The sequence below is a fragment of the Prauserella rugosa genome, assembly GCF_000719975.1.
Classification (GTDB): domain Bacteria; phylum Actinomycetota; class Actinomycetes; order Mycobacteriales; family Pseudonocardiaceae; genus Prauserella; species Prauserella rugosa.
The window spans coordinates 1-56,790 of record NZ_JOIJ01000015.1 but is presented as its reverse complement, the minus strand read 5'-3'; the positions used below and the strand labels follow the sequence as shown (position 1 = coordinate 56,790).

Annotated in this window: 51 protein-coding genes, 1 tRNA gene and 1 pseudogene (1 of these 53 only partly in view); 26 read left to right on the top strand and 27 right to left on the bottom strand. The window is 69.5% G+C overall.

Translation table 11 applies throughout. The annotated features are described in order from the left end of the window. A protein-coding gene (locus IF64_RS0119115; RefSeq protein ID WP_030533518.1) for a ribonuclease FAU-1 family protein crosses the window boundary here: on the top strand, positions 1 to 505 show its 3' portion. Its footprint begins 14 nt before the window's first position; 505 of the gene's 519 nt are visible here — the last part of the coding sequence; its start codon lies beyond the left edge, outside the window; its stop codon occupies positions 503 to 505. 102 nt (positions 506 to 607) lie between these two features. After that, the gene (locus tag IF64_RS0119110; protein ID WP_048807108.1) at positions 608 to 1,657 is read left to right on the top strand and encodes a beta family protein; all 1,050 of its coding nucleotides are present in this window, start codon (positions 608 to 610) and stop codon (positions 1,655 to 1,657) included. 3 nt (positions 1,658 to 1,660) lie between these two features. Here the strand turns inward: IF64_RS0119110 and coaE are convergent, their stop codons facing one another. Continuing rightward, the gene (coaE, locus tag IF64_RS0119105; protein ID WP_030533516.1) at positions 1,661 to 2,854 is read right to left on the bottom strand and encodes a dephospho-CoA kinase; all 1,194 of its coding nucleotides are present in this window, start codon (positions 2,852 to 2,854) and stop codon (positions 1,661 to 1,663) included. 155 nt (positions 2,855 to 3,009) lie between these two features. On the opposite strand from coaE, the gene IF64_RS0119100 reads away from it, so the two are divergent. After that, complete coding sequence (locus IF64_RS0119100) at positions 3,010 to 3,222, top strand: hypothetical protein (protein WP_030533515.1); 213 nt, start codon at positions 3,010 to 3,012, stop codon at positions 3,220 to 3,222. Between the two features lie 223 nt (positions 3,223 to 3,445). Here the strand turns inward: IF64_RS0119100 and rpsA are convergent, their stop codons facing one another. Continuing rightward, on the bottom strand, positions 3,446 to 4,966 hold the full coding sequence (gene rpsA / locus IF64_RS0119095) for a 30S ribosomal protein S1 (protein WP_030533514.1): 1,521 nt from the start codon (positions 4,964 to 4,966) through the stop codon (positions 3,446 to 3,448). A gap of 371 nt (positions 4,967 to 5,337) precedes the next feature. Between rpsA and IF64_RS0119090 the strand changes: the two genes are divergently transcribed. The 4 genes from IF64_RS0119090 to IF64_RS0119075 all read left to right on the top strand — a co-directional run bounded on the left by IF64_RS0119090 (position 5,338) and on the right by IF64_RS0119075 (position 9,753). Next, the gene (locus tag IF64_RS0119090; RefSeq protein ID WP_030533513.1) at positions 5,338 to 6,297 is read left to right on the top strand and encodes a class I SAM-dependent methyltransferase; all 960 of its coding nucleotides are present in this window, start codon (positions 5,338 to 5,340) and stop codon (positions 6,295 to 6,297) included. A 131-nt stretch (positions 6,298 to 6,428) separates the two neighbouring features. Continuing rightward, entirely contained in the window at positions 6,429 to 7,280 is an 852-nt protein-coding gene (locus IF64_RS27240) for a P-loop NTPase family protein (protein WP_145600379.1), read from the top strand. Continuing rightward, positions 7,277 to 9,169, top strand: a complete 1,893-nt coding sequence (locus IF64_RS0119080) for a YhgE/Pip domain-containing protein (RefSeq protein ID WP_030533511.1) — start codon at positions 7,277 to 7,279, stop codon at positions 9,167 to 9,169. Before IF64_RS27240 ends, IF64_RS0119080 begins: the two co-directional genes overlap by 4 nt. Next, positions 9,166 to 9,753, top strand: coding sequence for a TetR/AcrR family transcriptional regulator (locus IF64_RS0119075; RefSeq protein WP_030533510.1), 588 nt, complete (start codon positions 9,166 to 9,168; stop codon positions 9,751 to 9,753). The genes IF64_RS0119080 and IF64_RS0119075 overlap by 4 nt, the downstream gene beginning before the upstream one ends. A gap of 10 nt (positions 9,754 to 9,763) precedes the next feature. On the opposite strand, the gene IF64_RS0119070 is transcribed toward IF64_RS0119075, so the two are convergent. After that, a complete protein-coding gene (locus IF64_RS0119070; RefSeq protein ID WP_030533509.1) occupies positions 9,764 to 10,354 on the bottom strand; it encodes a Rossmann-fold NAD(P)-binding domain-containing protein in 591 nt (196 codons plus the stop codon). A 198-nt stretch (positions 10,355 to 10,552) separates the two neighbouring features. Further along, positions 10,553 to 13,327: a DNA polymerase I gene (gene polA / locus IF64_RS0119065; protein ID WP_084705968.1), complete on the bottom strand. Its 2,775-nt coding sequence runs from the start codon at positions 13,325 to 13,327 to the stop codon at positions 10,553 to 10,555. Positions 13,328 to 13,389: 62 nt separating this feature from the next. Between polA and IF64_RS0119060 the strand changes: the two genes are divergently transcribed. Together IF64_RS0119060 and IF64_RS0119055 are read left to right on the top strand one after the other, a co-directional pair. Beyond that, positions 13,390 to 13,833 (top strand): hotdog fold thioesterase, encoded by a 444-nt coding sequence (locus IF64_RS0119060; RefSeq protein WP_030533507.1) that lies wholly within the window; start codon positions 13,390 to 13,392, stop codon positions 13,831 to 13,833. Between the two features lie 32 nt (positions 13,834 to 13,865). Further along, on the top strand, positions 13,866 to 15,653 hold the full coding sequence (locus tag IF64_RS0119055; protein ID WP_030533506.1) for a hypothetical protein: 1,788 nt from the start codon (positions 13,866 to 13,868) through the stop codon (positions 15,651 to 15,653). Between the two features lie 111 nt (positions 15,654 to 15,764). On the opposite strand, the gene IF64_RS0119050 is transcribed toward IF64_RS0119055, so the two are convergent. Next, complete coding sequence (locus tag IF64_RS0119050; protein ID WP_030533505.1) at positions 15,765 to 16,379, bottom strand: ANTAR domain-containing response regulator; 615 nt, start codon at positions 16,377 to 16,379, stop codon at positions 15,765 to 15,767. Between the two features lie 198 nt (positions 16,380 to 16,577). Between IF64_RS0119050 and IF64_RS0119045 the strand changes: the two genes are divergently transcribed. Together IF64_RS0119045 and IF64_RS0119040 are read left to right on the top strand one after the other, a co-directional pair. Further along, positions 16,578 to 16,651: transfer RNA gene (locus tag IF64_RS0119045), tRNA-Leu, on the top strand. A 341-nt stretch (positions 16,652 to 16,992) separates the two neighbouring features. Beyond that, complete coding sequence (locus IF64_RS0119040) at positions 16,993 to 18,504, top strand: BNR repeat-containing protein (RefSeq protein ID WP_246134734.1); 1,512 nt, start codon at positions 16,993 to 16,995, stop codon at positions 18,502 to 18,504. Positions 18,505 to 18,639: 135 nt separating this feature from the next. On the opposite strand, the gene IF64_RS0119035 is transcribed toward IF64_RS0119040, so the two are convergent. After that, on the bottom strand, positions 18,640 to 19,005 hold the full coding sequence (locus tag IF64_RS0119035) for a hypothetical protein (protein ID WP_145600381.1): 366 nt from the start codon (positions 19,003 to 19,005) through the stop codon (positions 18,640 to 18,642). A gap of 294 nt (positions 19,006 to 19,299) precedes the next feature. On the opposite strand from IF64_RS0119035, the gene IF64_RS28065 reads away from it, so the two are divergent. Next, a complete protein-coding gene (locus IF64_RS28065; RefSeq protein WP_281292239.1) occupies positions 19,300 to 19,434 on the top strand; it encodes a hypothetical protein in 135 nt (44 codons plus the stop codon). On the opposite strand, the gene IF64_RS0119025 is transcribed toward IF64_RS28065, so the two are convergent. The 3 genes from IF64_RS0119025 to IF64_RS0119015 form a co-directional block, all read right to left on the bottom strand. Beyond that, the gene (locus IF64_RS0119025; protein ID WP_051757992.1) at positions 19,412 to 21,052 is read right to left on the bottom strand and encodes an ABC transporter transmembrane domain-containing protein; all 1,641 of its coding nucleotides are present in this window, start codon (positions 21,050 to 21,052) and stop codon (positions 19,412 to 19,414) included. The two genes, IF64_RS28065 and IF64_RS0119025, sit on opposite strands and share 23 nt — an antisense overlap. Before the next feature lie 110 nt (positions 21,053 to 21,162). Further along, positions 21,163 to 22,185 carry a P-loop NTPase family protein gene (locus IF64_RS0119020; RefSeq protein WP_051757991.1) on the bottom strand — a complete coding sequence of 341 codons (1,023 nt, stop codon included), beginning with the start codon at positions 22,183 to 22,185 and terminating at the stop codon, positions 21,163 to 21,165. 407 nt (positions 22,186 to 22,592) lie between these two features. Continuing rightward, entirely contained in the window at positions 22,593 to 23,486 is an 894-nt protein-coding gene (locus IF64_RS0119015) for a LysR substrate-binding domain-containing protein (RefSeq protein ID WP_030533500.1), read from the bottom strand. 103 nt (positions 23,487 to 23,589) lie between these two features. On the opposite strand from IF64_RS0119015, the gene kdgD reads away from it, so the two are divergent. From kdgD to IF64_RS0118995, 4 genes are all read left to right on the top strand, one after another. Next, positions 23,590 to 24,516, top strand: a complete 927-nt coding sequence (gene kdgD, locus IF64_RS0119010; protein WP_030533499.1) for a 5-dehydro-4-deoxyglucarate dehydratase — start codon at positions 23,590 to 23,592, stop codon at positions 24,514 to 24,516. Then, the gene (locus IF64_RS0119005; RefSeq protein WP_030533498.1) at positions 24,513 to 26,093 is read left to right on the top strand and encodes an aldehyde dehydrogenase (NADP(+)); all 1,581 of its coding nucleotides are present in this window, start codon (positions 24,513 to 24,515) and stop codon (positions 26,091 to 26,093) included. The genes kdgD and IF64_RS0119005 overlap by 4 nt, the downstream gene beginning before the upstream one ends. Before the next feature lie 86 nt (positions 26,094 to 26,179). Continuing rightward, positions 26,180 to 27,526 carry a glucarate dehydratase gene (gudD, locus tag IF64_RS0119000; RefSeq protein ID WP_030533497.1) on the top strand — a complete coding sequence of 449 codons (1,347 nt, stop codon included), beginning with the start codon at positions 26,180 to 26,182 and terminating at the stop codon, positions 27,524 to 27,526. 74 nt (positions 27,527 to 27,600) lie between these two features. After that, complete coding sequence (locus IF64_RS0118995) at positions 27,601 to 29,142, top strand: GntP family permease (protein ID WP_051757990.1); 1,542 nt, start codon at positions 27,601 to 27,603, stop codon at positions 29,140 to 29,142. A 61-nt stretch (positions 29,143 to 29,203) separates the two neighbouring features. Here IF64_RS0118995 and IF64_RS0118990 read toward each other — a convergent pair whose 3' ends face one another. The 6 genes from IF64_RS0118990 to IF64_RS0118965 form a co-directional block, all read right to left on the bottom strand. Continuing rightward, entirely contained in the window at positions 29,204 to 30,277 is a 1,074-nt protein-coding gene (locus tag IF64_RS0118990) for a mandelate racemase/muconate lactonizing enzyme family protein (protein WP_030533495.1), read from the bottom strand. Beyond that, complete coding sequence (locus IF64_RS0118985; RefSeq protein WP_030533494.1) at positions 30,274 to 31,152, bottom strand: NAD-dependent epimerase/dehydratase family protein; 879 nt, start codon at positions 31,150 to 31,152, stop codon at positions 30,274 to 30,276. The genes IF64_RS0118990 and IF64_RS0118985 overlap by 4 nt, the downstream gene beginning before the upstream one ends. A 92-nt stretch (positions 31,153 to 31,244) precedes the next feature. Further along, complete coding sequence (locus tag IF64_RS0118980) at positions 31,245 to 32,252, bottom strand: TRAP transporter substrate-binding protein (RefSeq protein ID WP_030533493.1); 1,008 nt, start codon at positions 32,250 to 32,252, stop codon at positions 31,245 to 31,247. Between the two features lie 29 nt (positions 32,253 to 32,281). Beyond that, positions 32,282 to 33,577 (bottom strand): TRAP transporter large permease, encoded by a 1,296-nt coding sequence (locus IF64_RS0118975; protein ID WP_030533492.1) that lies wholly within the window; start codon positions 33,575 to 33,577, stop codon positions 32,282 to 32,284. Next, positions 33,574 to 34,236, bottom strand: a complete 663-nt coding sequence (locus IF64_RS26690; protein WP_084705965.1) for a TRAP transporter small permease — start codon at positions 34,234 to 34,236, stop codon at positions 33,574 to 33,576. Before IF64_RS26690 ends, IF64_RS0118975 begins: the two co-directional genes overlap by 4 nt. Positions 34,237 to 34,424: 188 nt before the next feature. Next, entirely contained in the window at positions 34,425 to 35,429 is a 1,005-nt protein-coding gene (locus IF64_RS0118965) for a LacI family DNA-binding transcriptional regulator (RefSeq protein ID WP_030533490.1), read from the bottom strand. 408 nt (positions 35,430 to 35,837) lie between these two features. Between IF64_RS0118965 and IF64_RS0118960 the strand changes: the two genes are divergently transcribed. Next, complete coding sequence (locus IF64_RS0118960; RefSeq protein WP_084705964.1) at positions 35,838 to 37,286, top strand: glycoside hydrolase family 28 protein; 1,449 nt, start codon at positions 35,838 to 35,840, stop codon at positions 37,284 to 37,286. 64 nt (positions 37,287 to 37,350) lie between these two features. Beyond that, positions 37,351 to 38,766 (top strand): glycoside hydrolase family 28 protein, encoded by a 1,416-nt coding sequence (locus IF64_RS0118955; RefSeq protein ID WP_036877198.1) that lies wholly within the window; start codon positions 37,351 to 37,353, stop codon positions 38,764 to 38,766. A gap of 29 nt (positions 38,767 to 38,795) precedes the next feature. Here the strand turns inward: IF64_RS0118955 and IF64_RS0118950 are convergent, their stop codons facing one another. Further along, positions 38,796 to 39,485 carry a GntR family transcriptional regulator gene (locus tag IF64_RS0118950; RefSeq protein ID WP_030533487.1) on the bottom strand — a complete coding sequence of 230 codons (690 nt, stop codon included), beginning with the start codon at positions 39,483 to 39,485 and terminating at the stop codon, positions 38,796 to 38,798. An 83-nt stretch (positions 39,486 to 39,568) separates the two neighbouring features. On the opposite strand from IF64_RS0118950, the gene IF64_RS0118945 reads away from it, so the two are divergent. After that, positions 39,569 to 40,000, top strand: a complete 432-nt coding sequence (locus IF64_RS0118945) for a VOC family protein (RefSeq protein ID WP_030533486.1) — start codon at positions 39,569 to 39,571, stop codon at positions 39,998 to 40,000. A 25-nt stretch (positions 40,001 to 40,025) separates the two neighbouring features. Here IF64_RS0118945 and IF64_RS0118940 read toward each other — a convergent pair whose 3' ends face one another. From IF64_RS0118940 to IF64_RS0118925, 4 genes are all read right to left on the bottom strand, one after another. After that, entirely contained in the window at positions 40,026 to 40,955 is a 930-nt protein-coding gene (locus tag IF64_RS0118940; RefSeq protein WP_030533485.1) for a glycine betaine ABC transporter substrate-binding protein, read from the bottom strand. A 35-nt stretch (positions 40,956 to 40,990) separates the two neighbouring features. Next, the gene (locus tag IF64_RS0118935; protein ID WP_030533484.1) at positions 40,991 to 41,881 is read right to left on the bottom strand and encodes an ABC transporter permease; all 891 of its coding nucleotides are present in this window, start codon (positions 41,879 to 41,881) and stop codon (positions 40,991 to 40,993) included. Continuing rightward, positions 41,874 to 43,034: a quaternary amine ABC transporter ATP-binding protein gene (locus IF64_RS25575; protein WP_342779916.1), complete on the bottom strand. Its 1,161-nt coding sequence runs from the start codon at positions 43,032 to 43,034 to the stop codon at positions 41,874 to 41,876. Before IF64_RS25575 ends, IF64_RS0118935 begins: the two co-directional genes overlap by 8 nt. 357 nt (positions 43,035 to 43,391) lie before the next feature. Then, positions 43,392 to 44,060: a C39 family peptidase gene (locus IF64_RS0118925; protein ID WP_030533483.1), complete on the bottom strand. Its 669-nt coding sequence runs from the start codon at positions 44,058 to 44,060 to the stop codon at positions 43,392 to 43,394. A 328-nt stretch (positions 44,061 to 44,388) separates the two neighbouring features. Here IF64_RS0118925 and IF64_RS0118920 point away from each other — a divergent pair, with 328 nt between their 5' ends. Further along, complete coding sequence (locus IF64_RS0118920) at positions 44,389 to 45,276, top strand: endonuclease I family protein (protein WP_051757989.1); 888 nt, start codon at positions 44,389 to 44,391, stop codon at positions 45,274 to 45,276. Positions 45,277 to 45,396: 120 nt separating this feature from the next. On the opposite strand, the gene IF64_RS0118915 is transcribed toward IF64_RS0118920, so the two are convergent. Beyond that, complete coding sequence (locus IF64_RS0118915; RefSeq protein ID WP_048808132.1) at positions 45,397 to 46,002, bottom strand: TetR/AcrR family transcriptional regulator; 606 nt, start codon at positions 46,000 to 46,002, stop codon at positions 45,397 to 45,399. 149 nt (positions 46,003 to 46,151) lie between these two features. Here IF64_RS0118915 and IF64_RS0118910 point away from each other — a divergent pair, with 149 nt between their 5' ends. The 3 genes from IF64_RS0118910 to IF64_RS0118900 are packed head-to-tail and all read left to right on the top strand — an operon-like array spanning position 46,152 to position 49,131. Beyond that, complete coding sequence (locus tag IF64_RS0118910; RefSeq protein WP_030533480.1) at positions 46,152 to 47,345, top strand: acyl-CoA dehydrogenase family protein; 1,194 nt, start codon at positions 46,152 to 46,154, stop codon at positions 47,343 to 47,345. After that, positions 47,342 to 48,367, top strand: a complete 1,026-nt coding sequence (locus tag IF64_RS0118905) for a phosphotransferase family protein (RefSeq protein WP_030533479.1) — start codon at positions 47,342 to 47,344, stop codon at positions 48,365 to 48,367. The genes IF64_RS0118910 and IF64_RS0118905 overlap by 4 nt, the downstream gene beginning before the upstream one ends. After that, positions 48,364 to 49,131, top strand: a complete 768-nt coding sequence (locus IF64_RS0118900) for an SDR family NAD(P)-dependent oxidoreductase (RefSeq protein WP_030533478.1) — start codon at positions 48,364 to 48,366, stop codon at positions 49,129 to 49,131. The genes IF64_RS0118905 and IF64_RS0118900 overlap by 4 nt, the downstream gene beginning before the upstream one ends. Positions 49,132 to 49,174: 43 nt before the next feature. Here IF64_RS0118900 and IF64_RS0118895 read toward each other — a convergent pair whose 3' ends face one another. Next, a complete protein-coding gene (locus tag IF64_RS0118895; protein WP_051757987.1) occupies positions 49,175 to 49,594 on the bottom strand; it encodes an ArsR/SmtB family transcription factor in 420 nt (139 codons plus the stop codon). A 90-nt stretch (positions 49,595 to 49,684) separates the two neighbouring features. On the opposite strand from IF64_RS0118895, the gene IF64_RS0118890 reads away from it, so the two are divergent. Further along, on the top strand, positions 49,685 to 50,746 hold the full coding sequence (locus tag IF64_RS0118890) for a cation diffusion facilitator family transporter (RefSeq protein ID WP_084705963.1): 1,062 nt from the start codon (positions 49,685 to 49,687) through the stop codon (positions 50,744 to 50,746). Positions 50,747 to 50,924: 178 nt separating this feature from the next. Further along, on the top strand, positions 50,925 to 51,983 hold the full coding sequence (locus IF64_RS0118885) for a M23 family metallopeptidase (protein ID WP_030533475.1): 1,059 nt from the start codon (positions 50,925 to 50,927) through the stop codon (positions 51,981 to 51,983). Positions 51,984 to 52,057: 74 nt separating this feature from the next. Here IF64_RS0118885 and IF64_RS0118880 read toward each other — a convergent pair whose 3' ends face one another. Next, the gene (locus IF64_RS0118880) at positions 52,058 to 52,546 is read right to left on the bottom strand and encodes a hypothetical protein (RefSeq protein WP_211252612.1); all 489 of its coding nucleotides are present in this window, start codon (positions 52,544 to 52,546) and stop codon (positions 52,058 to 52,060) included. Between the two features lie 109 nt (positions 52,547 to 52,655). Between IF64_RS0118880 and IF64_RS0118875 the strand changes: the two genes are divergently transcribed. Then, a complete protein-coding gene (locus tag IF64_RS0118875; RefSeq protein ID WP_084705962.1) occupies positions 52,656 to 53,540 on the top strand; it encodes a TetR family transcriptional regulator in 885 nt (294 codons plus the stop codon). Between the two features lie 25 nt (positions 53,541 to 53,565). Here the strand turns inward: IF64_RS0118875 and IF64_RS0118870 are convergent, their stop codons facing one another. The 4 genes and pseudogenes from IF64_RS0118870 to IF64_RS27235 form a co-directional block, all read right to left on the bottom strand. Continuing rightward, a complete protein-coding gene (locus tag IF64_RS0118870; RefSeq protein WP_030533472.1) occupies positions 53,566 to 54,552 on the bottom strand; it encodes an IS481 family transposase in 987 nt (328 codons plus the stop codon). Positions 54,553 to 54,594: 42 nt separating this feature from the next. Then, positions 54,595 to 55,362 carry a MerR family transcriptional regulator gene (locus IF64_RS0118865; protein ID WP_030533471.1) on the bottom strand — a complete coding sequence of 256 codons (768 nt, stop codon included), beginning with the start codon at positions 55,360 to 55,362 and terminating at the stop codon, positions 54,595 to 54,597. A 29-nt stretch (positions 55,363 to 55,391) separates the two neighbouring features. Beyond that, complete coding sequence (locus tag IF64_RS0118860; RefSeq protein ID WP_030533470.1) at positions 55,392 to 56,300, bottom strand: DUF2268 domain-containing putative Zn-dependent protease; 909 nt, start codon at positions 56,298 to 56,300, stop codon at positions 55,392 to 55,394. 51 nt (positions 56,301 to 56,351) lie between these two features. Beyond that, positions 56,352 to 56,790 (bottom strand): annotated as a pseudogene (locus IF64_RS27235) (hypothetical protein); the annotation flags it as partial.

Below are 56,790 nucleotides of genomic sequence, written 5' to 3'. Positions count from 1 at the left end.
CCCGCCGAAGTGCGAGACCTTCGACGTCGCAGCCGGGACCAACACCGACCCCAAGGGCATCGTCCGCGAGGTCGACGAGTACCGGGTCACCCCCTTCGGCCTGTACCTGGCACGGCCCACCCCGGGCAGGCGCCAGTTCCACTACCTCGAATCGTGGCTGCTGCCCGAGCTCGACCTGCGCGTGACCGACTTCTGGTTCAACCCCGGGTACGAGAAGGACCAGGACTTCTACCTCGACGTCGTGTCGATCACGCGCGGCGACGACGTGTGGCACGCCCGCGACCTGTACCTGGACCTGGTGCTGCGCCAGCACCGCGACGTCGAGGTCATCGACACCGACGAGCTCCTCGAGGCGGCGAGCACGGGCCTGCTGACCCACGCCGACGCCGCCGAGGCCCTCGAGACCGCCTACACGGCGCTGGCCGCCCTGTCCCGCCACGGCCACGACCTCGGCGCCTGGCTCGCCACTCTCGACGTCACCCTCACCTGGAAACGCCGTGACTGAGTCGCGCGGCGATCACCTTCCTGGCGGCTTCGCGCACACGTGCCGTAACGGTAACTTCACCCAAAGCACGCGATTGCTGGGAGCTCTGCGGAGGTGGTGGCCGTGGCACATAGCGCTCTCACCTGGGTCGCCCTGCGAGCGAAGGGCGGTGAAACCTCGGCCATCACCCGAATGCCGCGCGATCACATCCACCGGGTGCAGCCGATGATGATCCTCGATCAGGCATCGACGGCGGAAAGCCAACTAAGCTGCGCTGTTCGATCCGCACAGCATCTGCACTGTCACGGTCGTGCGCTCGCGGTCGACGCCACGGACACGGAGCCCTCCGAATTCGCCCCACAGGGTCCTCTCGGAGCACTGATCGACCGGCTGGAGGCCGAAAGCGACCTGTTCGGTTCACTACCGATCCTGCCGGTGGTGCGTCACGGCGCCACGGTGCAGATGGCGGCGAGCATCGGCAGGCTCGGCTCGGAGACAGGCACGGGCGTCGCGGTCCGTCTTCGCCCGTCGGCCCATCTCGCCGTCGAACTCGCACGGCTCCTAGCAGCCGTAAGGACGCCCCCGTCTTCGACGGACATCGTGCTCGACCTCGGTTTCGTCGAATCAGCAACCACCCACACCACGGATCGTGTGGTGAGTTCCGTGGAGGCGGTGAAAACGACCGCGGAGTTCCGCAGCCTTGTCCTGTTGAGCGGCTCGGTACCGGCACAACTCGACAGGCGAGGTGCATGGCGTCAGGACCGACACGAAGAGCAGCTGTGGCATGCGGCGACCACGCAGCACACCGACGTACTTTTCGGCGATTACGGTGTCGTCCACCCTGCGCCCGGCCAGGGATGGCGAGCCCGCCATGTCAGCGTGAAGTACAGCTGCCGAGCCGGCTGGTGGTACGGACGGCGCCCAATCCCCTCGCCCGACGACGCGGAATCTCCCTCTGTGGACGGGCCGCCCCGGGCCCGCGCCTTCCGCAACGTATGCCGGGACCTGACCGACGATGCGGTGTTCGCAGGACCGGACTTCTCGTGGGGCGACCATGCCCTGTCCGTGGCAGCGGATGGCGGGGCGAAAGGCCTTGGCGACTCGAGCAAGCCGATCGCTTTCGCGACCTCGCACCACCTGGCCTATCTCGCCGGGATGGGCACGGCTGCGTAAGCGTCACGCCTCCCAGCCGGTGTCGGCTGCCCAGCGCTGCGCGCGGACGAACGCCGCGTCGACCCACGACTGCTTCTCCTCCGAGTAGTTCAGCGAACTCGCGTCGTCGGCGTGCGCGCGTGCCAGCCGCTGCTTGATGTCGGCGTACACCTCCGCCTCCTTCGGGTGTTCGCGGATCCAGTCGCGGAACAGCAGCGCCAGCCGCCACGCCGGTCCCTCGGTCGAGCGCACGTGCAGGTTCACCGGGCGCTGCGGATCGGCGCCGTAGTGGAATCGCTTGTGCCACCGCTCCGGCGGCGTGGACTCGTCCTGCGGTTGGTCGAACCAGTGCCCCTCGGCGCGCACGAAACCCGCGTCCGACAGCGCGTCGCCGATGAGGTCCGCATCGGCCAGGGTGCGCACGGTCAGCTGCAGGTCGATCGTGTCCTTGGCGGGCAGCCCCGGCACCGCGGTCGACCCGATGTGGTCGACCCGAACGGCCTTGTCGCCCGCCGCCACCCGCACCCGGGCCAGCAACCGCTCCGCCTGCACCGCCCAGGTCGGGTCGGGCTCCACGATCACCGGGGGCTTCGGCGGACGCGGGGCACGCAGCCGCACGTTCGCCTCGAACGGAACCAGCCGCTCGTGCCACAGCTCGTCGACCTCGGCCCGTACCTTCTCCTGCGTCCCGCTGTTGTCGAGCCACACGTCCGCGGCGGCCTCCCGCTGCTCGCGGGTCGCCTGCGCGGCGATCCGGGCGCGGGCGTCCTGTTCGGCCATGCCGCGGGAACCGACGAGGCGTTCGACGCGCACGTCCTCGTCGGCGTCCACGACCAGCACGAGGTGGTAGTTCGCGCCCATACCGCCCTCGACGAGCAGGGGGATGTCGTGCACGACGATCGCGTCCGGGGCCGCCTGCTGCATCAGTTCGACGGTGCGCCGTCCGATGCGCGGGTGCGTGATCGCGTTCAGCCGCGCCCGTGATTCGTCGTCGGCGAAGGCCTTGGCCGCCAGCGCGGTGCGATCGAGCTCGCCGCCCGCGGTCAGGACGGACTCGCCGAACTCCGCGACGATCTCGGCGAGTCCGTCCGTTCCCGGTTCGACGACCTCCCTGGCGATCCGATCGGCGTCGATCACCGTGGCACCGAGCTCGGCCAGCCTCGCGGCCACCGTCGACTTGCCCGATCCGATTCCACCCGTCAGCCCTACACGCAGCATGCGCGCATTCAACCAGTTCGCCACGCGGGCCGACGCTCCGCCGTCGACCAAACCGTTATGCAGCGAATTCGGGTGACACGCCGTCGGGTTCCACCACACTCAGGCGTTGACTACCTACTGTCCCTGGCGACGGCTATCGCTCATACGGAGGAACGATGCCCGCCAACACGTACGTCGGCAAACACCGACTGGGCACACCGGGCCTGGTGCACTGTGTCATGCACCGGGCCGTCGCGCAGGCGCTCGACGAGCACCGGCGCAACTGGCTGACGGCTCTGCTCGTACCCGCGAAGCACAGCCTCGCCGGCCTGCGCCGCCGCGCCCGCGCCGCCGCACACGAACGCGCCTGGGCACCCGCCACCGCCTGACGCCACCCCGCTCGGCCGCCGGCCTCGAGACAGCCGAACGGCCCGCCGCTGCCCCGTGCAGTGGCGGGCCGTTTCGCATGTCCGTGACCGGTGTCGCGCCGCAGCTGCCGCGCGACACCGGCACACCCACACATACGACGGCGGCCCCGATCCGTTGCCGGACCGGGGCCGCCGTTCTCGCTTCACAGCGCGTCCGAACACCTCCGCGAGGTGTTCACGCTACTCACGCACCGCCGGAGAGCTTCTCCCGCAGCGCCGCGAGCTGCTCGTCGCTGGCCAGCGTGCCGCCGCTCTGGGCGGGCTGCTCCGACGACGTGGACGTCGACGAGGAGGTCGAGCCGCCACCCGAGGTGTAGTTCTGCTCGCCACCCTCGACACCGGTCGCGGCGTCGGCCGCGGCAGCGGCGTTGGCGGCAGCAGCCTCGGCCACCTGGCGCATGTGCTGCTCGTAGCGAGCGTGCGCCTCGGCGTACTGCTTCTCCCACTCCTCGCGCTGGGCCTCGTACCCTTCCTGCCACTCCTGGGTGTCGGGGTCGAAGCCCTCGGGGTAGATGTAGTTGCCCTGCTCGTCGTACTCGGCGGCCATGCCGTACTGCGTCGGGTCGAAGTCGGCGTCCGGCGTGAAGCCCTCGTTCGCCTGCTTCAGCGACAGCGAGATGCGACGACGCTCGAGGTCGATGTCGATGACCTTGACCATGACCTCGGTGCCGACCTGCACGACCTGCTCCGGGATCTCCACGTGGCGCTCGGCCAGCTCGGAGATGTGCACCAGGCCCTCGATGCCCTCCTCGACGCGGACGAACGCGCCGAACGGGACGAGCTTGGTGACCTTGCCCGGCACGATCTGGCCGATCGCGTGGGTGCGGGCGAACTGACGCCACGGGTCTTCCTGGGTGGCCTTCAGCGACAGGGACACGCGCTCGCGGTCCATGTCCACCTCGAGGACCTCGACCGTGACCTCCTGGCCGACCTCGACGACCTCGGACGGGTGGTCGATGTGCTTCCAGGACAGCTCCGAGACGTGCACCAGGCCGTCGACGCCGCCGAGGTCCACGAACGCACCGAAGTTGACGATCGAGGAGACGACGCCCTTGCGGACCTGGCCCTTGGCCAGCGCGTTGAGGAACTCGCTGCGCACCTCGGACTGGGTCTGCTCCAGGTAGGCGCGACGGGACAGGACCACGTTGTTGCGGTTCTTGTCCAGCTCGATGATCTTGGCCTCGAGCTCGCGGCCGACGTACGGCTGCAGGTCGCGCACGCGGCGCATCTCGACCAGCGAGGCGGGCAGGAAGCCGCGGAGGCCGATGTCGAGGATGAGGCCGCCCTTGACGACCTCGATGACGGTGCCCTTGACCGGCTCGTCCTTCTCCTTGAGCTCCTCGATCGTGCCCCAGGCGCGCTCGTACTGGGCGCGCTTCTTGGACAGGATCAGACGGCCTTCCTTGTCCTCCTTCTGCAGGACAAGGGCCTCCACCTCGTCACCGACGGCGACAACCTCGGCCGGGTCGACATCGTGCTTGATGGACAGCTCACGAGAGGGGATGACGCCCTCGGTCTTGTAACCGATGTCGAGCAGCACTTCGTCACGGTCGACCTTGACGATCGTGCCTTCGACGATGTCACCATCGTTGAAGTACTTGATGGTCTTGTCGATCGCGGCGAGGAAGTCTTCCTCCGTCCCGATGTCGTTGACGGCGACCTGGGCCTGCTCGGCGCTCGGGGCGGTGGTGGTGTCGATGGTCATTAGGTGGGTTGCTCCGGTAGCGGATAGATGTCGAAGGGTGTGCAGTTTGCCAGCGCAGTGACGGCAGTCCGCTCGCGACCGCCCGCCGACTCCGCGCCGAGGCTGCTCGACCCGGGGACGTAGGGCGGCGCAGGCCGGGTCGACGACGAGGACGACCAGCGGAGACAGACACGGAACCCGCGCCATGAACAGCCGCTGAGGATCATCTCGAGGTGCGCGACCACACCGCCCCGGCGGACCGGAGAACCGGACCGATAGGCGAAGGAGGCGCGAAACCCACTGCGCTAACAAACATCGTACGCGGCCTGCGGTGACCGGCACAATCAGGGGTACGCCGGTGATCAGGCGGCCGTCCGGGGCACGATGGGGCCGTGTCCTCGGCATCGTTTTCGGCCTCGTTTTCGGCCTCGTCCCCGGGATCGCCGAAAGGCCCCTCCGCCGCGCACACGGGGAACACCGCGTCCGGAAGTTCGACGTCGGAGACCCCGTCCCCGGCACGCTACGCCGGCACCGAGAGCGCGCTCGGCACGGCGGGTGTCGCGTATCGCCGCGTCGAGTCATCCGAGGCCGAGCGGGCCAATCTGTCCTGGTGGGACGCGGACGCCGACACCTACCTGGCCGAGCACGGCGACTTCCTCGGCGACGCCGACTTCGTCTGGTGCCCCGAGGGCGTGCGCGAGGAGGATGCACACCTGCTGGGTGATCCCGCGGCGCTCGAGGGCGCGGACGTGCTCGAGGTCGGCTGCGGAGCCGCGGCCTGCGCCCGCTGGCTGACCTCCCGTGGCGCGCGGGTGGTCGCACTCGACCTCTCGGCGGGAATGCTGCGCCACGCCGCCGACGCGGCCGAACGCACCGGCCTCGCGCCGACACTGCTGCAGGCCGGTGCCGAACACCTGCCGCTGCGCACCGACTCGTTCGACGTGGCGTGCTCGGCGTTCGGCGCCCTTCCGTTCGTCCCGTCGCTGGAGACCGTCTTCGCCGAGGTGGTGCGCGTGCTCCGGCCCGGCGGCAGGTGGGTGTTCTCGGTGACGCACCCGATGCGGTGGATCTTCCCCGACGATCCGGGTCCGACCGGTCTCACGGCGACCCAGCCGTACTTCGACCGCACCCCCTACGTGGAACAGAACGCCGACGGTGAGGCGACCTACGTCGAGTACCACCGCACGCTCGGCGACTACGTGCGTGCACTGCACGCGACGGGCCTGCGGCTCGTCGACCTGATCGAGCCCGAATGGCCCGCGGGCCACACCCGCACGTGGGGCCAGTGGAGCCCGCTGCGCGGCAAGCTCTTCCCCGGGACGGCGATCTTCCGCACCGAACTGGCCGACTGAGCCGCACACCGCGCGCCGCACCGCCCGACCCACCTCGCGGCCGCAGATCACGCCGAAGGGTGACCCTCCGTGCCGTCCGGTCGCGACGCGCCTATGATTTGAACTGACTGGTCAGTTCAAAAGGATGGCGTATGCAGATGATCGCCGATCGGGTCGGTGTCGGCGGCCCGCACGGAACCCTCGTGCCCCAGACCTCGCTCACGGTGGCGTCGGGCGAACTCGCCCTCGTCGCGGGAGATCCGGGGGCCGGCGTGACCGCGTTCGGGCTCGCACTCGCGGGACGCCTGCGGCCGTCGACCGGAACCGTGACGATCGCCGAGTCCGACTCCGATTCCGACTCCGGGGCCGGGGCCGATGACGCGGACGACGCTGACGCCGAAGCCGATTCGGACTCCACTGCCGATTCCACTGCCGATTCCACTGACTCCACCGCCGACTCCACCGCCGACTCCGACGCCGAGGCCGAGGCCGAGGCCGAGGCCGACGAGCCGAACGGGAGCACGCGGACGACGCGGCTCACCGCTCCCGCCGAACTGCGCCGCTGCAGTGCCGTCGTCGACTCCCCCGGCGTCAGCGAACCGGACGAGGCCCTGCCGGTGCGCGTGGTCGTCGGCGAGGAACTCGCCCTCGCGGGAGCGCCCGCGAGCAAGGCCGACGTCGCCCGCTGGCTCGCCGAGCACGACGCCGCGGCGTTCGCGGGTTCCCGGTTCGAGCACCTCGACGCCGGTCTGCGCATCCGCCTGCTGACCGCACTCGCCGCGTCCCGACCCGGGGTCGAGCTGGTGGTGCTCGACCGGCCGGACCGCCACACGAGCAACGTCGACGCCTGGCTGGATGTCGCCCGTGCCCACGCCGAACGCGGCCTCGCGGTGGTCGTGCTGACCGCCACCGCACCCGATTCCGCTCTGCCTGCCACCCCCGCACGGCTCGGCAGGCTCAGCCAGCCCGACCCCATGCGCTGTCTGCGGGAGGACCACTCGTGAACGCCGTTCGCCTGGCCGGCAACGAACTGCGCAGGCTCACCAGCGGCACCCTGCCGAAGCTGGCGATCTGCGCGATCGTCCTCGTGCCGTTGCTGTACGCCTCGCTGTATCTCTACTCGAACTACGACCCGTACGGCAGGCTCGACAACCTGCCGGCCGCGATCGTCAACGACGACGCAGGAAGCGGCCGCGGCGACGACCACCGTGAGGTGGGCGCCGACGTCACCGACGAGCTGGTGCGCTCGGGCGACTTCGACTGGCACCAGGTGTCGGCCGAGGAGGCGCGCAACGGCGTCCGCGACGGCGACTACGCGTTCGCGATCACCATTCCCCGCGACTTCACGCGGTCGCTGACCTCGAGTGCCGACTTCCAGCCTCGCCAGGCCGGCATCACGCTGACCACCAACGACGCCAACAACTATCTGTCGCACACGATCGCCAACCAGGTCGCCGAACAGGTGCGGGACACGATCGCGAAGAAGGTCGGCCAGCAGGCGGCGGACCGGTTCCTCGTCGGCTTCTCGACCATCCACGAGAAGACGCAGAAGGCGGCGAACGGCTCGCGCGAGCTGGCCGACGGTGCCCGCGAACTCCGCGACGGCCAGAAGAAACTCGCGAGCGGCGCCGGCCAGCTGTCCACGAGCAGCGCACAGCTCTCGCAGGGCCTGGCCACGCTCAAGTCCAACACCGAGGAGCTGCCCGCGCAGACTCGGCAGCTCGCGCGGGGCGCCAAGCAGGTCGCGGCGGGCAACGAACGGATCGCGGCGACGGCGTCCGCACTGGCGGAGGGGTCGACGCAGCTGCAGAACCAGCTCGGCAACGTCGACGACCGGCTCGCGCAACGGCTGCGGGAGGAAGGGCTCGGCGACGACGAGGTGCAACAGGTCCTCGGCGTGCTGGGCGAGCTGCGCACCCCGGTGGAGGATGCCGACCAACGGGTCCAGCAGGCCTCGTCGAACCTCAACACCCTCGCCGAGGGCTCGCAGAAGGTCGCGCAGGGCGCGCAGCAACTGGCCTCGAGTTCCCCACAGCTGACCAGCGGCATCGCCCAGGCCGCCGACGGCGCGTCGAAACTCTCCAAGGGCGCCGCCGAACTGGACGAGGGCGAGCAGGACGCGCTGTCGGGTTCGCGGGACCTCGCCAAGGGAGCGGGCGAGCTCCGCGACGGCCTGAACGAGGGACTCGACGACATCCCCAACACCGACGACGACACGCGGGAGGCCACGGCACGCACGATCGCCGACCCGGTCTCGGTCGACAACGCCGACATGGCCAGCGCAGGAACCTACGGAGCGGGGCTCGCGCCGTTCTTCATCGGCCTGGCCACCTGGATCGGGGCCTTCGTGCTGTTCCTGTTGCTGCGCCCGCTGTCGACACGGGCGCTGACGGCGGGCGCCTCGCCCCTGCGGGTGGCGATCGGCGGGTGGCTCTCGGCCGCGACGCTCGGTGCCGCGCAGGTGGTGGTGCTGTTCGCGGCGGTCACGTGGCTGGTCGGCATCCACGTCGCCAACCCGGTGGCCGCGCTCGGCTTCGCGATCCTCACGTCGCTGACGTTCACCGCGATCGTGCACGCGCTCAACGCGTTGTTCGGGGCGGTCGGCAAGTTCCTCGGGTTGGTCCTGCTCGTGTTGCAGCTCGTCAGCGCGGGCGGCACGTTCCCGTGGCAGACGCTGCCGGACGCGTTGCAGCCACTGCACATGGTCCTGCCGATGAGTTACGTGATCGACGGGCTCCGGCATCTGCTCTACGGTGCGCCGAACGACCGGGTGTTGCTCGACGTCGGCGTGCTGGTGGCCTATCTGGTCGTCGGACTCGCCGCTTCGACGCTCGCCGCCCGCAAACGTCGCGTGTGGACGGTGTCGCAGCTGAAACCGGAGTTGGCCCTGTGACGGCGCAGACGGGCACCACCCGCCGCCGGTTGTTCGACGCGACGATGCGCCTGGCACGCGGCACGGGACTCGCGGGCGTCACCGTCGACGACATCGCGGCCGAGGCCGGCGTCGCGAAGGGCACGGTGTACTACAACTTCGGCAGCAAGGACGGGCTCGTCGAGGCGTTGCTGCGCTACGGGGTCGCCGATCTCGGCAGCCGGATGCAGGAGGCGATCGACGAGGCGGAGGACGCCACGGCGGGCCTGGCCGCACTGGTCGATGCCGCTCTGGAGTTCGTCGAGCGGTATCCGGGGTTCTCGCAGATCCTCGTCAGCGAGCTGTGGCGCACCCCGGGCCGGTGGGCCGAGACACTCGCACCGTTGCGGCGCGACATCCTCGCCATCCTCGAGGGGCAGCTCGAACGGGTCGCCGCCACCGGCCGGTTCCCCGCGGGCGTGCCCGTCCGCACCGCGTCGGCGGCACTGTTCGGAACGCTGCTCGTGTCCGCGCTCGACTGGCTGGTGTTCGAACCGGATCGTCGCCGCGAGGACGTGCGCGACTCGATTCTCACCCTGCTGGCGGCGCGGGCGGGCACCGACTGACGCGGGGCGCTCAGGGCCCGGGCACCGGGCGGCGTTCGCCGAGCTGGTGGACCGAGGTCGGCCTGCCGTCGAGTGCCCTGCGCACCCCGTCGAGGACGCCGCGCTCGATCTCCTCGTGTCCGAGCGGCCTGCCGAACGCGATGTCGGAGGTGGTGCCGAGCAGCACCTGCTGGGTCGCCCTGTCGCGGTAGAACGGATCGGGAGGTTCGATCACGTCGCCGTGTTCCGGCACGGCCGACACCTCGACCACCGGCGCGGTGTCGGACAGCAACGGTTCGACCGCCTCGAGCACCGCGCCGCGGTAGGCCGCGTGCAGCCATGCGACGAGCAGGTCGGCCGGTCCGTCGAGGACATGACCGGCCTTGCGGGCGAGTTCGGCCGGCTCGTCCCAGTGGGCCTGCACCCACGTGGCTTTCCCGGAACCGACGCTGGTGTGCCGGTTGCCCGCGGTCCAGCGCACCGACCGCAGCTGCGGATCTCCCACGGGAATCGGTGCGTAGCGCCGGCTCGGCAGCACCACGCGCCAGCCGTCGACCGCGAGTTCCCGCGCGACCCTTCGGAGCATTCCGGTTCCGGCCAGGATCAGCGCGCGACGCGTCATGGTCGACGACGTTAGCGGTGCCGACGCCCGTTCGCAGCGCATCGCCCCTTCGCAGCGCATCGCCCGTTCGCAGCGCATCGGCGCCGCGGGGAGCCGAACCGGCGTATCGGACCTGGGTCGCTCACCGGTACCCAGCGGACCCGAGCGTCGGTGCCGAGCCGTCGGTGTCGGCCAGTCCCGAGCAGTGCCGAGGGGCGCTCAGTGCGCGGCGTCGTCCCAGGAGCGGCCGAAGCCGACCGACACCTCGAGCGGCACGGCCAGCTCGCACGCCGACCCCATCTCCCGCCGCACGAGCGTCTCGATCTCGGCGTGCTCACCGGCGGCGACCTCGACGACCAGTTCGTCGTGCACCTGCAGCAGCACCCTGCTGCGCAGATCCGACGCGGCGAGCGCGGCGTGCACGTTGAGCATGGCCACCTTGATGATGTCGGCGGCGCTGCCCTGGATCGGCGCGTTGAGCGCCATGCGCTCGGCCATCTCCCTGCGCTGGCGGTTCTCGCTCGTCAGGTCGGGCAGGTAACGCCGCCTGCCGAAGATGGTCTCGGTGTAACCGACCTTCGTCGCCTGGTCGACGATCGTCCGCAGGTAGTCCCGCACCCCGCCGAAACGGGCGAAGTAGTCGTCCATCAGGCCGCGGGCCTCCTCGGTGGAGATCCGCAGCTGCTGCGACAGTCCGTACGCCGACAGCCCGTAGGCCAGGCCGTAGTTCATCGCCTTGATCTTGGCCCGCTGCGGCCCGGTGACCTCGCTCGCCTCGACGCCGAACACGGCGGCGGCGGTCGCGGCGTGGAAGTCGACGCCGCTCTGGAACGCACTGATCAAGTCCTCGTCGCCGGACAGGTGAGCCATGATCCGCATCTCGATCTGGCTGTAGTCGGCGGTCATCAGCTGGTCGTAGCCGTCGCCGACGACGAAGGCCTCGCGGATCTGCCTGCCCTCGTCGGTGCGGATCGGGATGTTCTGCAGGTTCGGGTCCACAGAGGACAGCCGGCCGGTGGCGGCGATCGTCTGGTGCAACGTCGTGTGGATCCGGCCGTCGGGCGCGACCGCCTTGATGAGCCCCTCCACGGTGCTGCGCAGGCGCGCGGCGTCCCGGTGCTCGAGCAGGTGCTGCAGGAACGGGTGCTCGGTCTTCTCGTAGAGGGTCTGCAGCGCGTCGGCGTCGGTCGTGTACCCGGTCTTGGTGCGCTTGGTCTTCGGCATACCGAGCTCGTCGAACAGCACGACCTGCAGCTGCTTCGGCGAGCCGAGGTTGATCTGCTTGCCGATGACGCTGTGCGCGTTCTCGGTCGCCTCCTTGACCCGCGCCGCGTAGTGCGCCTCCAGCGTGGTGAGCCGATCGAGGTCGACGGCGATGCCGGCCGCCTCCAACTCGGTGATCACCGACAGCAACGGCAGTTCGATCTCGGCCAGCAGCGACCGGCCACCGATCGCGTCCAGCTCGCCCGCCAGCACGTCGGCGAGCTCGGCCGTCGCCCGCGCCCGCACCAGCTCGTCGTGGACCAGTTCGCGTTCCTCGTCGTGTTCGGCTCCGCCCGCGGTGTCCAGCAGCGACAGCTGTCCCTCGCCGCCCGCGGACTCGTGGCGCAGTTCCCGCTGCAGATACCGCAGGACGAGGTCGGCGAGCTCGAAGGTGCGCTGGCCCGGACGGACGAGGTAGGCGGCGAGCTCGGTGTCCATCGCGAGCCCGCGCACCCGCCAGCCTCGCGCGAGCAGGGCGTGCAGTGGCGCCTTGAGCGCGTGGCCGACCTTGCGCACCTCGGGGTCGGCCAGCCAGGAACCGAGCGCGGCCTCGTCGGCCGGGTCGAGGGTCGTGAGGTCGACGTAGGCGCCCTCGCCGTCCGGAGCGGCCAGCGCGACGGAGGCGGCATCGGCCGCGATCGACGCACCCGTGGTGCGCACGGCCAGACCGACCGTCGAGCCCGCCGCGGCGTGCTGGGCGAGCCACGATGCGACGGTGCCCGGCTCGAGCGCCCCTCCGGTCACCGTGAAGCCTTCGTCGGCCTCCGGTTCGGCGCTCGACAGCGTGGCGAACAGCCGGTCCCGCAACACCCGGAACTCCAGCTCGTCGAACAGCCGGTGCACCGCGTCCCGGTCCCAGGCGCGCACCTCGAGATCGGCCGGGGTCGACTCGAGCGGCACGTCGCGGACCAGCTCGGTCAGCTGGCGGTTGAGCAACACCGCGTCGAGGTGACTCCGGAGCGCGTCACCGACCTTGCCCTTGACCTCGTCCACGCGGTCGACGAGCTCGGCGAGCGAACCGAACTGCCGGATCCACTTCGCCGCGGTCTTCTCCCCCACGCCGGGAATGCCGGGCAGATTGTCCGAGGGGTCGCCCCGCAGCGCGGCGAAGTCCGGGTACTGCACGGGCGAGAGTCCGTACTTCTCCTCGACCCCGCCCGGGTCGAACCGCACGAGGTCGGACACACCCTTCTTCGGGTACAGCACCGTGACCGTGTCGGTGACGAGCTGCAACGCGTCCCGGTCGCCGGTACAGATGAGCACCTCGTACCCGACGCCGGTCGCCTCGGTGGTGAGCGTGGCGATGAGGTCGTCGGCCTCGTAACCGGGCTTCTCCAGCACCGGGATCGCGAGCGCGTCGAGCACCTGTTTGATGAGTTCGACCTGCCCCTTGAAGTCGTCCGGGGTCGCCGAGCGGTTGGCCTTGTACTCGGCGAACGTCTCCGAACGGAACGTCTGCCTGGACACGTCGAACGCCACGGCCAGATGCGTCGGCGTCTCGTCCCGCAACAGGTTGATCAGCATCGAGGTGAACCCGAAGACCGCGTTGGTGACCTGGCCCGTCGACGTGCGGAACCGGTCGGCGGGCACCGCGAAGAAGGCGCGATAGGCCATCGAGTGGCCGTCGATCAACAGCAGACGCCGCGGTGCGACGTCCGCGTCGGTGGCGGTGCCTGCGGAGGCTGCGGTTTCGGTGGTGACGGTGTCGCCGGTCTTCGCGTTGGGGCTCACGTCCGTGAGTCTAGGGTGAGGGTCCGACAGCGTTGCCTGTCGTATCGACGGAGGAGCGACGAGTGACCGACAACGGTTCTGAGCAGGCGTTTCGCGAGGCCCTGGCCGGCATCACACCGGAGATCGCGGCACAGCAGCTCAACGACAAGGTGGGCATGACGTTCGGGCAGCTCTCGCCCGAACGCGTGACGGCGACGATGCCCGTCGAGGGCAACCTCCAGCCCTACGGGCTGCTGCACGGCGGGGCGAACGCCGTGCTGGCCGAAGCGCTCGGCTCCACGGTCGCCGCGCTCAACGCCGGCGACGGGCGGATCGCCGTCGGCATCGAGTTGAACTGCACCCACCACCGTTCGGCCACCTCCGGCACCGTCACGGGCGTGGCCACTCCCCTGCACGTCGGCCGCAGCGCCGTCACCGCGGAGATCGTCATCAGCGACGACGCGGGCAGGCGCACCTGCACCGCTCGGCTGACCTGCATGGTCCGCGACAAGCCCCCGTCGGCCTGATCACCGTCGGCAGCGATGGATAGCCTGACCGCATGAACCGCGACGAGCCGTCCACCGCGGACCAACTGTCGGCCTACCTCGACACCCTCGACAGCGCCGTCGACACCCGAGACAGTGCCCTCGACAGCGCCCTCGGGGACACCGCCGACGGGGACGGCCCCGACCACGCGGTCGACCCCGAAGCCGTGCACACGGCCTACCAGCTGCTCGTCGGCGAGTGCGCGGTCGGCGAGCTCTCCCGACTGCGCAGCGGCGACCTGACCCGACTGCTGCTCGAGGTGTATCCGCAGGCCAGGCCCGACGACGACCCGAACGAGGCGGTCGACGCCGTCGACGTGCTGGTCGACTTCGCCTTCGACGCCGGGCACATCGACGAACAGCTGCACGCCGAACTGCTCGAGGAACTCGACGCGGCGGAGACCGCCCTGCTCGGCTCCCTCGACGTCCCGCGGATCGCGGGCGACGAGCCGAACCTGAAGGAACTGTTCAACCTGCCCGACCGGCTCGGGCCGATCCGGCTGCCCGCGGAGAGCGACCTCGCCGAGGTGGCGCGCCGGTCGACGCTGCTGGCCACGACGCGCGCGTTCGCCGAACGGATTCTCGACGGCGCCGACCAGGCCGGCGCAGCCGAGGCGGCCGGCGTGTCCGACGAGGACCTGCCCACGATCTCCGCGCTGGCGTCCGAACTGGGCTTCCTGACCTTCGACGCCGACGAGCCCGACGACGCCGACGACGTCGACGGTCCGGAAGCCGGGGACGACGCCGAAACCGACGAGAGCGCACCCGAGCCTGCCTGCGGTCCGACGTTGGACGAGTGGCCGGGCGGGGACGACGAGGACGTGCTCACCGTCTGGGGGCATGCGCTGAACTGGCTGCTCGCGTGGAGCCTGCCGTCCGACGCCGACCGGGCCGGCGAGGAGACACTCGACTTCACGGGCACCTCGGCCTGGTTCGCGCCACTGTTCATGACGTGGCGGGTCGGACTGCCGGTGGCCGCGATCAGCGACATGATGGCCGACATCGCGGGCGACGATCTGACCGCCGACCAGGCGCGCGCCGCGTGGTCGGCATGGTCGGCCGAGCACGGCGACCCCGCCGAGGTGCTGCTGGGCAGACTGGCCTCGCACGGTGCCGTCGAGGTGACGCACTCCGAGGCGGCCGGCGGCCCGCTCGCGCGGATCACCGATCTGGGCGCGGCATCCCTGCGCGGCGAACTCATCGAGTCCGATGTGGATGTTCCGCTGCTGCCCGACCCCGAGGACGTGACGGCGGCCGACCTCGTCGAGGTGCTGCTGCACGGTCTCGACGGCGAACTGGAGGCCGAGGCTCCCGCGTGGTTCGAGGCACGGACGCCGGAGGCGGCGGCCGACGCGCTGCTGGCCGAGGCGGCCCAGGGCGACGCCGCGCACCGGGCCGGCGCGATCGCGCTCGTACGCGAGTACACGGGCGTCGAGGCCGAACCGGCGTGGCGCCGCGCCGTGGACCTTCCGAACGTGAGCCTGCACGCACGCAACGAGCTGGCCGCGCTGCACGAGGCCGACACCGATCTCGACGACGCCGAGATCGGCTGGCTGCTGGTGGACACGATCGCGGGCCAGCTGCCCCGGGACCGCCAGCCCGACGAGGCCGAACAGTTGACGGGCCTGTTGACGCGGTTGATCAGCACGGACACCGCGGCCGTGGTGGAGACCATGTGGCGGGCCGAGCACCCCGAGGTGCTCGACGTCCTCACCGCCCTCGGCGAACTGCACCCGGACAAGGCGATCGCCAAGGCGGCACGGAAGGCGGGCCGCAAAGCCGCCGACCGCGCGGGAGCCTGAACCGCCGGCCGAACAGCGGCCCTACAAGCAGCGGGCCCTACCAACAACGGGCGCCCCGTCACCTCGTGAGGTGACGGGGCGCCCGTGTCGGATCTGCGGGTGCCGACTCGCTCAGTCGGCGATGCTCTCGATCACGGCCTCGGCGACCGCCTTCATCGTGGAACGGCGGTCCATGGCCGTGCGCTGGATCCAGCGGAACGCGTCCGGCTCGGTGAGCCCCTGCTGCGTCATCAGCAGGCCCTTCGCCCTGTCGATGACCTTGCGGGTCTCCAGGCGGTCGGTCAGCCCGGCCACCTCCGACTCGAGCGCCTGCAGCTCGGCGAACCGGCTGACGGCCAGCTCGATCGCCGGCACGAGGTCACGCTTCGCGAACGGCTTGACCAGGTAGGCCATCGTGCCGGCCTCGCGGGCGCGCTCGACGAGATCGCGCTGGCTGAACGCCGTCAAGATCACCACGGGGGCGATACGGTCGCCCGTGATCTTGGAAGCGGCCTCGATGCCGTCCAGCTTCGGCATCTTGACGTCGAGAATCACCAGGTCGGGCTTGAGCTCGGTCGCCAGCTTGATGGCCTCTTCGCCGTCGCCGGCCTCACCGACCACCTCGTAGCCTTCCTCGCGCAGCATCTCGACGAGGTCGAGACGAATCAGCGCCTCGTCCTCCGCGACCAGCACACGACGCTGGGGTGCCGCGGCGCCTTCGCTGGCCTCGGTTGCCGCTTCGGTCACAGGGCTCCTCCTGGGACGATCAAACACGTAAAGACATAGCGGGTTTCGCCATGTGAAGACTACCTGCTATGTCGCTGACCGTAACGATGGCCTTCGCCACGCAAGGTGATCACACGCACGAAACCTGCGCGGCCACCGCACGTGCTAACCCGAATGCGGCCTGCATCGCCACACCGAGTACAGTCATCGGCGCCGAACGCCCCCGTAGCCCAATTGGCAGAGGCACACGACTCAAAATCGTGCAAGTGTGAGTTCGAGTCTCACCGGGGGCACTCTCCGACCCGCTACTTCCTGTCGACTGCAGCATGTCCCCACGCGGTCCTGCCGCACCTTCCCCGCCGAGACCCGGGCCGTTGGCACCGCCGGCCGACCATGCCCGAAGGGTTGCTTGAACCGTTTCAACACCTGCCACCACGGGCGCCGACCGAACACCTCCGGACCTACCCACGGGGCGTCGCGAGTACCGCCGCGCACACGGATGAACCTTGACAGCGCCGACACTCCGTACCTAGCGTTTCGGCGGCGAGTGAATCGTTTCAACGTTCTCGGCTTCGCGACGCCCGGCTGATCGGCCGGACGACGTCGCACGTCCCGCGCTCAACGAGGAGTCCGCGTGTCCAGAACACCAGCCGGAAGCGCCGGCGCGACCAATACCCGCACGGCCAAGATCCGCACCAGCACGACCCGCACGGCAGGAAAAGCGATCACGCCCTGGAACAAGAAGGCGGGTCTGGTGCTCACCACCTCGCTGGTGATGCTGGCAACCGCGGTGCCGGCCGGCGCCGTATCCACCGAAGCCGCCGCTCCCGAGGTCCGGATGATCGCGCAGAGCACGCTCGATCCGCAGGGGCTCTACTTCGTTTCCTACGACGGCCTGGTCAACGCGGCCTCGTACCAGCAGAGCGGAATCCTGACGCACAAGGGATTCCAGTACTCCGCCTGGTACACCGCCGACCGTAGCGCCGTCGTGGCCCGCAGGGCCTTGGGTACGACGCACTGGGAGAAGGTCACGTTGCCGCACCGACTCTCGGTCGACGACTCCCACAACACCATCTCGCTGGGGGTCTCACCGGACGACGACCGCCTCCACATCGCGATGGACACGCACAACAACCCCGTCCACTACTTCAGGTCCGAGGCCGGCCTGGCCGGCGGCGGCGGCGCGTGGCGACCGGAATCATTCGGCACCGTCCAACGCACCTTGGAAGGCCTCGACGTGGGTGACATGACCTACCCCCGCTTCGTGGTCGCGCCGGACGGGAGGCTCCAACTGAGCTATCGCACCGGACAAGGATCCGGCAACGGCGTGCTGGAACTGGCCGAGTACGACGGTACCTGGCAGAAGCTCGGTTCCTGGACCAGCAGCACCGGCGAGTACCGCGCCAACGGTGGCACCAGCGCCACGCGGAACATGTACCTGCACGGACTCACCTACGGCCCGAACGGTCGCCTGCATGCGACGTTCACGTGGCGCGAGGGCGACGAGTCCGTGCTGTGCGACCCGGGTGGGCTCACCAACCACGACACCGGTTACGTCTACAGCGACGACCACGGCCGGACGTGGCAGAACAACGCGGGCAAGCGGGTCGCCACCACGGGCGGCGGCCAGCAGGTCTCGATCGATTCGCCCCGGCACGTCGTCCATCACACGGACGTCGATCACGCCCTGATCAACCAGGAGAGCCAAGCCGTCGACAGCACCGGCCAACCGCACGTGCTGGTCAGCCGCGTTCCCGAGGAGGCGACCGAGTGTGTCACCGACTTCACCGCGCAGCGGCGCAGCCAGGGGCGCGTCTATCACCAGCACCGGGACGCCGACGGCCGCTGGGTGGAAACCCAGCTACCCGTGTCTCTGGAGGCGTTCGGGCGTAGTCGCATCGGTTTCGACCGCGCGGACAACGCCTACGCGGTCCTGCCGTACGGCAGGATCCTGACCGCTTCCCAATCCAGCGGCTGGACCGACTGGACGCTGCAGTTCGATCCGAAGGATTTCGACGCCTTCGGTGAAGTCCTCGTCGACGACACCAGAGCCGCTCGGGACGGCACGATCTCGGTGATGTATCAGCAACGTTCGCACGGCACGACGCCGTCACCGGTCAAGGTGGCCGATTTCCGGCTCGGGTAGCCGGACGCGGCCGATCCGGTTAATCGCGCGTGGACGAAAGCCGGTGTGGCTCCGCCACGAACGCGGGGCCACGCCGACCCGCCGGTGCCGGTGACGAGCACCCGCGGGTCGGATCCGAATTCGGCGCCGATCCCCTCAGGCGGGCGGCGTAACGCGCACGGTGCACGGTTCGTCGAGTTCGGAGCAGTGGATCCGCAGCGTGGGCCGGGTGGATCCGTTCGAGGGCGCGATGGCGAGGATCAGCCGGTGGTCCTCGTCGGGGCCGAGGGTGACCGGTTTGTCGGCCGTGGGCAGGTGCCTGCCGAGTCGCAGACCGGTGGCCTCGCCCGGCTCGATCACGATGTCACTGGCCGTGACCGGACCGGCGTTGACGAGGCGGTACACCAGACCGCTGACGTTCTCCAGCCGGAATCGCGGCGCGGCCGACTCCGCGGCCGTCTTCTCCTTGCGGCTGCGGACCTTCCGTCCGATGTCCAGCGCCCGGGTCGCCACCCGCCCCATCACTCGTGCTCCGTTCGTCCTCGCCTCGTCCAGCTTGCGCACAGCGGTCAGCCCCACACCGTCGAGTCACCGAAAAACCACTTCCGCGCCGGCGGCTACCACCGCGACGCGGCACCGCAACCTGATCGGCGCGGTTCGTACTGACCGTCGTTGCGACCCCGCCGGACGTTACGAACACCAGCTCAGGATCGGCTCCACCCGATGCCTCTGCCCGATACCTCCGCCGGGACGTCGATGCGGCACGTCGACGGTTGCTCCTGACGTGACGGAAAGTCCTAGCGTGAAGGTGTCGTCGTGCACGGTGAGGTCGACGCCGGTGACGGGGTGATCTGGATGCACCGCGAGGCGCCCGAACACGGGCTCGTGTCGCCCGCGACCCACGACCGAGGGGGAGGCCTGTGGTCGTTCATGGAGCCCCTTCCCGGCTGACGGCCCCACCGGCGGAGGCGGGCCGGGAGTACCCCGCCGCCACGACGCGACCGGGCCCGTCCTCGACCGCGTCCAGCTGCCATACGTCGAACCGGTCGACCACGAGTTCCGGGACATCGGTGGCCAGCACGACCACTCCGGGGTAGTCGGCGAGCAGGGTCCGCAGCAGTGCCGCACCGCCCGCCCCGAGCTCGTCCTCGATGTGGTCGAGCACCACCAGCGGCGGCTGTCCGTACAGTGCGCGCGCCAACTGCAACCGCGCGCGTTCCGGCGGCGTCAACGGTTCCCCGCCGCGGCGCAGCACGGTCCGTTCACCGTCGGGCAGCGCCCGCACCCGCTCACCCAGCCCGACCGCGTCGAGGGCGCCGCCGCAGGGCAGGTCCGATTCGGGACGGCGATACCGCACGGCGCGGCCGATCGTGCCGCGTTCGAGTGCCAGACCTCGAGCCGCATAGCCGACCGAACACCGCCGCACGCGCGGACGCTGACCACCGAGGTCGTGGCCCGCGACGCGCACCCATCCACGGGCGTGGGTCCCGGTTCCCGCCAACAGCGCCAGGACGGCGTCGGTCCGGTCGCGGCACGGACCGCCGAGCACCACGCGCGCCCCGGGTGCCGCGACCAGGCCGGGCAACCGCACGCCGTCGACGGCCAGGTCGTGCACGTGGACCTCGGCCGGGGCGCGGATCTCGCCGGACCCGGAAGTGTCGGTCGCCGGGCGTGGCGGTTCCGTCTCGCGGGCGAGCGCGGGCGCCAGAACCCGCCGCGCCGCCAGGTAGGACTGCCGATACTCCACGACGCGTCCGAGGTCGTGGATCGGCGTCGCCAGCACCCCGACCACCGTGATCGTCGTGGCGACGAGTGCATGGGCCAGTCCGAGCCCGGCTCCCACGACGACGACCCCGAGGGTGGCCACCGCGGCGGCGGCCACGGCGGTGCCACGCAGGTATCCCGCGACCCTGGCTCGCCGCACGGCGGTCGCGCGCACGCGGCCACTGAGCCTGCGTAACCGGTCCATCTCCCGAGGTACGCCCCCACCGGCGCGGATCGCCGATCCGGCCGCCACGGTGTCGGCGACCTGCGAGGCGAGCCGGCCCCGCGCCTTCCGCACCGTGCGGGCCCGGGCGTAGGCGATCCGGGAGAGCGCGGCGAGCACGCCTCCGAGCACGGCCAGCGGCACGGCGACGGCCAGCGTCAACGCCGGATGCAGGACCGCGAGCACGACCAGAACGCCCGCCACCAACGGGATCCCGCTCGCCAGTGGTGCGACGCCCCAGGCGATCCAGTTGCGCACGGCGGTCAGGTCGTTGGTGGCCCGCGCGATCGTCGTGCCCACCGACGGACCGCGCCCCTCGGCCACCGCGGCGCTCAGCAACCGAAGGCGGATCCGATGCACGTAGTCCTGGCCGAGTTTCTCCGCCAGCACCCACTCCGCGACGCGCACGGCCCCCATCCCGAGCGCCGCGGCCACGAGCGCGGCGAGCCACGTCCACCGCTCGCGTCCGCCGGACTCCAGCAGTCGTGGCATGCAGACCGCTGTCGCGCCGGCGAGCACCGCTTGCGTCAGTCCGGCCGCCACCAGCAACGCGAACGTCTTCGACCGGCCCGCGGTCAGCAACCGGGGCAGTGCGGGATCAGTGGCTGCCGGACCAGGGTTGGGCGGACCAGGAGCGAGCGGACCGGGATCGGGCCGACCGGGATTGGGCGGGCCGGCTCCGTGCGGGCCGGTCACAGGACCGCCCGCACCACATCGGGTTCGGTCAGCGCCGCGGTCTCGATCACGGGAACCGACAGCAGCGACTGCGCCTCACGCATCGCCAGCGGTGCGGACGTCAGAACGCCGCTCACCGCCGTGACGGGCACCCCAGCCCTCGTCAGCACCTCGGCACCACCGACCGCGCCCGCCGCACCGTCCGCCGCGAACACCACACGGTCGACGACCTCCCGGAAGACGGAATCGGACACGAGGCGCGACGTCTCGTCCTGGTACAGCCCGTCGGCGACCTCGAGGACCACGACATCGACGTCCGGAGTGGACAGTTCCCGGACCAGCGCGGTGAGCAGACCGCGCACCTGCGCGTGCTCGAGCCGGAACGTCGACGGAAAACCGAAGTCGGTGAAGTCGAGTACGGCCGACGCGCCCGCGTCGGCGAAACCGTGCGGATCGCCGCCCGCACCGGTGCCGGTGACCTTGCCCGCCGCCACCGTCAATCCCGACCTCGTCGCGCCCCGGATGAGCGAGGAGACCGTCGTCGACTTGCCCGAGTTCATCGACGTGCCGAGCACGGCGACCACCGTCGGACGCCTGCTCTGCCGCGCGGTGTCCGCGGCCACGGACAGCCGGTGGGTGGCGAACCGTTCGAGGGTGACGATGCCGTGGTCGTCGGTGAGCAGACCCAGCGGCCGGAGGGCCGTCGCATCGGCGATCCGGGCGTGTTTCGCCGTGGCCAGTGCCGCCACGCCACCGGCCGCGACCAGGTGCGCCGGCCCGAGGTCGGCGGGCACCTCGGCCTCGAACTGATCCGGTGCGTACCGATGGCCGTAGGCCACGAGCACCTCGTCGCCGACGAACAACGTCTGCCGCCTGCTCACCGGGCTCTCCAGGCGCGTGTGGTTGCCGAGCCGCTCGATCCGGGCGAGTACGACGTCACCGGGATGCGGCACGACCTCGGGGCCGTCCAGCAGTGCATAGCCGGACGGATCGGCGTCGATCCGCGCGGCGACCGACCGGGTCGTGTAAGCCTTTTTCACCCGATGGAGCCGGGCCGCAGAAAGGGGGGTTCCTGGCGGCGCGACGGCCACGTGCGTCGCATTCTCGTCGACCGTGTCCCTCTGCTCTGCCGAGACGCTCATGGTGCCCTTCTCTTTTCGTCCGGATGGCGCGACCTGACGCGCTGTCAACGGAAACGACACTAAGGACGAGGCATGAGCGACCCATGGAGACACGATGAAGAAGCCCTCATCCACGCGACGGAAACGTGACGACGAGGCATACTCCGGGAAACGGCGGAATTGATACCCGATGACCGTGTTCGGGCCGTTCGTCCCGGTTCACCGATTCCGCGACAGCAATTCCTTGGTCCTCCGGGCAGCAATTCCAATTCACCGATTCCGGGTCCTGATTCCGGGTCGCTGATTTCGGGGTGCGTCCACGACGCTCACTCGGTGTGGCCGTCGCCGGTGAGCAGGAGGTCCAGGAACGTACGCAGCGCAGGGTTGTCGTTGTCGCCGCGCCAGGCCACGTGCAGTTCGACCGGCTCGGCGACAGGCGTCGGCACGGGCCGGAAGACCACTCCCTCGAAACGCAACCGCGCGGCCGTCTCGGGTACGAGCGCGATGCCCAGGCCCGCCTCCACGAGCGCCAGCACCGTGTGCACCTGGTGCGCGTGCTGGACGTAGCTCGGCCGCACGTCGGCGGCACCGAAAACGCCCACCACGAGGTCGTAGAAGTACCGCGCCTCCAGCGGCGAGTACCCCACGACGTCGGCTCCGTGGAACGCCGACAGCGCCACCTCCCGCTCCTCGGCGAGTGGATGCCCTGCCGGCAGCGCGGCCACCAGCGATTCACTGCGCAGCGGCCGCGATTCCACCGCGGGCGGCGTCGGCGGGCGCACGAGACCGGCGTCGAGCGTGCCCGCGCTGATCCGGTCGAGCTGGTCGCGCGTGACGAGCTCGCTCAGCACGATCTCGACGTGCGGCAGGCGTTCGGCCGCGGTGCGCAGCACCGTGCCCAGCACGCCGTAGCCCGAGGTGGCCGTGAAGCCGAGGCTGAGCAGACCGGCCCTGCCCTCGGTCACCCTCCGCACCGACTGGGTGGCGTTCTCGGCGTCGTGGAGGAGCCTGCGCGCATCGCGCAGGAACGCCCTGCCCGCCGGGGTCAACCGCACATTCCTGCCGCTGCGGTCGATGAGGCTCACCCGCAGTTCCTTCTCCAGTTGCTGGATCTGCCTGCTCAGCGGGGGCTGGGTCATGGTGAGCCGGTGCGCCGCGCGCCCGAAGTGCCCTTCCTCGGCGACGGCGACGAAGCCCCGGAGCTGGTGGATCGTGAACATCGATGCTTTTCCTGTATCAGAAGATGCCGAAATGGAGTTGGACGTGCATTGATCGTGAGCTTAGCGTCTTAGGCAGGGAAACCACACCTGGAGGAAGCACGCGATGTCCCAGTTCACGCCCCGGGAAGCAGCCGAGCAGCTCGCCGGCGGCCTGCTGTCGTTCCCGGTGACCCATTTCCGCGACGACCTGAGCTTCGACGAGTCGGCCTACCGCGAGAACATCGCCTGGCTCAGCGGGTTCGGCGCCGCGGGACTGTTCGCCGCGGGCGGCACGGGCGAGTTCTTCTCGCTCACCCCGGACGAGGTGTCGGCCGTCGTCACGGCGGCGGTGGCCGAGACCCCCGACGGCCTGCCGGTCATCGCACCCGCCGGCTACGGCACGGCCACGGCCGTCGACCTGGCCCGCCGCGCCGAGGAAGCCGGCGCGGACGGCCTGCTCCTCCTGCCGCCGTATCTCACCGAGGCGTCCCAGGACGGATTGGTCGAGCACGTCAAGGCCGTATGCGCGGCCACGTCGCTCGGCGTGATCATCTACAGCCGCGCCAACGCCGTCTACACCGACGAGACCGTGGCCCGGCTCGCCGACTCCTGCCCGAACCTGATCGGATTCAAGGACGGCGTCGGCGACATCGAACGGATGACCCGCATCCACACGCGCCTCGGCGACCGGCTGACCTACGTCGGCGGCCTTCCCACGGCCGAGACGTTCGCGCTGCCGTACCTCGAACTGGGCGTCACTACCTACTCGTCGGCGATGTACAACTTCGTGCCCGAGTTCGCACAGCGCTTCTACACGGCCGTCCGTGCCCACGACCGTGCGACGGTCGACCGTTACCTCTCCGAGTTCGTCCTGCCCTACTGCGACATCCGTAACCGCAAGGCGGGTTACGCGGTCAGCATCGTCAAGGCGGGTATGAAGGCCATCGGCCGCCCCGCGGGCCCGGTGCGGCCACCCCTGACGGACCTGGCCGACGACGAACTCAAGAACCTGGACGAGCTGATCTCCCGCATTCCCAAGGAGTCCGCATGACCGCGCCGACCGGACGCATGATCATCGCAGGCGAGCGGATCGCCGGCACCGGAGCCACGATCCGCGCCGTCGACCCGAGCACGGGCGACGAGCTCGAGCCCGCCTTCGCCTACGGCACCCACGACGACGTCGACCGCGCGTGTGCCGCCGCGTGGGAGGCCTTCGGCACGTACCGCGCACTGCCCACGAGCACGCGGGCCGCCTTCCTCGAGCGCATCGCCGACAACATCGAGGCGATCGGTGACGAGGTGGTCGCCCGCGCACACGCCGAATCCGGGCTGCCTGTGGCCCGGTTGACCGGGGAACGCGGCCGCACGACGGGCCAACTGCGCATGTTCGCCACGTTGCTGCGCGACGGCAGCCTCGAGATTCCGCGTATCGACCCGGCACAGCCCGACCGCACCCCGCCACGGGCCGACATCCGGCAGCGCGACGTGCCGCTGGGCCCGGTCGCGGTCTTCGGCGCGAGCAACTTCCCGCTGGCGTTCTCGGTCGCGGGCGGCGACACGGCGTCCGCACTCGCCGCGGGCTGCCCCGTCGTCGTCAAGGGACACGACGCCCACCCCGGCACGTCGGAACTCGTCGGTGCCGCCATCGCCGAGGCCGTCGCCCAGGCGGGCCTGCCCGCGGGCACGTTCTCACTGTTGTTCGGACACGGCCCGGACCTCGGCACGGCACTCGTGACCGACCCCCGGATCCGCGCCGTCGGGTTCACCGGGTCGCGGCAGGGCGGGCTCGCCCTCGTGGCCGCGGCGCAGGCGCGACCGCGTCCGATCCCGGTGTACGCCGAGATGAGCAGCACCAACCCGGTCTTCCTGCTCCCCGGCGCCCTCGCCGACCGCGCCGAGGAGATCGGCACCGCCTTCGTCGGGTCGCTGACGCTCGGCGCGGGCCAGTTCTGCACCAACCCGGGCATCGTCATCGCTGTCGACGGCCCCGACCTGCAGCGTTTCGTGGACGCGGCGACGAAGGCCGTCGCCGCGTCGGAACCGGCGACGATGCTCACCCCCGGGATCGCCGAGGCCTACGGCAAGGGCGTGACCGCACTGTCCGGTCAGGACGGTGTGGAGGTACTGGCGCAGGGCGTCGCGACCGAACGTCCCATCACCTGCCGTCCGGCGCTGTTCGCCACCGACGCCGACCGTTTCGTCGCCGACGAGGCGCTGCAACACGAGGTGTTCGGCTCGAGCGGCATCGTCGTGCGCTGCAAGGACATGGCGCAGGTGCACGCGGTGGCCGAAGCACTCGAGGGCCAGCTCACCGCGACCGTCCACACCGGATCCGGCGACGAGCGGGAGGCGGGCGCGCTGTTGAGCACGCTGGAGCTCGTCGCGGGCCGGGTGCTGTTCAACGGGTGGCCGACCGGCGTCGAGGTCGGGCACGCGATGGTGCACGGCGGGCCGTTCCCGTCCACCTCGGACTCCCGTACGACCTCGGTCGGCACGCGCGCCGTGGAACGCTTCCTCCGCCCCGTGGCCTACCAGGACGTCCCGAGTTCACTGCTGCCGAGCCCGATCGCGGACGGCAACCCGGACGGCCTGTTCCGCCGGGTCGACGGCGCGCTCGGACGACACTAGCCAAACCCGTTCACTGTGTGCCCGCTCCGCACCGCGGGGCGGGCACACAGTCTGTTCGACCCCGGAACAAGTCAAAGAGGACAGACATGACATCAGCCGAACGTACGGTGGTGACCGGGATGCGCGTGGTCCCCGTCGCCGGACACGACAGCATGCTGCTCAACCTGAGCGGCGCCCACGCACCGCTGTTCACGCGCAATCTCGTGATCCTCACCGACTCCAACGGCCGTACGGGGGTCGGCGAGGTGCCGGGCGGTGAGTCGATTCGCCGTACCCTCGACGACGCGGCCGACCTCGTCGTCGGACGCCCCGTGGCGCGGTTCCGGTCGGTGCTGCGGGACATGCACCACCGCTTCGCCGACCGCGACGCGGGCGGACGGGGGAACCAGACCTTCGATCTGCGCATCACCGTCCACGCCGTGACCGCCGTCGAGTCGGCACTGCTCGACCTGCTCGGGCAGTTGCTCGACGTCCCGGTGGCCGAACTGCTCGGCGACGGCATGCAACGCCGCGAGGTTCCGGTTCTCGGCTACCTGTTCTTCGTCGGCGACCGCACGAGGACCGACCTGCCCTACCGCACGCCGTCCGACGAGGACGACACCGCCGACGACTGGCTGCGGCTTCGCCATGAGGAGGCGCTCACCCCGGACGCCGTCGTGCGGTTGGCCGAAGCGGCCAGGAAGCGCTACGGATTCCGCGACTTCAAGTTGAAGGGCGGTGTGCTGCCCGGCCCGCAGGAGGCCGAGGCCGTGCGGGCCCTCGCCGAGCGGTTCCCCGACGCCCGCGTCACGCTCGACCCCAACGGCGCCTGGCCGGTCGGCGAGGCGATCGAACTGGGTCGCACCTTGAGCGACGTGCTCGCCTACGCCGAGGACCCGTGCGGCGGCGAGGCCGGTTACTCGGGCCGCGAGACGATGGCGGAGTTCCGGCGTGCCACGGGCCTGCCGACCGCGACCAACATGATCGCCACCGACTGGCGCGAGCTCGGCCACGCCGTGCGCGCGGGTGCCGTCGACATCCCCTTGGCCGACCCGCATTTCTGGACGATGAACGGGTCGGTCCGCGTCGCGCAGTTCTGTTCCGACTGGGGACTGACGTGGGGGTCGCACTCCAACAACCACTTCGATGTGTCGCTGGCGATGTTCACGCACGTGGCGGCTGCCGCACCGGGCCCGATCACCGCGATCGACACGCACTGGATCTGGCAGGACGGCCAGCGCCTCACGCGCGAGCCGCTCCGGATCGCCGGCGGACAGCTCACCGTGCCGGACCGGCCCGGACTCGGTGTCGACCTCGATCTCGACCAGGTCGAGGCCGCGCACGAGCTGTACCGCCGCGAAGGCCTCGGCGCACGGGACGACGCCACCGCGATGCGCTACCTCGTTCCCGAGTGGACGTTCGACCCGAAACGGCCCGCCCTCGACCGCGACTGATCCGCGGAGGGCCGCAGGCCCGCTCCCGTCCCCGCACACGGTGCGCGACGACCGCGCGCCGGCCTCAGGAGGCAATGTTGCCTGTCACTCCCGTACCGTCCCCTGCCGTCGTCCCGTTGGCGGCGGAGAAACCCGACCTGGCGTGGTCCCTTCCGTCGTGGGCGCTGTTGCTGCTCGTCGCAGGCGGGATCGCGCTGCTGCTGTTGCTCGTCATCAAGGTCAAGCTGCACGCGTTCGTGGCGCTGGTGGTCGTCAGTGTCGTCGTCGGCGTCGGTGCCGGCCTCGAACCGTCGGCGGTGCCCGGCGTCATCGAGGAAGGCATGGGCGACACGCTCGGCGAGATCGCCACCATCGTGGCGCTCGGCGCCATGCTCGGACGTGTGATGCAGGAATCCGGCGCGGCCGGGGTCCTTTCGAGCCGCCTGCTCGCCGCGTTCGGCGAACGCCGCGCCCCACTGGCCGTCGGGCTGACGGCGTTGATCTTCGGCGTCCCGGTGTTCTTCGACGTCGGGTTCATCATCATGCTGCCGCTCATCTACGCGGTCGCCCAGCGCTCGGGCCGTTCGGTCATCACGGTCGCGCTGCCTGCGGTCGGCGGTCTGGCGATCATGCACGCCGTGCTGCCGCCCCACCCCGGACCGGTCGCGGCGGCCGGACTGCTGGGAGCCAGCCTCGGCTGGATCGCCATCATGGGTCTGGTCTGCGGCCTGCCCGCGTGGTTCTTCGGTGCCTACCTGTTCGGTACCCGCATCGGCGACCGGCTGAACATCCCTGTCCCGGAACAGCTCGTCGGCGAGGCCAGGCAGCGTTCCGGGCAGTCCGATCAGGACAGCGGAGACAGCGGGAACAGCAGAGACACCGGAGGCAGCGGTAAGACCCACGATGCCCGGGATTCTGCCGGTTCGGGAGCGGGCGGGGTCACCACGGCCGTGCAGGCGCCACCGTCGCTCAAGGTCACGGTGACGGTGATCCTGCTGCCGGTGCTGCTGATCATGCTCAACACCTTCGCGGGCATCGTCTTCCCCGAAGGCGCACTGCGCAGCACGCTCGAGTTCGTCGGAGCACCGGTCGTCGCGTTGACCGTGGCGACACTCCTGTCGTTCTGGATGCTGGGCGTTCGCGGCGGATTCAGCATGGAACGGCTCGAGAAGGCCGCATCGGCATCCCTCGGCCCGATCGCCCTCGTGCTGCTGGTCACCGGGGCCGGCGGCATCTTCGGTGCGGTGCTGGAGGCGACCGGCGCAGGCGACGCGCTGGCCGCCGCGCTGTCCGGTACGTCGCTGCCCGCGGTCGTGCTCGCCTTCCTCATCGCGACCTCGCTGCGGGTCGCGCTCGGATCGAAGACGGTCGCGATCGTCACCACGGCCCCGATCGTCGCCCCGCTCATCCAGCAGGCCGGCATGTCGCAACCGGAGATCGCCCTGGTCGTGATCGCGATCGCCGCGGGAGGCACGGTGCTGTCCCACGTCAACGACTCGGGGTTCTGGCTGTTCAACCGCTACATGGACATCGACATCCGCACGACGCTCAAGAGCTGGACGCTCATGGAGACGTTCATGGGCGGCATCGCGTTCACGATCGCCGCCGTGCTCAGCGGCGTGCTGTCGCTCGCCTGACGGCCACCGTCCGGGTGACCGGCGTTCGTCGAGGACGCCGGCCACCCGGACCACGGCCGGATCAGGCATCGAAGACCAGCCCGTGCCCCGGCGCCGTGTGCGCGCGGGCACCGTCGGCGTCGACGGTCACCCCGGAGGGTTCGGCCAGCCCTCCGAGTTCGGCCAGCGACGCCCTGTCGATCGCCTCGACCATGGACACCTGGGGCACGCACAGCGCGAGCTGCGCGGACATCTCCGGCAGCAGGTGCGGTGCCACGGGCACGTCGAACGCGGCCGCCAGCTCCGCGATCCGCAGGAACGGCGTGATGCCGCCGACCCGGACGACGTTCGGCTGGGCGACGTCGCACACCCCGGCGACCAGCATGTCGCGGAACTGCCGCACGGTGCGCAGATTCTCGCCGACCGCGAACGGCACGCGGGTGGTCCGGCGCAACCGGACGTGTCCTGCGATGTCGTCGGCGGGCAGCGGCTCCTCGATCCAGTACGGGTCGAACCGTTCGAAGGCGTTGATCGCCCGCGACGCCGTCGGCACGTCCCAGCGCTGGTTCGCATCCACCATCAGCTTCGCGTCCGGCCCGACGAGCTCCCGCACCGCCGCGATCCGTTCGAGGTCGCGGTCCAGTTCGGCCGAGCCGACCTTGATCTTCACCGCGCGGTGTCCCGCGGCCACCCATCGGGACACCTGCTCACGCAGTTCGTCAAGACCGTAGTCGAGGTTCACCCCGCTGGCGTACGCACCGACGACGTCCCTGCGCCTGCCGAGGAAGTCGACCAGGCTCACGCCGGCGGTCCGCGCCCGCAGGTCCCACAGTCCGATGTCGACCGCGGCCAGCGCCATCGCGGTGATGCCACCGGGGCCCGCCTCGTGCAGCCGGGCGTACAGGGCCTCCCATGTCGGCACCGGGTGGCTGCCCATGCCCCGCACCACGTCCGCGCACTCGTCCTCGAGCACCGCGCGCACGGCACTCGCACCGATACGCGGCGTCCAGCTGAACCCGGTCCCCTCACCACCGTCGTCGGTACGAAGGCGCGCCACGACGACGTCGTGGAAGTCGACACCGCCGTCCCACGTGCCCGGCAGCGGGAGCCGCCTGCTCGCGCACGTCAGCTCGGTGACGGTCGCCTCGCCGCTCACACCAGCTCCGAACGCCAGTCGTACCGCGGCTGCCACCCGAGCAGCCTGCGGGCCCTGCTCGTGTCGAACGCCGATGCGGTCCCCTTCAGGACACCGGCCGTCTCCGCCGACACCGGCGTGTACTCCGGGAGCAGCTCGCTGAGCGGCTTCTCGGCCAGCGCGTCGTCGGCCGACACGAAGAACGTCTCCCCGTTCGGCACCTCGTCGCGCTTGACCAGCAGCAGCCGGACGAACTCGGCCGCGTCGCGCGCATCGACGTAGTTGAACAGCGACACCGCGGCCGCCTTCCGGTTCTCCAGTCGCTCGCGGATCGTGCGCCCGCCCTGACTCGGGGCGCCGCGCCACTCCTCGGGTGCGACCACGAAACACGGGCGGAACACGTGGTAGGTGCCCTCACCACGCAGCGCGAATCCGTGCACGACGTCCTCAGTGGCCACTTTGGACATCGTGTAGGCGTTCCACGGCGCCACGGGGTGCGCCTCGTCGAGGGGCAGGTAGGACGGCTGCCAGCCCGCGGGGTTGCCGTAGCCCATCACCGTCGGGCTGCTGGCCACGATCACGTGCCCGACCCCGAGGTCGGCCGCGGACTGGCAGACGTTGAAAGCCATCGTGGTGTTCGTGGTGAACGTGCGCACGTCGCTGGCCAGGCCCGGGGCGGGGATCGCGGCCAGGTGCACGATCGCATCCGGCCGGAACCGCGCCACCGTCGAGTAGCACTCCCCCGCATCGGTCAGGTCCGCAGGCAGCGTCACGACCTCGTCGTCACGCTGCTGTGGCGCCGTGTCCACCGAGACGACCTCGACCCCGGCCGCGGCCAACGCGTCCACGACGCTGCGTCCCAGTCGTCCCGACCCTCCGGTCACGAGGACCCGCATTTCTACTCCTCACACTGTGGTTCCCACCGCGGCGGCGGTTCACCGCCACGGCCCCGAGCGGCACGCACGCCGCGCAGACGGTTCCGAGCCGCTCACTTCCGCGCGGCGTCGACCGCCTTCAGGAAGTCGCCGTACTCGCTCGAGTAACGTTTCATGAGCCCCGCGACGGCGTCGCGGAACGGCTGCTCGTCGACCTCGGTGATCGTGACCCCTGCGTCCTCGATCACCTTGCGGCCCTTCTCTTCCTCCTCCTTCCAGAGCCTGCGCTCCAACGCGGTCGACTTCTCGGCCACGTCACGCACGATCTCGCGGTCCTGTTCGGACAGCTGCGCCATCGCGTCGTGGGAGACCATGAGCACCTCGGGAACGCGCTGGTGCTCGTTCACCGTGAAGTTCTCCGCCACCTCGTAGTGACCCGACGAGGCGTAGGTGGGGATGTTGTTCTCGGCACCGTCGATGACCCCGGTCTCGATACCGCTGTAGATCTCGCCGCCGTCCATCGTGGTCGCCGATCCGCCGAAGGCCTCGACGATCTCCGCGGCGACCGACCCCGGCTGCACCCGGATGTTCCGCCCGGCGAGGTCCTCCGGCTTCTCGACCGGCTTTCCGTTCGTGTACAGGGATCGGGCGCCGGAGTCGTAGTAGGCCAACCCCTCGACCCCCATCTGCCCGAGCTCGGCAAGCTTCTGCTTCCCGCCCGGTCCGTTGAGGAAGTTCCACATGTGTTCCTCGTCGTCGAACAGGTAGGGCAGGCCGAAGGCCTTCCACGAGGGCACGAACTCGCCGAGCAGGTTGGCGTTCGCGCGGTTCACCTCGACCGAGCCCAACTGCACCTGTTCGAGGACGTCGCGTTCCTCGCCCAGCTGCGCGTCTGTGTAGACGTCGATCTGCACCCGTCCGTCCGTGCGTTCGCGTACCTGGTCGGCGAACCACTGATCAGTCCTGCTCGTCGGGTAGTCACTGGCGTGGCTCTCGGCCAGCCGCCAGTGCACGGCACCCGACTCCTCCTCGGCCTGGGCACCGCCACACGCGGCCAGCCCGAACCCCATGGCGGCCACCGCGGCGGCCGCGATCGTTCGACGAAGCGCTGCGCTGCGCATATGTCTCCTTTCCGGAACCGGACACGGCGTCAGAAGCCGAGCAGCTGCGGCAAGCCCATCGATACTGCGGGCACGAACGTCACCAGCAGCAGGGCGCCGAGCATCGGCACGTAGAATGGCAGGACTCCTCGTACGGCCTGTTCGATACGAATACCGCCGATCGACGCGCCGACGAACAGCACGCTGCCGACCGGAGGCGTGATCAAGCCGATGGCCAGGTTGAGCATGAGCATCACGCCGAACTGCATCGGGTCCATGCCCAGCGACTCGGCGACCGGCAACAGGATCGGCGTCATGATCAGGATCAGCGGCGCCATGTCCATGACCGCACCGAGCACCAGCAACAGCACGTTGCACAACAGCAGAAGCACGATCGCGTTGCCCGACAGTCCAAGCAGCCAGTCACTCAACGCGGCCGGAAGCTGCATGACCGTCAGCAGGTGCCCGTACGCACCCGCGGCCGCGATCAGGAACAGCACGGTGCCGAGCGTCTTGATCGAACGTCGGACCATGCCGAGGAACGCGCGCAGCGGAACCTCGCGATACACCCCGAACGTGACGAAAACAGCCCACAGACACGCGATCGCGGCCGACTCGGTCGCGGTGAACACGCCGCTCAGGATTCCGCCGATCACGATCACCGGGGTGAGCAGCCCGAGGAAGCCCTGGGCGACGACCTTCGGCACGTCCTTGACCGGAACCCGTTCCCCGGTGGGATGCCGGTGCTTGCGCGCCATCACGTAACACGTCACGAGCAGTAGCACCCCGACCAACAGACCGGGAACGATGCCGGCGACGAACAGGCCCCCGAGCGAGACGCTCCCACCTGCGGCCAGCGCGTAGATGATCATGTTGTGGCTGGGCGGAATCAACACACCCTGCGTCGCGCTCGAGACGGTGACCCCGACCGAGTACGAATCCGGGTAGCCCTGTTTGCGCATCATCGGCACCATCACCGAGCCCACCGACGACGTGTCGGCCACCGCGGAGCCGGATATGCCACCGAAGAAGGTGCTGGAGACGACATTCAGCATGGCGAGTCCGCCGCGCAGCCATCCGACCACGATGTTGGCGAGCTCGATGAGCCTGCGGGCTACCCCGCCACTCGCCATGACCTCACCGGCGAGGATGAAGAACGGGATCGCCAACAACGGGAACGAGTTCAGCGACTGGACCATCTTCATGCCGACGATCGGCAACGGGACGGCGATCCACAGTGCGGCGGCGATCGACGACACGACGAGCGCCAGCGCGATCGGCACCCGCAGCAACAAGAGCACGGCGAACCCGCCGAAGAGCAGGAGCACGGTGATCGGGTCGATCATCGGTGATCACCCTCCTGGGAACCGTCGTCGTCCGATGTGGACCGGCGGCCGGTGGGGCCGGCCTCGTCACCTGCACCGTCGCCGGTGGCGGCCGGTGCGTCCGGCGTGTCGGCCCGGTGCGTGTCGGGCGACTCCTCGCCCTGCGGCTCCGGTGCTTCGGCGGGGAGCATTCCGAACAGCTGCAGGACGCTGTAGACGAGGATCAGCGCGCCGGCGACCGGCAACGCCCCGTACTGCACGGCGGTGGGCAACCCCGTACCCGGCAGCGTCGAGCCGGTCATCAGGTACGTGAACTCACCGCCCTTGACCAGCAGGTAACCGCCGAACACGGCCATCAGCAGCGGCGCCAGGCGTGCGACGGCCGAGCGCAGGCGCGTGGGCATGCGGTCGACGACGAGGCCGACCGCGATGTGGCTGCGTTCGCGCACTCCCTTGGCGGTGGCCAGCAGCGCCAGCCAGCACAGCAGCAACAGCGCGACCTCGGACGCCCACCCGGGCGTGAAGCCGAGGAAGAAACGGGCGAAGACCTGCCAGCTGATCACGAGCACCATCACGACGAGAGCGATGAAGGTCAGCGCGTCGGTCGTCCGGTCGACGACGCCGATACCCAGGCGTAAGGCCCGGTTCGGCCCCGACGACCTCGGTGGGGACTGAGACATGGACGAGAGACTCCGATCGACTTTGATGGAGCACGCACGGAACCCGTGCGAGAAACCGGTTTCTTACCCTAGCCACGGGCGCCCGGCTGTCAAGAGCGAATCCGGGACCGATTCGAACGCGACACGGAAGCCGCACCGGCCCGCTCAGCCTGCGCGGTCCCCGCTACGGACGCCGGTGTCTACCGCGTCTACCGGGGAGCCCGCGCCGTACTCTGCCGGACCTCGAGCCGCGGGGTGAAGCACACGTCGGCCGGCGGTTCCTCCCCGCGCAGCACGGCCGACAGCCGTTGCCACGCCTCCTCGCCGAGGGATTCCTGGGGGACGGCCACCGTCGTGAGCATGGGCGAGGCGTACCGGGCGAAGGCGATGTCGTCGAATCCGACGACGCTGATCTGCTCGGGCACCGACACCCCGATGGCGTGGAACTTGCCGAGCGCGCCGAGTGCGACCAGGTCGTTGTACCCGATGATCGCCGTGGCGCCCGTGGCCAGCGCCCGGTCCGCGGCCTCGTAGCCGTCCTCGTGCATCGAGCCGCATTCCAGGACGTTCACCTCGAACCTGCCCTGTGCCGACTCGTGGAGGGTGTCCAGTCGCTCCTGATTGGACACGCTGGCCATCGGACCGGACAGGTACGCGACGCGCCGGTGGCCCAGGCCGGCCAGATGGGCGGCGAGGGCGCGGATTCCCGCGGCGTAGTCCACCGACACCGTCGGGGCCATCAGTCCCTCGATCCTGCGGTTGACCAGGACGAAGGGTTCGAGCTTGCCCGCCAGCTCCAGCAACTCCTGGTCGTGCGAACGCGGCGAGCACAGCACGAGACCATCGGTGCGCAACCGGGTCTCGTGCGCCAGCACCGGCTCCTCGAGCGGCATCTCGTGGCTGTCGGTGACCAGAACGCGGTACCCCTCGACACCGGCGGCCCTGCTGATACCCCGCAGCACCGACTGGAACATCGGGTTGCCGAGGTCCGGAACCAGGATCGAGACCAGCTCGGTGCGCCCGCGCGCCAGCCCCTGCGCGACGACACTGGGGTGGTAACCGAGGGAGGCCGCGGCCTGTTGCACCCGCCTGGCCAGCTCGACGTCGACCGTGCTCCTCCGGTTCATCACCCTGGACACGGTCGCAGGCGAGACCTGCGCGGCACGCGCGACGTCACGGATCGTGACCGACTGCGAGCGTTCGCCCGCACCCATCTGACCGCCCCTCACTCGTCGACATCCGAGGTCAGCTCCACGTCGACGTCCGCCGATGAGGAGAAAACGGTTTCACCCCGGCACGGTCGACAGCCGCCATCTTATCCCACGTCAGACGGCCGCCGCCGCGGTGACTCGCGTTTCCGACGTGCGGAAACGACCTGCCCACCTCGACCCGGAACGACGACGTCCACGCGGCCTGCGTCCACCCGGCCACGCGATGTCGGTTTCGTCCATTCACTCCGATCCATTGACACGCCACCCCGCCTCCTGTTCCATCAGAAACCGGTTTCCAGCCGTTGGTGACACCGTGTCGCGTGCGCGGTGCCGCCCTGGCCGAGGCCCGGCTCCCGTCCGACGTCGGCGCGGGAGCGAGCGTGCTCACCGTCGAGTACCCGAGGAGAATCCATGCGCTCAGCAGCCGCCACCCGCGCCCTGACCGCCGTGCTCGGCGCGGCGCTCGCGATGTCCGTCTTCACGCCACCCGCCGCCGCGGCCCCGCCATCCGGGCAGGCCCCCTCCGAGCCGCACGGCTGGGAGCTGGCCGACCAGATCCGTAACGAGGTCAAGCCACCCACCATCCCCCAGCGCCCGTTCGACATCACCGACTACGGCGCCGACCCCACCGGCGAGCAGGACAGCACCGATGCCATCGCCGAAGCCATCGACGCCGCCTCCGCCAAAGGCGGCGGCAAGGTCGTCATCCCGCCCGGCGAATTCCACACCGGCGCCATCCACCTCGAAAGCAACATCGAACTCCACGTCAGTGACGGCGCCACCGTCCGATTCAGCCAAGACCCCGCCGATTACCTGCCCGCGGTCAAAACCCGCTGGGAAGGCGTCGAGCTGTACAACTACTCCCCCTTCGTCTACGCCGACGGGGTGCGCGACGTCGCCATCACCGGCGGCGGGACGCTCGACGGGCAGGCCGACGACGAGCACTGGTGGCCGTGGAAGGAACAGCCCGACGGAAACGGTGGGGTCATCGAGACCGAGCACCGCGACCGGCTCTTCCAATGGGGCGAGGACGGTGTCCCGGTCGAACAGCGCAGGCTGGAAGACAGCAAGCTGCGCCCGAACTTCGTGCAGTTCTACGACAGCGAGAACATCCTCGTGAAGGACGTGACGCTGACGAACTCTCCGATGTGGATGATCCACCCCGTGCTGTCGGAGAACGTCACGATCGACGGGGTGACCCTGGACAGTCCCGACGGTCCGAACAGCGACGGCGTGGACCCGGAGTCGAGCAAGAACGTCGTGATCAAGAATTCGCATTTCGACAACGGTGACGACTGCATCGCCATCAAATCGGGACGTAACGAGGACGGCCGGCGGATCGGCGTGCCCAGCGAGAACATCGTCATCCACGACAACACCATGGCCGACGGACACGGCGGCGTGACCATCGGCAGCGAGATGTCCGGCGACGTCTACAACGTCTTCGCCGAGGACAACGTCATGGACAGCGAGCACCTCGACCGCGCACTGCGCATCAAGACGAACTCCGTCCGCGGCGGCACGGTGGAACAGGTCTACTTCCGCAACAACCGGATCCCCCAGGTCGGCGGCGAGGTCATCCGCATCAACTTTCAGTACGAGGAGGGCGACGCCGGCGAACACACCCCGACGGTCCGCGACGTCCAGATCGAGAACGTCCACAGCACGGGCGGTTCGTTCGGGCTCTACCTGCGGGGCTACGAACGCTCCCCGATCAGCGACGTGACCGTTCGCGACTCGACCTTCTCCGACGTGGAGACGCCGATGGAACTGGAACACGTCCGGAACCTCCATCTCGACAACGTCGACATCAACGACCGCCACTACGACGAGGTCATCGACGCAGGCCCCCTGAGCTGACCCGATCACCACCTCGACTCATCCTTTTGGACTCACTGCTTCGACTCACTGCGGAGGAGAACGCATGACACGACGGTCACGAAGCAAGAAGACACTCATCGCGGCCCTGGTCGGGCTGCTGTGCGCCGGGGTCGGCGCCGGTTCGGGCGCTGTCGCGGCCCCGGAACCGGCCGGTCAGGCGCAGGCGGGTGCGGACCCGCTGTGGAAGATGGCCGACCGGATCGTCGACACGGTCGAGGAGCCGGCGATTCCCGACCGCGAGTTCCGGGTCACCGACTTCGGCGCGGTCGGTGACGGAACCACCGACGACCACGACGCGATCATGGCCACCGTCCGAGCCGCCCACGAGGCGGGCGGCGGCCGGGTGGTCCTTCCCGAGGGGACCTGGCTCAGCGAGGGCCCGATCCATCTCGAGAGCAGGATCGACCTGCATGTCGCCGAGGGATCGCGCCTGCTGTTCGGCTCCGATCCCGCCGACTACCTGCCCGTGGTGCACACGCGCTGGGAGGGCACCGAGATGTACGGCTACTCGCCGCTCATCTATGCCAAGGACGTGCACGACGTCTCGATCACCGGAACCGGCGTGATCGACGGCAACGAGGCGAGCGAGTTCCTGTCCTGGTACGACAAACAGGACGCGGACATGCAGAAGCTCCGGCGCATGGGTTTCGACGGCAAACCGCTCGACAAGCGCCGCTTCGGGGAGGGCCACTTCCTGCGGCCGAGCATGATCCAGTTCTTCGGCGCCGAGCGGGTGCTGTTGAGCGACTACACGGTCACCAACTCGCCGTTCTGGATCAACCACCTCGTCTACACCGACGACGCCACGGTGCGGAACCTGACCGTCGACAGCCACAACGCCAACAACGACGGCGTCGACGTCGACTCGAGCACGAACGTGCTGGTGGAGAACAACACGTTCCGCACGGGTGACGACGCCGTGGTCGTGAAGTCCGGCCGGGACAAGGACGGCAGGGACATCGGCAGGCCCAGCGAACGCGTCGTCGTCCGCGGCAACGACATGGGCGGAGAGGACGGAATCGCCCTGGGCAGCGAGATGTCCGGCGACATCCGCTACGTCTTCTTCGACGACAACACGCTGCGCTCGGGTGCCTCGGCGGTGCGGTTCAAGGGCAACCTCGATCGCGGAGGAACGGTGGAACACATCCGGGTGCGGGATTTCGAGGTCGAGGAGTTCGAGAACCTGATCTGGTTCCAGTTGGACTATCCCGGCGAACTCGGCGGAAACTTCCCGCCGGTGTATCGGGACCTCGTGTTCGAGGACGTCACGGTCGACAGTGCGGACACCACGCTGGAGATCCACGGGCCGGACGCCGTGCCGTTGCGGGACGTCACGCTGCGCAACGTGGAGGTCGCCGAGTCGGAGACCCCCATGGTGCTCGAGAACGTCGAGGATCTGACGTTCGACAACGTGCTGATCGCAGGGGAACGTATCGACGGCGAACTCGACTGGCGCTGAGCCGAAGGGCGCCGGTACGCCGCCGAGTCCTATTCGGACTGCCGATCGGGATCCGAACGGGACTCGGCGGCGTCACCGCCTGCGAGCACGGCACGGGCGTGCGCGCGATGATCGGCGAACAGCCGGGCCGCCCGTCCCGCGTCGCGGGCCCGCAGCGCGTCGGCCAGCTCACGGTGTTCCCCCGGGAGGTGCTCGACGTCCGCGTCGAGACCGATGCGGGTCAGGAGGAAGACGTGCACCTGGGAGCGGATCGCTCCCCAGGCTTCCTGCAGCCTGTGGTGTCGCGCTGCGGCGTACACCGCGTCGTGGAAGGCGATGTCGGCGCGGACCATGGCGTGCGGGTCCCGGGCACGGGCGAGCTCCTCGGCGGCGGACTCGATCGCGTCGAGATCCTCCTCGTCGGCGTGGTCGACGACCTGCCGGACCGCGAGTTCCTCGAGCGCGCCACGCAGGCTGTCGAGCTCGGCGATGTCGGCCGTGGACAGTTCGACGACGAAAGCGCCGCGATGCCACGCCGTCCGCACCAGACCTTCGCGTTCCAGGCGCAGCAGCGCCTCCCGGATCGGCCCCCTGCTGACGTCGAGTCCGCGCGCCAGCTCGACCTCGCGCAGCTGTGCCCCGGGCGGATAGGTGCCGTCGAAGATCGCCTCCCGCACCGCGTCGGCCACCTCGTCGGCGAGCCCGCGGCGACGGGCGGGTGTGATCGATCGCTCGGCCATGCCACCTCCTCTTGTCTCAATGTTAACATTCGGACAAGGACTCGCTGAGGAATGCGGTCCACGAGGATTCAGGAGGCGCTCCCATGGCCGTGCTCGACTCGCCGATCCCCCGGTTCCACCTCGCGATGCCGGTCGACGACCTCGACGCCGCGCGCCGGTTCTACGGCGAGGTGCTGGGCCTGGAACAGGGCCGCAGCTCCGAGTCGTGGATCGACTGGAACCTCCAGGGCCACCAGTTCGTCACGCACCTCGCCCCCGGCCGCTCGGAGGGCATCCACAACCCGGTCGACGGGCACGACGTACCCGTCCCCCACTTTGGGCTGATCCTGACGATCCCGGCCTTCCACACCCTCGCCGACCGGCTCCGCGCCGCGGGCGCGACGTTCGTCATCGAGCCCTACGTCCGGTTCGAGGGTGAACCGGGTGAGCAGTGGACGATGTTCCTGCGCGACCCGGCCGGCAACGCGCTCGAGTTCAAGGCCTTCGCCGACGACGACCAGGTGTTCGCCGTCTGACGAAGGCCCGAACCCGGCCCGCCGCTCAGTAGCCGGACGAACCGCCCTGCGACAGACTGCCGAACGCCTCGTCCATGGCGGCCTTGTTCTGCCGGGCCCACTGCTGGGCTGCCTGCAGCTCCTGGCCGGCACCGGCTTGCTGGATCGCGTCCTCGAGGTCACCGAGCTGCTTGTCGTCCATGCGGAAGTTCTTGATGACCTCGGTCAGTTCGGGGTAGTCCTCGCCGAATCCCTCGCGGCCGATCATGTGCAGCTTCTCGGCCTCTCCCATGGACCCCTTCGGGTCCTCGAGGTCCTTCAGGTCGTAGCGCGAGTACGCCCAGTGCGGATGCCATAGCGTCACGACGATCGGTTCGCGGTTCTGGATCGCGGAGTCGAGGGCCGACAGCATCGCCGTCGTCGACGACTTCTGCAGCGTCATGCTGCCCTCGAGGCCGTAGTCGGGCATCATCTGCGTTTCCACGAGCCGGGTCTCCCCCGCGCCGGGTTCGATGCCCGTGATCGTGCCGCCGAACTGGTCGGCGTGCTGTTTCAGATCGGCGATCGAGTTGACGTCGCGCACGTACGACGGCACGGCGATGTTCAGCGTCGCCTGGTCGTACCAGACGCCGAGATCCTCGACCTGACTCCGGTACTGCTCCCAGTAGTCGGAGTGCGTCGTGGGCAGCCACGCGTCCTGGAACAGGTCGATCTCGCCCTGCGCGACCGCCTGCCACGTCGGCGCGACGTCGAGCTGCCGCAGCTCCACGTTGAAACCACGCTGGTCCAGTTCGGCCTTGAACAGGTTGGCGAGCGCGATGTTCTCGTCCCAGGCGATGTATCCGATGGTGAGGTCACCGCCATCACTGCCACCGCCTCCGCCCTGCCCGTCTCCTCCGCCACCGCAGGCTGCCGTGACCGCCACGAGCAGGCCCGCGAACACGGCGGCCAGCACGCGATTCCTTCCGATGCGCATACCGTCCTCCTTCGTCCGTTCGCGCGCGCCGGTTCTCAGGCCACGCCCGCGAGCCTGCGCGCGCGGCTGACCGCGGATTTCGCGGACAACGATGCGGTGATGCGGTCGAGGTAGATGGCGAGGATCACCACGCTCACGCCGTACTCGAAACCGGCGCCGAGCTGGAGCCGCGTGGTCGCCTCGAACACGTCGGCGCCCAGTCCCGGGGTGCCGACCATGCCTGCGATGACGACCATCGACAGCGACAGCATGATGATCTGGTTGACCCCGGCCATGATCGAGGGCATGGCCAGCGGGATCTGGATGCCGGTGAGGATGCGTGCCGGCGACGAGCCGAACGCCTCCCCCGCCTCGACCATCTCCTTGTCGACCTGGCGGATCCCCAGTTCGGTCAGGCGAACACCGGGCGCGAGCGCGAACATCACCGTCGCCACCACACCGGGACCGACCCCGATGCCGAAGAAGATGACCGCCGGGATCAGGTAGATGAACTGCGGAACGGTCTGCAGGAAGTCCATCACGGGTTTGACCACGCGACTGGCTCCGTCGCTGCGTGCCGCGAGCACCCCGAGCGGCACCGCGACGACCACCGCCACGGCACCGGCCAGGACGACGAGCGAGAGCGTCTGCATGGCACTGGCGAACGAGTCGAGCCCGTCGAGGACCGCGAATCCGATCAGTGCGGCGAGGCCGAACTTCCAGCCGCGCAACCACAGTGCGCCCGCGGCGAACAGCAGGATCATCACCCAGGTCGGGGCCCACGTGAGCAGGTCGGCCAGTGCCGTCACCGCGGTATCCAGGCCCTCCGAGACGGCGTCGAACACGTCGCCGAGGTTGTCCTTGAGCCACGAGACCAGCTCCGAGAACCACTCGCCGAGCGGAATCCTCGGTACTTCCCACTGCGTCACGGCAGGCTGCTCACGCATGGTCGTCCTCCGATTCCCACCCCGCCACGGCGTCCCCGGCCGGCTCGGCGGTGGCCGCCGACGTCTCCGCGGTGGCCGCGGCCTGGTCGACGTCGCCGAGCGCGGACAACAGGGACGACTGGTGCACCACGCCCACCAGCACGCCGTCGGCGTCGACGACCGCCAATGGGAGCGGTCCCGACACCGAGGTGAACAGTTCGTTGACCGTGGCCGTTTCCCTCACCCGCGCCACCGGCCGGGCGTCCACGGGCCTGCCGGACCGCCCGTTGCGCACCGCGTCCTCGGCGGCCCGCTCCCCCACGGCGCCGACCGGACGTCCCGCCTCGTCGACGAGGACGACCGCGGAGACGTGATGGTCGTGCATCGCCCGTACGACGTCGGTCGCGGACGCACCGGACCGCACGGCGTGCAGCTGTTTGTCCATCACGGACCGCGCCGTGAGCACCCGCGCCCGGTCGACGTCCCGCACGAACTGGGCGACGTACTCGTCGGCGGGGTCGGTGAGAATGGCCTCCGCCGTACCGAGTTGCACGATGCGGCCCCGGCGCATCACCGCGATCCGGTCGCCCAGGCGCATCGCCTCGTTGAGGTCGTGCGTGATGAACACGATCGTCTTGCCCAGCTGGCGTTGCAGTCCCAGCAACTGGTCCTGCATCTCCCTGCGAATGAGCGGATCGAGCGCGCTGAACGCCTCGTCCATCAGCAGCACGTCGGTATCGGCCGCGAGCGCTCTGGCCAGGCCGACCCGCTGCTGCATGCCACCGGAGAGCTGTTCGGGCAGCCGGTCCTCCCAGCCGGAGAGCCCGACCATGTCCAGCGCACGTCGCGCCCGCTCGAGCCGCACCTGCCTCGGCTCACCCTGGATCTGCAGCCCGTAGGCGGCGTTCTGTTCCACGGTCCGATGTGGAAACAGCGCGAAGTGCTGGAAGACCATGCTCATCCGGCGCTTGCGCAGGTCGCGGATCTCGCGGGCCGTCATGGACGTGATCTCGACGTCGTCGACGTAGACCTTGCCCGACGAGGCGGGAAGGATCCCGTTGAGCATGCGCAGCAGCGTGGACTTGCCCGATCCCGACAGTCCCATCACGACGAAGATCTCGCCCGCGTCGACCTCGAAGGACACGTCCACGACCGCAGCGGTGGTCCCGGGCACGTCGATATCCGAGGCGCACCGGACAGGAGTGATCGCACCACCTCGGGTGCGCGGTGGCCGAATACCTTGTAGAGACTTTCCACTCGAATCGCGGACACGGTCTCCACCTCTCCGGCGAGCGAAGAAAACTGTCCTCCAGTTTACCGCAGAATCGTCGGAACACCCGAGGAAATACACTGGGGAAACGCACGGAAACCGTGCGTCATAGTCGACGAGGAAAACACGCCGGCTCGCATGGAAAAAGAATCATGAACGGGTTCCGTACTGCGTCGGAAATCAGCGAAGCGGCGCCTCGGATCAGGTGAACCCTGCTCCGAGGCGCCGCTTCTGCCCGAGAAATCAGCCGATCGACAACGATCAGGAACTGTAACCCTTCGGCGGAATGAGGGACGCGAGCTGATCGAACGTCAGCCAGTAGATCTGATTCCCTCCGAACGAGGCCGGATCGGCGATCTGCACGGTGCCGTCGACGTCGTTGTATCCGGTCACGGTGAAGTAGTGGTAGATCGTCTGGTCGGACGGGTAGCCGGGAGGCTGGTTCCCGGGCGGCGCGACGATGTTCGCGACGACCGCCTCACCCCCGTCGATGGCACCGACGATGTTGTTCCACAGCAGGTCCTTCTCCTCCTGTGTGGGCGGATCGTTCGGCATCTCCGTGGTGGTGTAACCGCCGATGTGGTTGTTCAGCACGGTCGTGACCTGGCTGATGTGGTCGGTCCCGCCCGTGTGGGTCCCGAGCTCGGCCGCGAGGTCGGCCTGACTGCGGGAGATCCCCTTCGCCGACAACGCGATGCGGGTCGCCGCGGGCCCGCACCAGTAGCTCGTCTCCTGAACCTGGTACTCGATGTCCAGCGTGACCTCGCCCCGCGGCGTGACGTCACCCGCGGCCTGCCCTGCGGTGGCCTGCCCAGCCACCGCAGGCGGCGTGCTCACCGCCTCCGGCGCCGCCTGCGCCGGCACCAGTGCCGACACGCTCAACGCCAGCGCGGCCGCACCCGCGAGCGCCGCCGTCCTCCGTACCACCATGCGCCGTTCCTCCACTCGTTGCGATGAGGGCATCACGTTCGGTAATGCCACCGGATTCGGCTCAGCCTAAAGTCATTCACACATTTTCCGAAAGCCCCTCAATAACCGACATAGCAGACATTCGCGAACCGGGTGACGACGTTCTGACTGCGCCGTTCGGAGCAGGACCACTGATCCGTTCGCGGATTTCATGCGACGAAAGTTCGGTGATCACGCCGCGGTGACGAGGTGTTCACTTTTCGCCGACGATCGTCGGTTCTGCCATTTCGCCACACCGTGTGAAAGTGACGTCCGCCCTCTGTGACGACGGCAGAAACGAGGTTCTGGGATGCGGACACGAACGACGCGGTGGGCGGTCGGGGCGGTATCGACCCTGGCGGTCACCGCGGGCATGCTCGCACCGGTTCCGGCTGCGGCGAACGCACCGACCAGCACGGCGTACGGCACCGCGACGGCAGGCACCGCGGCGCCCGCCGACACCGCCCCGGCCGACATACCGGCCGGCTACTACGACGGCACCGACGGGTTGACCGGCGAGGAACTCAAGTCGGCGCTCAACGACATCATCAGCGAAAGCACCCAGCTGTCCTACGACGAGGTGTGGGACGCCATCAAGGCCGCCGACGAGGATCCGGCCAACCCGGACAACGTCGTTCTGCTCTACAGCGGCGAGTCCCGGAGCAAGGACGCAAACGGCGGTGGCAGCGGCGACTGGAACCGCGAGCACGTCTGGGCCAAGTCGCACGGGGACTTCGGCACCTCGGGCCCCGGCGCGGACGCCCACCACCTGCGGCCGACGGACGTCCAGGTGAACAGCGTCCGCGGCAACAAGGACTTCGACAACGGCGGCGACGAGGTCGACGGCGCTCCCGGCAACTTCACCGACGACGACTCGTTCGAACCCCGCGACGAGGTCAAGGGCGACGTCGCCCGCATGATCTTCTACATGGCCGTCCGGTACGAGGGCGAGGACGGTGCGCCGGACCTCGAACTCAACGACGAGGTCGACAACGGCGAGCAGCCGTTCATGGGACGCCAGTCGGTCCTGCTCGAATGGCACAACGCCGACCCCGTCGACGACTTCGAGCGCAAGCGCAACGACGTCATCTACGAGCAGTTCCAGCAGAACCGCAACCCGTTCATCGATCACCCCGAGTGGGCCGAGGAGATCTTCGGCGGCCAGAGCGGCGCCGGGGCATCCCGGTCGGCCTCCTGATCGGTTCTCCGGTCCGGCGGGTCCCACCGATCCGACCACGACAGGCCGGTGTCCGCGTGCACGCGGACACCGGCCTTCGTCGTCGTCACCCGCGCAGCCGGCGTGCACGCACGTCGGTGCCTACCCCTGATATCCGACCCCCTGATATCCGGGCCCCTGATATCCGACGAGGCGCAACGCGAACCGGCTGTACTGCCACACCACGGCGTCCTCGCTGAGCTCGCCGTCCTCCCGGTACCAGGCCGAGACGCCCATGCCCAGGTCGAGCACCGCGTACGAGGCCAACCGCACCGAGTCGACGTGGAACACGCCCGCGTCCACACCGGCGGCGACGAGGTCACGGAAGCCGCGCTCGTAGTCGGCACGCAGGTCCAGGACGTGAGTACGGCTGGGTTCGACGAGGCTGCCGATCTCCCGGTTGCCGACGAAGGCCTCGAGACGGTGCCGCGCGTGGTAGCGCACGTGGACCTCGGTGGCCCTGCGCAGGCGTTCCGCGGGGTCGTCGGTGGTCGCGACGGCACCTCGGTAGCCCGCGAGCAGTGCCTCCATGGTCGAACTCATGATGCGGGCCAGCAGGTCCTGTTTGGACGCGACGTGTTTGTAGAGGCTGGGCGCCCGCATCCCGACGGCCGTACCGATGTCGGCCATCGTCGTCGCCCGGTACCCCTGCTCGGTGAACAACGCGAGCGCGGCGTTGCGGATGTCGTCGAACCGGTCCACGCCCATCCCTCGTTCCCACGTCGCACGGCACCGGACCACGCGCGTTCCGGCTAACAGAGCATAGCCGAGAACTTCCCGAGTACTCACGAGGTTGCCTCTCAGCGCGATGCACCATTACAGTCTCGGCTAATCGTCATTAGCCGAACGGAGTCGCCATGGCCGTCGACCTCAGCCACAGTCCGGACGTCGCCGAGCTCGTCGACCGCACGAGGGCCTTCGTCCGTGACGTCGTCGTCCCGCTCGAGGAACAGCACGGCGGTGTCGCCCGCACCGAGGAGGTCCGCACCGAGCTGCAACGGGCGGCGAAGGACGCGGGCGTGTTCGCGCCGCACGTCTCCCCCGAGTACGGCGGCCACGGGCTGGACATGTGCGGCAGAGCCGCGGTGTTCGAGGAGGCGGGGTACTCGCTGTTCGGTCCCCTCGCGCTCAACATCGCCGCGCCCGACGAGGGCAACATGCACATGCTCGAGGCGATCGCGACCGAGGAGCAGAAGCAGCGGTACCTCCGCCCGCTCGCGAACGGACAGGTGCGTTCCTGCTTCGCGATGACCGAGCCCGCGCCGGGTGCCGGGTCGGACCCGGCCGCCCTGACGACCCACGCCGTACGCGACGGTGACGGCTGGCGGATCAACGGCCGCAAATGGTTCATCACCGGCGCCGACGGGGCGGCCTTCGCGATCTGCATGGCCCGTACGTCCGGTTCCGCAGGCAGGACCGAGGGCGCGACGATGTTCCTCGTCGACGCCGACAACCCGGGCATGCGGCTGGTCCGGCACATCGACACCCTCGACGAAAGCCTCTACGGCGGGCACATGGAGGTCGTGTTCGAGGACTGCCTCGTGCCCGACGAGGCGGTGCTCGGCGAGGTCGACGAGGGTTTCCGGTACGCGCAGGTCCGGCTCGGGCCCGCCCGGATGACGCATTGCATGCGGTGGCTCGGCATCGCACGCCGCGCGCAGGACATCGCCGTGGCGCGGGCTTCCGAACGCGAGGTGTTCGGCTCCCGGCTGGGCGAACTGGGCATGGTGCAGCAGATGATCGCCGACAACGAGATCGACATCGCCGCCTCCCGCGGACTCATCACGCAGGCGTGCTGGGAACTCGACCGGGGCCGGTCGGCTGCACAGTCCACATCGGTCGCCAAGACGTTCTGCGCCGAGGCGGTGTGGCGCTGTGTCGATCGGGCACTGCAGATCTGCGGTTCGCTCGGCGTCTCCGGCGACATTCTGCTCAGCCGGTTCCTGCGGGAGGTCCGTCCGTTCCGAATCTACGACGGTCCCTCCGAGACGCACCGGTGGTCGATCGCCCGCCGCGTCCTGCGCAGGCACGACAAGGAGTCCACCCGATGAGCGAGTCCACACCGGACGGACTGGAGCTGCCCGCCCTCACGGAGTTCTTCGCCCGCACCGTCCCCGGGTTCGGCGGCACGCTGCACGCGCAGATGCTCGCCGGCGGCAAGTCGAACCTGACGTATCTGCTCACCGACGGCGAGCACCGGTGGGTCCTGCGCAGGCCGCCGCTCGGTAACCTCACGCCGTCGGCCCACGACATGTGGCGCGAGTACCGCGTGGTGGCCGCGCTCAGCGGCACCGACGTTCCGGTGGCACAGGCCGTGGCCTACGACGACACGGTGCTCGACGTGCCGTTCGCCCTCGTCGAGTACGTCGAGGGTCCGGTGCTGCGCACCGAGGAGGAACTGCGGCGACTGTCCCCCTCGGACATCCGCCGCTGCGGGGAGGCTCTCGTCGACGTGCTGGCCTCGCTGCACGCGGTCGATCCGCACACGGTGGGACTGGGCGACTTCGGCAGGCCGGAGGGGTATCTCGAGCGCCAGGTGCGGCGTTGGTACGACCAGTGGCAGCGGGTGCGCACCCGGGAGCTGCCGGACATCGACGCGCTGCACGCCCGGCTCGCCGAGCTCTGTCCCGCCGAGAGCGGGGCGTCGATCGTGCACGGCGACTACCGCATCGACAACACGATCCTCGATCCCGGCGATCCGGGACGGATTCGTGCGGTGGTCGACTGGGAGATGGCGACCCTGGGTGATCCGCTCGCCGATCTGGGTCTGTACCTGGTTTATGCCGACCCGTCGTTCGCCCCGGTTCTCGCTGGTTCGGCGGCGTCGACGAGCTCGGCGTTGCCGTCGGCGCGCGAGGTGGCGCAGCGTTACGCCGAGACGAGCGGCAGGGATCTGAGCCGCCTGGAGTTCTACCTCGGCCTGGGCTATTTCAAGATCGCCGTGGTCGCCGAGGGCATTCACGCGCGCTATCAGCAGGGCATGACCCGCGGTGAGGGATTCGACCGGGTCGGCGAGGCCGTCGCCCCGCTGGCCGCCGGTGGGCTGCGGGCGTTGAAGGGAGACATCGCATGACCGGCGTGCTCGATCTGTTCCGGCTCGACGACCGGGTCGCCGTCGTCACGGGCGCCAGTTCGGGCCTCGGTGCGGGATTCGCCGTCGCGCTCGCCGAGGCGGGGGCCGACGTGGTGCTCGCTGCCCGGCGGGCGGATCGCCTGGCCGAGACGGCCGAGCGGGTCCGTGCGACCGGCCGGCGCGCACTGGCGGTCGCCACCGACGTCGGCGACGCCGCGAGCTGCGAGGCCATGGCCGAGGCCGCGGTCGACGAGTTCGGCAGACTCGACGTGCTGATCAACAACGCAGGGGTCGGCACGGCGGTCCCGGCGCTCAGGGAGGATCCCGACGAGTTCCGCAGGGTCGTCGACATCAACCTCAACGGCGCGTTCCTCGCCGCGCAGGCGTGCGCACGGCGCATGGAACCGGGCTCGAGCATCGTCAACATCGCGAGCGTGCTGGGCCTGATCAAGTCGTTCGCCCCGCAGGCCGCCTACGCGGCGAGCAAGGCCGGGGTCATGGGAATGACGCGCGATCTGTCCCAGCAGTGGTCCGGGCGCAAGGGCATCCGGGTCAACGCCGTCGCACCGGGGTACTTCGCGAGCGAGATGACGGCGGAGATCCCGGACGAGAAGCTGCTTCCGTTCGTCGAGCAGACCTCCACCCTCGGCAGGTTGGGCGAGCAGCGAGAACTCGACACGGCGGTCGTGTTCCTGGCGAGCCCTGCATCCTCGTACGTCACCGGCACGACCCTGGCCGTCGACGGAGGAATGTCGGGCCACTGACGACCCACACGGAGCGGCCGGCACGGGGTGCCGGCACGGGCGGTCAGGCCACGCCGTGCGGTGCGTTCTCGTTGCGGGTGCTCTCGCGGTGGGCAGCCTCGTGGTGGGCATTGTCGGCCGCGGGGTCGGCTGCGGGTGGCAGGTCGCGGTCGATGTGGTCGGCGTGGAACAACGCCTGTGCGAGCAGCCCGCGGACGTGGTTGTTGGCGGCCGAGTAGTAGACGAACGTGCCTTCGCGCCGTCCGGTCACGAGGCCGGCCAGACGCAGCTTCGCGAGGTGCTGGCTGACGGCGGTCGGGGCGGCGCCCGCCAGTTCCGCGAGGCACGCCACCGATGATTCGCCCTGCAGCAGCGCCCACAGCACCTTGATCCGTGTCGGATCGGCGAGCAGCCGGAACGACTCGGCGGCCAGGTTGACCTGTTCGTCGTTCGGCATGTCGAAGTCGGGCACCGAGCTGTGCATGCCCGTCACCGTACTGGATGTCCGTACCGAATATCACTCTCACGCACATACGCACTTGCTTATCTGCGTGAGTACGCAGATAGTGATGCCGTGACACGTCAGCACGAACACCACCACTCCGGCGACCCCACCGACCACGGGCACGGGCACGGGCACGGGCACGGGCACGGGCACGGGCACGGGCACGGGAGCAGCCTGGTGGCCCGCCTGAAACACCTGGTGACCCCGCACAGCCACGACTCGGCCGACCGCGTCGACACGGCCATGGAGACGAGCGCGAAGGGACTGCGCGCGCTGGCGTGGTCGTTCGTCGGGCTGCTGGTCACGGCGATCGCGCAGCTGGCGATCGTGCTGGTGACCGGGTCGGTGGCGTTGCTGAGCGACACGATCCACAACTTCGCCGACGCGTTGACGTCGATCCCGTTGGCGATCGCCTTCGTGCTGGGCAGGCGCGCGGCGTCGCGGCGCTACACCTACGGCTTCGGCAGGGCCGAGGACCTGGCCGGGGTCGTCGTCGTGGTGTTGATCGCCGCGTCGGCCGCGCTCGCGGGCTACGAGTCGGTGCGCAGACTGGTCGATCCGGTGCCGATGACGCACGCGTGGGTGGCGATGCTCGCGGGCTTCGCCGGATTCGTGGGCAACGAACTGGTGGCGCGGTACCGCATCCGGGTCGGCAGGGAGATCGGTTCGGCGGCGCTCGTCGCGGACGGCCTGCACGCCAGGACGGACGGGTTCACGTCGCTGGCGGTCGTCGCGGGTGCGGCGGGCAGCATGCTCGGTTTCCCGATCGCCGACCCGATCGTCGGCCTGGCCATCACGGTCGCCATCCTCGGGGTGCTCCGCGGAGCGGCGCGCGAGGTGCTGGGCCGGCTGATGGACGCGGTCGAACCGGACCTGACCGAGCACGTCGAACGCACGGCGGCCGGGGTCGACGGGGTCCACGCGGTGCGTCAGGTGCGGCTGCGCTGGCTGGGCCACAGCATGCGCGCGGAGCTGGACGTCGCGGTGGACGGGACGCTCGACGTCGTCGCCGCGCACGCCATCGCGCACGACGTCGAACGGGCACTCACGGCCGAGGTGCCCCGGCTGACGGCCGCGTCGGTGCACACCGAACCGCTCGTGGGCGCGGGCGAGGCGCACGGGAGCGGATGACCACACCGGGTTCCGGCACGAGTACTCAGCGTCCGATCGTGGCGTGGGCGTGATCGGATCGTTGTGGTCCTTCTCAAAGGCGCTGGCTTCGCGGGCCGAACTTTGCGCATAGTCACCACACCCCGACCCGAGTGGCGTGTTTCCCCCGACACGCCCGGAACACAATTGGAGACCCCGCATGAGTGCGCCCCACGCGCTCAGACGGGTGACGACCGCTGCGCTGGCCGCGCTGGCGCTGGTCGTCGCCCCCATGACCCCGGCTCACGGTCAGGAATCGACGAACGACGTCGAGACCGCACGTACCGAGTTGCGCGAGGCGCAGGCCCGCCTGGCGCAGCGCTATCAGACGTTCACCGACGCCGAGCGCAAGCACGACGCGGCGCAGAAGGCCGCGACCCAGGCGCGCGAACGCGCCGAGAAGGCCCGCACGGCCGCCGAGTCGGCCGCCCGCCGTTTCCACGGCATGCAGGGTGATCTGGACAAGTTCGCCTCGGCGAGTTTCCGGCAGGGCAGCACGATCGGTTCGATGTCGGCCTATCTCGGTGCCGACAGTCCCACGGAGATGCTGGAACGTTCGTCCCTGCTCAATGCGATCAGCGACGACCAGTTGAGCGTCCTGGAGCGGATGCAACGGGCGCTCGGCGCCAAACGCGCATCCGAGCGCGAGGCCACGACGGCGCTGCGCACGGCGACGTCCAACGAGCGCAGGGCCGCGTCGGCCAAGGCCGAGGCCGAACAGGCCTACACCGCGGCGCAGGACGAGCAAGAGGAGGCCAAGGCCGAGATCGACCGGCTCGTCAGCCGCACGCAAACGCTCGCGAGCGGTTCGTCGACGGCGGCGCCCACCGTGCCCGGCGGAGCGGCCAAGCCCGCAGAGGGCACGCTGACGTCGACCTACGGTGCCCGGTGGGGCACGGTCCACTACGGCATCGACATCGCCAACAGCATCGGCACGCCCATCCATTCGACGCTGCCCGGCGAGGTGATCGACTCGGGCCCCGCGAGCGGTTTCGGCCTGTGGGTGCGCGTCCAGCACGAGGGCGGCATCGTCTCGGTGTACGGCCACATCGACCAGTCGATGGTGTCGGTCGGCCAGCAGGTGTCGGCGGGGCAGCAGATCGCGACGATGGGCAACCGTGGCCAGTCCACCGGCCCGCACCTGCACTTCGAGATCCACGAGAACGGCAACAAGATCGACCCGCTCCCCTGGCTCCGCAGTCAGGGTGTCGACATCTGACGGCCGGCACCGGCACCGCCGCTGTCGGCCCGGGCGGCCGGGCCGACAGCGGCGGGCGCCGCGGCCCCGTTCGTTCACCAGGTCAGCAGTTCCCGCGGGATGTCGCGGCGTGCGGAGGCGTGTCCGGCGCGGGTGTTCGGCACGGTGGCCAGCGCCGCGAGCACGGAGCCGAGGCTGGGCAGCCATCGCCGGAACGGGTCGGGTTCGACGAGCCACTGGGCGGCGCAGTCGGGTCGTCCGTCGGGCAGGGGGACCACGGATCCGGCCGGCAGCACCCGCACGCCGTCGGGAGGCTGGTGGTGGGCGGCGCCGAAGTCGTCGGCCTCGGCGAGCAGGACGGTGACGCGTTCCCGCCGGGTCGGCAGTCCCAGCGCCGGACCGAGGCAGTCGAGTTTGCGCAGGTCGGTCAGCACCGCGTCGGAGAGCGCGCGCGGTACGACGACGGCGGCGACGCCCGAGCCGGTGATCAGGCGGAAGCCGCCCGCGTACTGTTCGACCGGCCAACCGAACGTGCCGCGGTAGTCGGGACGGGTGGTGTCCTGCGCGTCCAGCTCCAGGGTCATCGCGGTCCTCCTGCGGCGCGTCATTGCTCCAGCCTGGTCTCCCTTGGTGGACCATTACGCTAATGGCACTCAGTGCCGTTAGCAAGGGTTTTCTGCTACGTTTCGCCGCATGACCGCCTCTTCCTCGCCGTCGGGTTCGTCGTCGGGTTCGTCGTCCGTACCGCCGTCCGCGGCATCGTCCGGGTCGTCCGGGTCGGCGGCGGTGTCGGTCGCGTCGTCGTCGAACGGGTCTCCGCGCCCGCGTGCGGGGCGGACGGAGGCGGGTCGCCGGAAGGTGCGGCGGTTGTTGACGCATGCGGCGATCGATCTTTTCCTGTCGCACGGTTATGACACGACGACGGTGGACGACATCGCCGCGGCGGCGGGAGTGGGAAGGCGGACGTTCTTCCGCTACTTTCGGTCCAAAGAGGATTCGATTTTCCCGAATCACGACGATCTGCTCGCGGACATCGAGCGGATGTTGGCGGAGGCCGATCCGGGTGTCGAGGATCCCGTTGACGCGGTGTGCCGCGCGGTGCGGTTGGTGTTGGACTCGTATCTGGACGATCCGGACGTATCGTTGAAACGATATCGGTTGACGCGCACGGTGACGTCGTTGCGCGACAAGGAGGTCGCGAGCGTCGACCGTTATCAGCGAGTGTTCACGCGCTATCTGCGTGAGCGGTTCCACGACGTGGGTGATCCGGCGGCCGACATGCGCGCGCCGATCGTCGCCGCTGCCGTGGCGGCCGCCCACAACCACGTGTTGCGGCAATGGTTGCACAGCGGCGGCACCGTCGATGCACACGGCCTGGCCGACCGCGCGTTCGCCATGGTTCGCCGGGCGAGCGCCACACCCGGGCCGGCCACGGGTTCGACGGCCACCTCGGCGACCGTCGTACCTGCCACCACCGACACGGCGACGACCGCCGACGGGACGGTCGTCACCGTGTTCACCACGTCGACCCCGACCGCCGAGGTCGTGCGCAGGATCAACGCCGCCCTGGCCGATTAACGGCACTCCGTGCCACTACCGGTCCCTAGATGTACTGACCGGGGACATTGATCAACCGCGTGAAGGGCGGCTGGTTGGCGCAGGCCGTGTGGGGTCGGTGATGGTTGTAGTGATGCAGCCATGACTCGAGAGCGTCGCGTCGTTCTGCCTCTGAGCAGTAGCAGCGGGCGTAAGCCCACCCGTCGGCCATTGTGCGGTGGAAGCGCTCGACCTTCCCGTTCGTCTGCGGGCGATATGGGCGCGTGTACCTCGGACGGATCGACAGCGCCTCGCAGGTACCGCGCCACAGATTCGACCGGTACGCACCGCCGTTGTCGGACAGTACTCGCTCGATCGTGATCCCACGCTCGGCGAACCAGTTGACAGCTCGTTGCAGGACGCCAACGGCAGTGACAGCAGTCTCGTCGTCGTGGATCTCGGTGTACGCGACGCGGGAGTGGTCGTCGATCACGGTGTGGACGTAGGCGTAGCCCAGCTTGGGTCCGCCGTGCTGATTGCGTGGCTTGTCCGGCGTGGCGACGCGGTTGCGGTCGCCTTGGCGTCGGCCGACGTAGCGCCAGCCACCGCCGTCGGGGATGTTCCCCAGCTTCTTCACGTCCACGTGCACCAGCGACCCGGGGTGCGCGTGCTCGTAACGACGGATCGGTTCGCCGGTCGCCCGGTCGACGTGCGACAGCCGATTCAATCGAGCAGTGGTGAGGATGCGGTGGACGGTGGAGGGCGCGATCCCGAGCCTCGCTGATAGTTGAACTGGTCCTTCCCGCAACCTGATCCGCAGGTTGACGCACCGCTTCGTGACGGGCTTGCTCGTCTTGTTCGGCGAGCTCTTCGGGCGCGAGGACCGGTCGTGCATGGGCTCGCCGGCGCGGTAGCGGTCGACCCAGCGTTTCACGGTCGGCCACGAGACCTGGAATCGGGCGGCGGCCTCACTGATCGGCCAGCCCTCCTCGACGACGAGTTGGGCAACCTTCAGACGGTGACGCGGTGTGAGGGCAGCGTTGGGATGGGACATAGCATCTTTCGGTACGGGACGTCGCCGCGGCATCCGCCGCTGTCAGGCCGGATGCTGCACGTGGATGCGCAGGGCGTTCGCGGCGAACTGCGCGGCTTCTGGGCTGCCGAAGGTTTGGTGGAAGTCGGGGTTGGTTTCGTAGAGGTCGGCCATGCCTTGCACCATTGCGGCGGATCGTTCGGCATCGCCGGCGTGGGTGGGTGTCCCGGGGATGTCAGCGAACCAGGCCACGTGGTCGGCAGCGTGCGCTTGAGCAACTGGTGAGCCGGGTGTGTGGCCGGCTTCGTGGATTTCTGCCCACCGCGTGAGCAGGGCCTGGGCGTTGGCCTGCCAGTCGCGTTGCTGTTCCACGGACTTGGCATGCCACCACCGGTTCGACGCGTCGAAGGCCTCGCGTCCCCACCGTCGTACGACCTCGGCCTCGTAGCGGTCGTTGAAGCCTTCGAGCATCACATCCATGCGCGGTTCGCGGCCCTCGCGGCGCATCTGCAGGGTGTGCTTGACCGCGCTGATGCGCCGGTCCAGGGCCTCGCGGTCCTCGGCGAGCTGTGTCAGGTGGGCCTCGAGCGCTTCGACCTCGGCGGTCGGCGTCTCGGGGGCGTCGAGCACTGCGGCGATGTCGGCCAGTGGCATACCCGTGTCGCGGAGCAGAAGGATGCGTTGCAGGCGAGCGACCGCGTCGGGACCGTAGTAGCGGTAGCCGTTGGACCCGACGCGATCGGGTTCAAGCAGCCCGATGCGGTGATAGTGGCGCAGCGTGCGGCCGCTGATGCCTGCGCGTTCAGCGAGCTCGTGCACCGTCCATTCCATCACCGGGCTCCTGTCGATCGACGTGCTGCTCAGTGTGCCGCGTCTGTGGTCAGGCCCAGCCGTGGCAGCGCAATGCGCAGGATATCGGACGCGGGAGTGCGGACGTTTTGGGCGGCCGTGGCGGCCGTGGCGTCGAGGTATTCGCGGACAAGCCGAGCACCGGCTGCATAACCGGCCCCGGTCGGCAAGCCGACAGGCTCGGCACCGAACAGTTGTGCGCTCGAGTCGCCCAGCACCCAGGCGGCGAAGTCTGCCATTCCTGTGACGCCCAGGCCGCTGGCAACCTTCGCCAGGACCTGGTCGTCGGAGCGGGTTTCATCGCGCACGAAGTGGGTGTAGCCGGCGGCGCCATACAACTCGGACGCGAAAACGTCGGCGAGCCCTTCGGACACAACGTGCTCGCCAACCATCACCGTCTGTGGGTCCCACACGATCCCGCCGGGTGAATAGCGCACGTTGTGGTGCAGTTCGTGGACCGCGATCGCCTCGAGGCGATCGAGAACGCGCGAGGTGGGCCAGACGGTGATGGCGATGTAGCCGCTGATGCCGCCGAACCCTGACATCCCTTGCACCTCGTCGACGAAGTGCTGGCTGGTCGGATCTCCCAGGACGAGCAGCACGTTCAGGTCGGGGATGGTCACACCCGGATCGGCAGACGTCAACGCTGCGACCCCGTCCTCGAGGGCCTTCTCGATGCGGGTCCACGCATCGGCCGCGACAAGGGATTCCAGACCTTCGCGGACCTGCTCGATCGCGGAGTCCGGACGGAAGCCGAAGTTCTGCTGGTGCACGGTGGCCATGTCCACGCCGCCGGGGATGAAGTGGTACATCCCGGCCATCGGAGCCCACATGTCACGGATGAGGTCGGCGCGATCCTTCGCGTCCGCCGTCAGGACTCGGTTCATGCCCGAGGCACTGTCAATCATTGAAATGGTCATGACAAGCGACCGTAAACATTGCCGCTACGACAAGGTCAACCGTTTCCTCGATCAATGTCCCCGGTCAGTACACCTAGAAGGGTGGCGGTTCGTCGGGGTCGGATCGTTTCGGCGGGAGTATCGGTCGGCGTCTGCCGGTGTGAGGTCGCAGTGCCGAGCGGGTCGTCGGCACCAGGGCACGACGCATTCCCGGTCGCGCACGCGGACGAGTTCGCGGATGGCCGCGTTGGGCCGTCGGCGACTACGGCCGAGATCCAGAGGTTGGCCGGTGGCGGGATCGCAGATCACCTTCCGCCAGGTGCTGTCGCGGTTGGTCATGATCTCCCGCGCCACCGCAGCCGGAATCGGCCCATAGCCGTCGAGCTCGCAGCCGCTGTCGGACATCGACAGGGCCGCGTCAACCGGCATGTGCAGGTAGACCATGGCAGCGGCTTCCGGGACGCGAACGCCCGGGTCGTTGCCCAATAACAGGTCGGCGGTCACATCCGCG

Excerpts from the sequence above, each read along its gene's own strand:
- IF64_RS0118985 (WP_030533494.1), bottom strand. The coding sequence starts at position 31,152 with ATGCGGGTCCTCGTGACCGGAGGGTCGGGACGACTGGGACGCAGCGTC.
- IF64_RS0118875 (WP_084705962.1), top strand. The coding sequence starts at position 52,656 with ATGACCGCCTCTTCCTCGCCGTCGGGTTCGTCGTCGGGTTCGTCGTCC.
- IF64_RS0118965 (WP_030533490.1), bottom strand. The coding sequence starts at position 35,429 with ATGGGTGCGGGCGAACGCTCGCAGTCGGTCACGATCCGTGACGTCGCG.
- coaE (WP_030533516.1), bottom strand. The coding sequence starts at position 2,854 with ATGCTGCGTGTAGGGCTGACGGGTGGAATCGGATCGGGCAAGTCGACG.
- rpsA (WP_030533514.1), bottom strand. The coding sequence starts at position 4,966 with ATGACCATCGACACCACCACCGCCCCGAGCGCCGAGCAGGCCCAGGTC.
- IF64_RS0118935 (WP_030533484.1), bottom strand. The coding sequence starts at position 41,881 with ATGCGTGAGCAGCCTGCCGTGACGCAGTGGGAAGTACCGAGGATTCCG.
- IF64_RS0118940 (WP_030533485.1), bottom strand. The coding sequence starts at position 40,955 with ATGCGCATCGGAAGGAATCGCGTGCTGGCCGCCGTGTTCGCGGGCCTG.
- IF64_RS0118910 (WP_030533480.1), top strand. The coding sequence starts at position 46,152 with ATGGCCGTCGACCTCAGCCACAGTCCGGACGTCGCCGAGCTCGTCGAC.
- IF64_RS0119005 (WP_030533498.1), top strand. The coding sequence starts at position 24,513 with ATGACCGCGCCGACCGGACGCATGATCATCGCAGGCGAGCGGATCGCC.
- IF64_RS0118960 (WP_084705964.1), top strand. The coding sequence starts at position 35,838 with ATGCGCTCAGCAGCCGCCACCCGCGCCCTGACCGCCGTGCTCGGCGCG.
- IF64_RS0119015 (WP_030533500.1), bottom strand. The coding sequence starts at position 23,486 with ATGTTCACGATCCACCAGCTCCGGGGCTTCGTCGCCGTCGCCGAGGAA.
- IF64_RS0119035 (WP_145600381.1), bottom strand. The coding sequence starts at position 19,005 with ATGGGGCGGGTGGCGACCCGGGCGCTGGACATCGGACGGAAGGTCCGC.
- IF64_RS0118880 (WP_211252612.1), bottom strand. The coding sequence starts at position 52,546 with ATGACCCTGGAGCTGGACGCGCAGGACACCACCCGTCCCGACTACCGC.
- IF64_RS0118980 (WP_030533493.1), bottom strand. The coding sequence starts at position 32,252 with ATGCGCAGCGCAGCGCTTCGTCGAACGATCGCGGCCGCCGCGGTGGCC.
- IF64_RS0118995 (WP_051757990.1), top strand. The coding sequence starts at position 27,601 with ATGTTGCCTGTCACTCCCGTACCGTCCCCTGCCGTCGTCCCGTTGGCG.
- IF64_RS0118915 (WP_048808132.1), bottom strand. The coding sequence starts at position 46,002 with ATGGGCGTGGACCGGTTCGACGACATCCGCAACGCCGCGCTCGCGTTG.
- IF64_RS0118950 (WP_030533487.1), bottom strand. The coding sequence starts at position 39,485 with ATGGCCGAGCGATCGATCACACCCGCCCGTCGCCGCGGGCTCGCCGAC.
- IF64_RS0118905 (WP_030533479.1), top strand. The coding sequence starts at position 47,342 with ATGAGCGAGTCCACACCGGACGGACTGGAGCTGCCCGCCCTCACGGAG.
- IF64_RS27240 (WP_145600379.1), top strand. The coding sequence starts at position 6,429 with ATGCAGATGATCGCCGATCGGGTCGGTGTCGGCGGCCCGCACGGAACC.
- IF64_RS0119070 (WP_030533509.1), bottom strand. The coding sequence starts at position 10,354 with ATGACGCGTCGCGCGCTGATCCTGGCCGGAACCGGAATGCTCCGAAGG.
- IF64_RS0118870 (WP_030533472.1), bottom strand. The coding sequence starts at position 54,552 with ATGTCCCATCCCAACGCTGCCCTCACACCGCGTCACCGTCTGAAGGTT.
- IF64_RS0118945 (WP_030533486.1), top strand. The coding sequence starts at position 39,569 with ATGGCCGTGCTCGACTCGCCGATCCCCCGGTTCCACCTCGCGATGCCG.
- IF64_RS0118975 (WP_030533492.1), bottom strand. The coding sequence starts at position 33,577 with ATGATCGACCCGATCACCGTGCTCCTGCTCTTCGGCGGGTTCGCCGTG.
- IF64_RS0119055 (WP_030533506.1), top strand. The coding sequence starts at position 13,866 with ATGAACCGCGACGAGCCGTCCACCGCGGACCAACTGTCGGCCTACCTC.
- IF64_RS26690 (WP_084705965.1), bottom strand. The coding sequence starts at position 34,236 with ATGTCTCAGTCCCCACCGAGGTCGTCGGGGCCGAACCGGGCCTTACGC.
- gudD (WP_030533497.1), top strand. The coding sequence starts at position 26,180 with ATGACATCAGCCGAACGTACGGTGGTGACCGGGATGCGCGTGGTCCCC.
- IF64_RS0118860 (WP_030533470.1), bottom strand. The coding sequence starts at position 56,300 with ATGACCATTTCAATGATTGACAGTGCCTCGGGCATGAACCGAGTCCTG.
- IF64_RS0118925 (WP_030533483.1), bottom strand. The coding sequence starts at position 44,060 with ATGGTGGTACGGAGGACGGCGGCGCTCGCGGGTGCGGCCGCGCTGGCG.
- IF64_RS0118885 (WP_030533475.1), top strand. The coding sequence starts at position 50,925 with ATGAGTGCGCCCCACGCGCTCAGACGGGTGACGACCGCTGCGCTGGCC.
- IF64_RS0118895 (WP_051757987.1), bottom strand. The coding sequence starts at position 49,594 with ATGCACAGCTCGGTGCCCGACTTCGACATGCCGAACGACGAACAGGTC.
- IF64_RS0119100 (WP_030533515.1), top strand. The coding sequence starts at position 3,010 with ATGCCCGCCAACACGTACGTCGGCAAACACCGACTGGGCACACCGGGC.
- IF64_RS0118920 (WP_051757989.1), top strand. The coding sequence starts at position 44,389 with ATGCGGACACGAACGACGCGGTGGGCGGTCGGGGCGGTATCGACCCTG.
- kdgD (WP_030533499.1), top strand. The coding sequence starts at position 23,590 with ATGTCCCAGTTCACGCCCCGGGAAGCAGCCGAGCAGCTCGCCGGCGGC.
- IF64_RS0118865 (WP_030533471.1), bottom strand. The coding sequence starts at position 55,362 with ATGGAATGGACGGTGCACGAGCTCGCTGAACGCGCAGGCATCAGCGGC.
- IF64_RS0118955 (WP_036877198.1), top strand. The coding sequence starts at position 37,351 with ATGACACGACGGTCACGAAGCAAGAAGACACTCATCGCGGCCCTGGTC.
- IF64_RS0118900 (WP_030533478.1), top strand. The coding sequence starts at position 48,364 with ATGACCGGCGTGCTCGATCTGTTCCGGCTCGACGACCGGGTCGCCGTC.